Raw genomic sequence first — 52,945 nt, forward strand, 5'->3', positions numbered from 1 at the left:
CGGGGGCCAGTTCGGCCAGCTTGGCCGCGGCCTGCTCGACGGACTGGGTGTAGTCTTCGCCCAGCATGGCCGAGGTCATCACCATGAGGCCCGAGCCGAGGATCGAGGGCATCGAGGTGACGGCGATCTTGCCGGCATAGGCGGCATCCCAGAGCACGTTCAGCGAGGTCGGTTTCTCGGGCACCATCTCGGTGTTGTAGATGAGCACGAGGTTGTCGAAGGTGACGGCGGGGCCGTAGCCCTCCTGCACGGTGGCCTGCGGCACGAGATCGGCGAGGTTGGGGATCTCCTCGAGGCTGAGCGGCGAGAGCAGGCCCTCCTTGTTGCCGATCAGCGCGGTGGAGACATCGAAGATCGCCACATCGGTCTGCGGGTCGCCAGCCTGCGAACGCAGGGCGCCGAGGATGGCGGAAGAGGCGGTGTTGGAGAAGTAGTTCACCTTCACGCCGGGATATTTCGCCTCGAAGGGGGCGATGACGGCCTGGGTGTATTTGTCCTGGAAGATGCCGGAATAGGCGGCCAGCGTGATCTCGCCCGAGATCTCGGACTGGGCATGGGCGGCGGTGGCGAGGAAGAGGGCCGAGGCGGCGAGGCTGAGGGGGGTCTTCATCGGGAACTCCTGTTGGATCGGGGCGGGCGGAGCGCAGCCGACCGCCGCCGCTTGCGCGGGCATCCGTGGGAGGAACGGATCGGAGGAGGGCTGCGGCCCGGCCCGGAGGCGGGGAGGAAGTCGGCTGACGGGCTTCGTACGGCCCGTTCTGCCCCTGCGATGCAACGGGTTGTGGGGCGGCAAGTCCAATCGAATTTTCTTTATCTCTGCATCGAGAAAATTTGGTTTGGAGAGTTGAGAGGGTGGATGAGGGAGTTATTGCAAGTCCTTGTTTTGGAATATCATTGTCGGGATGCGGAAATGCGGAAAACCGGCCGCTGCGAGGCGGCCGGATCTGGCGGGCGGGACAGGTGTCGGAGGCGTCAGTAGCCGCGTTTGGCGTCGGCTATGTCGGCCACTGTTCCGGTCTCGTGGAAGGTGCGGATGTTCTTCGCCACGATCTTGCTGCCGGTGGGCGCGTCGATCAGCGAGGCGACATGCGGGGTGACGGTGATCGCCGGGTGATCCCAGAACGGATGGTCCTTCGGCAGCGGTTCGGTGTGGAACACGTCGAGCGTTGCGCCCTCGATCTGGCCGGAGGCGAGGGCGTCGATCAGGTCGCTGTCGACGAGGTGCTGGCCGCGGGCGGCATTGATCACGGCGGCGCCGCGCTTCAGCCGGTTGAAGGTGTCGGCGTTGAGGATGCCGCGGGTGCTTTCGGTGAGGGGAAGGAGGCAGACGAGGATCTCGGTCCCTTCGAGGAAGGCGCCGAACTCGGAGGCGCCGGCATAGGTGCGGATGCCCGGGATCTCCTTGGGGGAGCGGGACCAGCCGACGACCTGGAAGCCGATGGACGCCAGCAGCTCGGCCGCCGCGCCGCCGAGATTGCCGAGACCCATGATGCCGACGCGCCGCTCGGTGGCGGGGGGGACGACGATCTGCTCCCATTTGTGCGCGGTCTGGTTGGCCTGGATCTTCGGCAGCTGGCGGTGGTGGCGCAGGACGTGGAGCGCAATGTATTCCTTCATGCGCTGCGTGAGATCGGTGCCGACGGTGCGGATGATCGGCACGTCCTCGGGCAGCTTCTCATCGGCGAGCACATGGTCGATGCCCGCGCCGAGCGAGACGATGGCCTTGAGGTTGCGGTAGGGCGTCATGGCGCCGGTCGCGGGGCGCCAGACGACGGAATACTGGATCGCCTCGGGGTCGGGCTCCTTGCCGAGCGGATAGATGTTCCAGTCGGGCATGAGGTCGCGCAGCATCTGGCACCACCAGTCGGTCTTGTCGGCGGCGGGGAGGGAGACGATGATGCTCATGGCGGAAATCCTCAAAACTCTGCGGTCGGGCCCGCGCTGGGGGCCGCTGTGGCGCTGGGTGGCTTTGGGTCCATTCACCGCAGGAGGGCGCGCGGGGTCAAAGCAATAATTCTGGTGCGTGCCATAGAAGATTTTTATGTGCCGCCCGGCCCCGGCTGCGCTAGAGTGCCGCCATGAACTTCAAGCAGTTGGAAGCCTTCTACTGGCTCACCCGTCTCAAGAGCTACCAGCGCGTCGCGGATCACATCGGCCTGACGCAACCTGCGGTATCGGCGCGGATTTCGGGGCTGGAGGCCAGCTTCGGCGTGCCGCTGATGGACCGGACGCAGGCGGAATTCACCCTGACCGAACAGGGGCACGAGGTTGCCGAATATGCCGAGACCTTCCTCAACCTGAGCGAGGCGCTGACCAGCCGTCTGAGGACGAAGCAAAAGAAGCGTTATACCATCGGCGCCGTGGGCATGGTGACGAAGACATGGGGCGTCACGCTGCGGCGGAAGATCTCGCAGATGCCCGAGGGGCCGCTGGTGGATTTCCATTCCGGCTCCAACGTCGATCTGCGCCAGCAGGTGCGGTCGGGGGCGCTCGACATGGCCTTCGTCACCGGCGAGGCGGGGTTGCCGCAGATCCAGAACAGTTTCTCGGTGCTCTACCGCATCGGCTGGGTGGCGCGGCCCGATGTGGTGGGCGAGGTCACCCGCCCGCTGACGCCGGATGAGCTGCGCGAGCTGCCGCTGATCCTCTATCCGCACAGCTCGCCACTGTTCGGGCCGGTGGCCGATCTGGTGGAGGAGACCAAGCGGCGGCCCAATGCGCGCCATACCGGCAATTCGCTGGGCACGATCTGCGATCTGGTGCGGCTGGGCTATGGCGCCTCGGCGGTGCCGCTGGCGGCGCTGGAGCAGGAGATTTCCACGGGGATGCTGGTTGAACTGCCGACGACGGTGCAGCTGGCGCCGCTCGACGTGCGCTGCGTGCATCTGAACAAGGCGCGCAAGGCGCAGACCGAGGAGATCTTCGCGCTGGCGCGGCAGGCGGCGGAGGAATGGGCCACGGCGCATCCGCGCTACGTGGCCTTCCGCCCCGCCTGAGCCGCGGCGGCGACCGAGGGCCGCCGCCGCCGGGCGGGTCGTCAGCCCTTGAAGCCGGTGGCGACGTGGTCGCGGATGAAGCCCGCGCCGATCCGCACCAGACGCTCGCTCAGCGCCTTGCCGGTTTCGGCGGAGCAATGTTTCGGGTCGCCGCCCCAGACGCCATGCGGCGCGGTCTCGATCGCCTCGATCGGGGCTTGCAGCCGGGCGCCGTCGTATTTGAGCGCGGCGAAGCCCGCCACATCGACGCCGAGCGCCTTCTGCCCGACGGGCGGGGCCTGTTTCAGATCCATGCGCAGGATCTCGGGGTAGTAGTGCAGGCCGATGGAGGTCAGCGGGTCGCCGCCGTGGCCGGAGGATTTCGCCGCCGCTTCCGGGCCGAGGATGTCCTTCAGGAGTTCGTAGCTGATCTGCCAGAGATACATCGAGGCGACGAACATGCCGTTCTTCTGGCGCCACTTCAGCGCGACCTCGTTGATCGGCCCCACATTGCCGCCGTGGCCGTTGATGACGAGCACCTTGGTCAGGCCATGGCGGGCGAGGCTGGCGAACATGTCGTCGAGCAGGGCCACGAGGGTCGACTGGCTGATGGCGATGCCGCCATGCGAGGAGCCGAAGTAGTCGGCGCCGCCGAAGGGGATCACCGGGGCGATGAAGGTCGGCACGCCCTCGGCGCGGGCGGCGCGGGCGATGTCGAGCGCCACAGCCTCGGCGGCAAGATAGTCGCCCATCGGCGCATGGGTGCCCTGATCCTCGAGCGAGCCCATCGGCAGCAGGATCACCGCCTCGTCGGTCAGGTATTGCCGCGCCTCTTCGCTGGTCAGTTCGGCGATCTTCAGTTTCTCGGTCATCATCTTCTTCAGGTTCCTTGCAGGATGTCGTCGCGGATGCAGGCCTTGAGACGGCCTTCTCCTGCCGGGCGGAGCTCCGGCGCCGTTTCGGCGCAGGCGGGCAGGGCATAGGGGCAGCGGCTGCGGAAGACGCAGCCGGAGGGCGGGGTGAGGGGCGAGGGAATCTCGCCCGTCAGGCGGATGCGGTCGGGCGCATGGCCGAGGCTCGGCTCCGCCGAGATCAGTGCGGCGGTATAGGGATGGCGGGGGGCGAAATGCACCTGATCGGCGCCGCCCACCTCCATCACCCGGCCGAGATAGAGCACCATCACCCGGTCGGAGATGTAGCGCACCACAGAGAGGTCATGGCTGATGAAGAGGAGCGAGATGCCGGTTTTCGCCCGCAGATCGGCCAGCAGGTTCAGCACCTGCGCCTGGATCGAGACGTCGAGCGCCGAGACCGCCTCGTCGCAGACGATGAACTTCGGCTCCACCGCGAGGGCGCGGGCGATGCCGATGCGCTGGCGCTGGCCGCCGGAGAATTCATGCGGGCGGCGGTCGAGGAAGATCGGGTTGAGGCCGACCATCTCCATCAGCGCGGTGAGGCGGGGCTGGCGGGCCGCGCCCCTGTGCAGGTCGTGGGTGTCGAGCGCCTCGGAGAGCACGGCGCGCACGGTCTTGCGCGGGTCGAGACTGGCGTAGGGATCCTGGAAGATGATCTGCATGTCCTTGCGCAGGCGGCGCAGATCGGCGCTGGGCAGGGTGTTCAGATCCTGCCCGTCGAAGCGCATCGCCTGCGATGAGGAGGGGATCAGCCGCAGGATGGCCTTGCCGATGGTGCTCTTGCCCGAGCCGCTTTCGCCCACCAGTCCCAGCACCTCGCCGGGCTGCACGGTCAGGCTCACGTCGCGCAGCACCTGCATCATGCGCTTGCCGAAGAGGCCCTTGCGACCGGCGGGGTAGCTCTTGTTCAGGCCACGGACTTCGAGGAGCGGGGTCATGCGGCCTCCTGTGCTTCGGGGGCGCGGATGCAGCGGGCGGCGCGGCTGCCGTCGGCGCTGGCAAAGAGCGGCGGGCGGGCCTCGGCACAGGCGGGAAGGGCCATCGGGCAGCGGTCGCGGAAGCTGCAGCCGGAGGGGCGGGCATCGGGCAGGGGCGGGGTGCCGCTGATCGCCTGCAGCCGGTCGCCGCGGGCGGAATGCAGATCGGCATGGGCCGAGGGCATGCTTTCCATCAGGGCGCGGGTGTAGGGGTGGTGCGGGTCGGTGAGCACCTGTTGGGCCGGGCCTTCCTCGACCACCTGACCGGAATACATCACCACGACGCGGTCGGCGATTTCGGAGACGATGCCGAGGTTGTGGCTGATGAAGAGGAGGCTCAACCCGTCGGCGTAGTCCTGGCGCAGCTTCTGCAGCAGTTCGATAATCTCGGCCTGGATGGTCACGTCGAGCGCCGTGGTGGGCTCGTCGGCGATGAGGAGGCGCGGCTCGCAGGTCAGCGCCATGGCGATCATCACCCGCTGACGCATGCCGCCCGACATCTCGTGCGGGTAGCCGTCGAAGCGGCGCGCGGCCTCGTTGATGCCGACCAGCTCCAGCAGGGCGATGGCGCGGCTGCGGGCCTCGGCGCGCGGCATCTTGCGGTGCGACAGGATCGCCTCGACCATCTGGGCGCCGACCTTGTGGATCGGGTTCAGCGAGGTCATCGGCTCCTGGAAGATCATGGCGACATCGTTGCCGCGCACGTCCTCCAGCGCCTTGGGGCCGAGCGCGCCGAGATCGACCATGCCGCCCTGCTTGCGGCGCAGGTGCAGCGCGCCGTCGGCCTGCCGGATCGCGCCGGGTAGCAGGCCCATGATGGCGAGCGAGGTCAGGGACTTGCCCGAGCCGCTCTCGCCCACGAGGGCGGTGCACTGATTGGCGCGCAGGGTGAGCGAGACATCCTCGATCACGTCCACGGCGCCTTTCGGGTGGCGCAGCTCCAGCCGCAGGTCGCGGACCGAGGCGATGACATCGGCCTCCTCCTGCACCGGGGCGCGGCCCGGCGCGGGGACGGAGGTCACATCCTTGCCGCCCGCATTGCCCTTAGGGTCGAGCGTGTCGCGCAGGCGGTCGCAGAAGAAGTTGATGGCGTAGATCGTCAGGGTGAGGGCGACGCAGGGGATGAGGATGCCCAGCGGGTCCTGGTTCATGAAGGCGCGGGCGCCGCGGATCATCTGGCCCCAGGAGGGCGCGGGCGGCACGACGCCGAGGCCGAGGAAGGACAGCCCGCTCTCGATGGTGATCGCGGCGGCGGCGGTGAGGGAATACTGCACCGAGACCGGGCCCGCGATGTTCGGCAGGATGGTCTTGAGCACGATGCGGTGCGAGGGGGTGCCGAGGGCGCGGGAGGCCTCGACGAAATCCAGCGCCGAGACGCGCAGGGCTTCGGAGAAGGCGATGCGGGCGAAGGCGGGGAAGTAGAGGATCGACAGCACCGCCACCAGCGTGTCGGCGCCGGGGCCGAAGAGGGTGACGACGAGCAGCGCCAGCAGGATCGGCGGGAAGCAGAGCACCACATCGGCAAGGCGGGTGGTGACGAACTCGAACGGTCCGCGGAAATAGGCGCCGATCAGGCCGAAGAGCGTGCCGATGACGCAGGCGATGGAGGTGGCGACGAAGGCCACGGTCAGCGAGACCTGCCCGCCATAGAGCACGCGGGCCAAGCGGTCGCGGCCGAACTCGTCCTGTCCCAGCCAGTGTTCCCAGCTCGGGGCGGCGAGGCGGTCGCGGACCGATATCTGCACCGGGTCGTAGGGGGTGAGGAGCGGGGCGGCGAAAGGGGTGACGATCAGCAGCGCCAGAAGCACGGCGGGCAGGATCATCCGCTTCGGCAGCTTCGGAAGGCGGCGGCTGCGGCGGGCGGCGAGGGGAAGGGCGGTCATTGCAGGGCGATCCTCGGGTCGAGGAGGGAGTAGAGGATATCGATCACCAGATTGATGCCGATGAAGATGGCGGCGACCGTCAGGATGATGGCGCGCACGGTGGGGTAGTCGCGCTGCTCCACCGCCGTCACCAGCAGGCCGCTGAGCCCGGGCCAGTTGTAGACGAACTCGACGAGCACGGTGGAGCCGAGCAGGATGCCGAGCTGCAGGCCGACCACGGTGATGACCGGGCCGAGCGCGTTCCGCAGGATGTGGCGGCGCACCACGAGGCCGCGGCTGAGGCCCTTGGCGGTGGCGGTGCGGACCCAGTCATGGCCGCGCATCTCGAGCACCGAGGCGCGGGTCATGCGGAAGATGATGGTCGAGAGATGCAGCGCCACGGTGACGGCGGGCAGGATGAGCATCTGCAGATGCTGTGCCGGGTCTTCTGCGAAGGCGACGTAGCCGCCCGCGGGCAGCACGCCCAGCACCTGCGCGAAGACATAGATGAAGAGCGTGCCCAGCACGAAGCCGGGGATCGAGGTCAGGAGCGCGTTGAGCCCCGAGGTGATCCCGTCGAATCGCCCGCCGGCGCGCAAGCCCGCCAGCGTGCCCGCCGGGATCGACAGCAGAAGGGCAAGCACCGCGCCCGCCGCGATGATCTCCAGCGTGCGGGGCAGGCGGAGGGCGATGGCCTCGGCGATGGAGGAGCCGTCGACGATGGACGTCCCGAAGTCGAAGCGCAGGCTGTCGCCGAGGAAGGTCAGGTATTGCTGGAGCAGGGGCCGGTCGAGCCCCATCTCCAGCCGCAGGTTCCGGATCGCCTCCTCCGAGGCACTGCCGCCGCCGGTGGAGAGCAGCAGTTCCGCAGGATCGCCGGGCACGATGGCCAGCATGGAAAAGATGATCGTGCCGACGACGAGCAGCATGGCGAGCGCTGTCGCCACGCGACGGAGGAGGAAAGCCAGCATGCGCGCCTCAGCCCAGTTTCGTATCGTCGAGTGCGTAGGCCGAGGAGCCGTTGAGGAAGCCGGGCAGCGACTCGAAGCCCGTCACATTGCTGCGCATGGCATAGGCCTGGATGCGCCAGTTGAGCGGCACCTGCGGCACTTCCTCGAAATAGGCCTTCGCCAGATCCTTGTAGATCGCCTCGCGCTCGGCCTGATCGGTGGTGGTGCGGCCCTTTTCCAGCAGCCCGTCGATCCGTTCGGACTTGAAACCGAAGGACTGCAGGTAGGAGGGGTTGCCGGAGTAGAGCAGCGGCCAGAGCGAATCCGGGTCGTTGTAGGTGCCGGAAGTGCCGTGCACGGCGATGTCGTAGCGACCCTCCTTGCCCGAGGTCACCCGGCTGCCCCAGTCGGGCAGATCGAGCGTGGCGTTGATGCCGATCATCGCGAGATAGGCTTGCACCACCGAGGCCGTGTCCTGATGCATGCCGTAGGTCGCGGTGGCCAGGAGGCGGCAGTCGAAGCCGTTCGGATAGCCCGCTTCGGCCAGCAGCGCCTTGGCCTTCTCAGGGTCGTAGCTCCATTCCACCGCCGGATCGGCCAGATCGAAGGGCGAGCCCTGCGGGTTGGGCAGGCCGAAGAGCGGCGTGCCGCGCCCGGCGAAGGCGGCATCGACCACATCCTGCCGCTCGATCGCATAGCCCACCGCCTGCCGCACCTTGGGGTCTGCGAAGGGGCCTTCCGTCACGTTGAAGAGGAGGAACATGTAGGGGCCGAGGGTGCTCTTCATCTCCAGCGTGTCGGAGGCATCGACCGCGTCGAACTGCTGCCAGGGCAGGTATTCGATCAGGTCGACGTCGCCCGCCTCGAGCGCGGCGTAGCGCAGGTTCTCGTCGGCATAGGCGATGAAGCGGATGCCGCCGACATTCGGCTCGCCCTCCATGTAGAAGTCGGGGAAGCGTTCGACCTCGATGTAGACGCCCTTCTCGGAGCCCTTCATGGTGAAGGGGCCGGCGCCGATCGGCGCGTCCTCGGTGCTTTCGGCCGAGATGATCGGGCAGCAGTAGCTGGCCAGCAGGTCGAGCAGGACGGCGGAAGGGGCGGAGAGCGAGATCTTCACCGTCTTGTCGTCCACCGCCTCGACGGCCGTGAGGATGCTGAGGTCGCTTTTCAGATAGGCGGTCGAGCCTTCCTTGGTGATCTCGTTCAGCGAGTAGACCACATCGGCGGCGGTCACCGGCTTGCCGTTGTGGAAGACGGCATTGGCGCGCAGCTTGAAGACGGCGGTCTGCGGGTCGGTCCAATCCACGCTTTCGGCCAGTTCCGGCTGCAGCCTGGCCGAGGCGTCATAGCCCATCAGCCCGCGCCAGAGCATCAGCTTCACGGTATTGGCGGCGCCGCCGGTGTTGTCGAAGGGCTTGATGGTCGGCGGGAAGGTCGAGAGGCCGAAGCGCAGCACCTGATCGCCAGCCTGCGCCGAGCCGCCGCGCGGCAGCGCCATCGCGGCAAGACCGGCCCCGAGGCTCAGAAGAACGGTGCGGCGCGTCGGGGTCATCGTCGGAAAATGCTCTGTCATGGGGTCCTCGGAGGTGTCGCTGGGTTTCATTCCGGGTGGCGTGGAGGGTTGCTTGGCGGGCTGGCCGCATCCTTGCCTGATCGAACGCGGCGCGGGCGGCGGCTGTCCAATCGAAAAAATTTCTATGTGAGATAGATTTCTTTGGCGAGGGCGGGGCGTGTCGCCGCCAGGTGGAGGAGGTGCAGGAGGGTCTGTCGCCGGAATATGCCGCGAAGACAAGGCGCTGGCCTGCGGAGTCTGCTGGCCGCCGAAGAGGATGCGGGGAGGCGCGAGGCCTTCCCGCCGCCGCCTTCCGCGGGTGAAGCCGCCGTTTATCACGCCCATGGCACCGTTTTTCGCCTGCCGCGAATTTAGCCGGGGCTGCCCCATCAAAAAAATCTAACCGGCAGGTCAGGATTTTCGATTGGACGCGAGGGCCGCTCCGGGGTGTTCTTTCCCGCCGCCACAGCCGGAGAATGCCATGACCCTGACCATCCGCCTCGCCCTGCGCGACTGGGATTACCTGACGCCGCTGCTTCTGGGCGATGTCGCCGATCGGCGGATCGAGCTCAGGATCGACCGTGTCGGCACGCTGGTCGAGGATCTGGCGGGCGATCCGGCGCATGACGGGGCCGAGATCTCGCTCAGCCGGCATGTGCAGGCGGTGGCGGGCGGCGCGCCGGGCGTCGTCGGGGTTCCCTGCTTTCTCATGCGCGGCTTCCGGCACCGCTGCATCCTCACCACCCGTTCCGGCCCGAGGCGGCTCGGGGATCTGGCCGGGGCGCGGATCGGCGTCACCGGCTGGCAGGACAGCGGCAACACCTGGACCCGGGCGGTGCTGGCCGAGGCGGGGGTGGGGGTGGAGGATGCGGCTTGGTTCGCCGGGCGGCTGACCGAGGCGCATCCGGTGGTCGACCGGCTCGGCCGTTTCGCCCGCCCGGGCCGGATCGAGGCGATGCCGGGGGAGGAGCCGATGATGCAGGCGCTGGAGGCTGGGCGGCTCGACGCGGTCTTCACCCCCTTCATGCCGGAGGGCTTCTTCCGCAGGGACTCGCCCTTCCGTCCCGTGTTGGAGGATTTCCGTAGCGCCGAGATCGGGTATTTCCGGCGGAACGGCTATGTGCCGGGGATGCATATCCTGGCGCTGAAACGCGAGGTGGCGACGGCGCATCCCTGGCTTGCCGCGGCGCTGACCCGGCTCTTCGACCGGTCGCTGGCGATGTGGCTGGCCAAACGCCGCAAATATGCCGAGACGACGCCCTGGATCCTGCAGGACATCGCCACGATGGACCTTGAGCTGGGCGAGGACTGGGCGGCGAGCGGCATCAAGGCCAATGCGCCGATGGTGGCGGATTTCCTCGGTCATGCCGAGACCCAGGGCCTGCTCCCCCGCAGGCCGACGCTGGCGGAGATCTTCCCGACGCACGCGCCCTGACCCTGACTCCGCCCCTGCCTCTCCTTGCCCAAATACTCCCGCCGGAGGCGCCGACAGTGGCCCCCGGAACTGCGGCTGGCGACCTCTTCCGCGGCAGCGCCGGGCGCGGGGGCTCGATGCCCCCAAGCCCGGCTCCCCCGGCCGGGCAGAACCGCAATCGGGGAAGGATCAGCGGTCGCGCTGACCCAGCGCCTTCTCGATCTTGCGGTCGGTGCTGTACTGGTTCAGCGCATAGACCGACCAGACCGCGGCGGGCAGCCAGCCGATCAGCGTCAGTTGCAGGATCAGGCAGATGATCCCGGCGAAGGGCCTGCCGATGGTGAAGAACTGCAACCAGGGCAGAAGGATGGCAAGCAGAAGGCGCATGGCGGTGATCCTGTCGTTTGGTCCTCTTCATGTAGGCGCGGCCCCACCGGCCTTCCAGAGCCGCCGGCCGCGGCTGGCGGCGGCCTCGGCAGATCCCTGCCGAAGGGCGGCTGAGCCCGCTCGGCGCGCCGCGAGGATCACCCGCCTTGAAGGGGCGCCTCTTCCAAGGTGAAAGGTGGTTTCAAAGATCCGACCCGGCTGCGGCTTTCATGGAACGGGCGTGCAGGGCGATTCCCGTCCTGCGACAAGGATCTCAAAGCGGGAAAATCCCGGGCTGGTCGGCGCGGGACGTCACCTCGGCGGGTCCTCGCCGTTCCGGTTCCCGAAAAAATCAACCGTTCGGCGGAAACCCGCCGCGACCAGGCTCGTCTGCTTGAGGTTGCGCCGTGCTTCGTGAAATGGGCGGGTCAAAGGCGCGCGCAGGGGGCGGGCGCCACGGCCCCGGGGCGGGGAGCGGCGGAACAGCCGCGCCGACCCGGAGAGACCGAAGAAATAAGGGGACAGACCGCATGATCACCACCCGCCTTTGCGCCTTGCTGCTTTCCGCGACCCTGGCCCTGCCCGGCGCGGCGCTGGCCTCTGGCAGTTCCGACAGTGGTGCAAGCGCGGTGGTGCAGGTGGCGCAGGTGAGCCGCGAGGCGGTGCGCCAGGCGGTGCTGGCCGAGGCCGAGCGGATCCGCGAGGCCAGGCCCGGCCGGATCTGGTGCGTGCCCTTCGCCCGGGCGGTCTCGGGCATCAACATCCGCGGCGACGCGGCGACCTGGTGGAAGGGCGCCGGCAAGACCTATCCCAAGGGGCAGGTGCCGGTCTCGGGCGCGGTGCTCACCTTCCGCTCCACCGGCGGCATGCCGCGCGGCCATGTCGCGGTGGTCTCCGAGGTGCTTAGCCCGCGGCAGATCCGGGTGGACCAGGCGAACTGGGTGACCAACCGGATCACCGTCGACACCGTGGTGATCGACATCTCCGAGGCGAACGACTGGTCGGCGGTGCGGGTCGGCAACCAGTCGAACAGCTTCGGCAAGGTCTACCCGACCTACGGCTTCATCTACAAACCGCATGAGAGCAGCTGAGCCGCGCAGGCGGCGGGCAACGAATCCCGGAGGAGCCCCTGCAACGCCGGTTGCGGGGGCTTTTTTCGATGGTTTCGGAGAGTTGACGGGGCTGGACTGAACGGTGGAAACCGGAGATCCGGGTGTTGGGCCCAGCCCGCCGGTGTCCTGCATCATCATCGGGAAATGATGGTGCTGTGAGAGAGGATTGAACTCTCGACCTCACCCTTACCAAGGGTGTGCTCTACCACTGAGCTACCACAGCCGCCTGCGTCTTCGGGCGTTGCCCTTGGATCGTGGCGGCTGATTAGACTCAAATTTCAGGCCGTGCAAGGGCTAACTGGACGGTTTTTTGCGGCTGGGCTACAGAGGGTGCATGAGCAGGGACAGACGCGACGAGGGGCCGGCCGGAAACGGTGGCGGCGGAGGTTCGCCGTCGCGCAGGGCGCAGGAGGCGGCCTTGCGCGAAGAGCGGTTGAAGGCGGCGCTGAAGGCCAATATGGCCCGGCGCAAGGCTCAGGCCCGGGTGCGGCGCGAGGGCGCCACGGCGGATGGGCCGGATGCGGATGGGCCAATCACGGATGGGGAAGACCCCACCGACCACAATCAGACCGAGGAATGAGGGCAGCATGGATTCGATACTGGTGCGCGGCAATGGCGAGCTCCGCGGGCAGATCCCGATCGCGGGGGCCAAGAACGCCTGCCTGACGCTGATGCCGGCGACGCTGCTCAGCGACGAGCCGCTGACGTTGACCAATGCGCCGCGGCTGTCGGACATCCGCACCATGACGCAGCTCCTGCAATCGCTCGGCGCCGAGGTGGCGAGCCTGCAGGGCGGGCAGGTGCTGGCGCTGTCGTCGCATGCCATCTCGAACCACACCGCCGATTACGACATCGTGCGCAAGATGCGCGCCTCGATCCTCGTGCTGGGGCCGATGCTGGCGCGCGACGGCCATGCGGTGGTCTCGCTGCCCGGCGGCTGCGCCATCGGGGCGCGGCCTGTCGATCTGCATCTGAAGGCGCTGGAGGCGATGGGCGCCGAACTGGACCTGCGCGACGGCTATATCCATGCCAAGGCGCCGAGCGGGGGGCTGCGCGGCGCGCGGATCGTCTTTCCCATCGTCTCGGTCGGGGCGACCGAGAACGCGCTGATGGCGGCGACGCTGGCCAAGGGCACCACGGTGCTGGAGAACGCCGCGCGCGAGCCGGAGATCGTTGATCTGGCGCGCTGCCTGCGGCGGATGGGGGCGCAGATCGAGGGCGAGGGCACGTCGATCCTCACCATTGAGGGCGTGGACCGGCTGGGCGGGGCGACGCATCCGGTGGTCACCGACCGGATCGAGCTCGGCACCTACATGCTGGCCCCGGCGATCTGCGGCGGCGAGGTGGAGCTTTTGGGCGGGCGGATCGAGCTGGTCGGCGCCTTCTGCGAGAAGCTCGATGCGGCGGGGATCTCGGTCAGCGAGACCGAGCGCGGACTGAAGGTCTCGCGCAGGAACGGGCGGGTGACGGCGGTCGACGTGACGACCGAGCCTTTCCCGGGCTTTCCGACCGATCTGCAGGCGCAGATGATGGCCCTCCTCTGCACCGCCGAGGGCACCTCGGTGCTGGAAGAGAAGATTTTCGAGAACCGATTCATGCATGCGCCGGAACTGATCCGCATGGGTGCGCGTATCGATGTGCATGGCGGCACGGCCACCGTCACCGGGGTCGACCGTCTGCGCGGCGCGCCGGTGATGGCGACCGACCTGCGCGCCAGCGTCAGCCTGATCCTCGCCGGTCTGGCGGCGGAAGGCGAGACGGTGGTGAGCCGGGTCTATCACCTCGACCGCGGCTATGAACGGGTCGAGGAAAAGCTGCGGGCTTGTGGCGCACAGATCGAAAGGATTTCCGGCTGATGGCAGACGCGCGCTTCGAGGACGCCGACGAGGCGCCGCTCTATCTGGGGGCGGAGACGCCGGAGGATCTGGCAGTGATCTCGGCGCTGGTGCAGGACGCGGTGTTCCCGATCACCGAGATGGCCTTCCAGCGCCGCCAGCGCCGCTTCGCCATCCTCCTGAACCGCTTCCGCTGGGAAGACCGCGCCGCGGCCGAGGCCGCCGGGCGCGGCTACGAGCGGGTGCAGGCGGTGCTGGCGGTGGACGGCGTGCTTTCGGTGCGCTCGCAGGGCATCACCCGGGCCGAGAAGGATCTGGTGCTGTCGATCCTGTCGCTGGACTTCGAGCCGGGCGAGGATGGCGCGGGGCGGGTCATGCTGGTGCTGGCGGGCGACGGCGTGGTGGCGCTGGAGGTCGAGGCGCTGGAAGTGACGCTGAAGGATGTGACGCGGCCCTACATGGCGCCGTCGGGGCGCGTGCCGGGACACGGCTGAGGCTTCTTCGGTTGCGTCCGGGGCCAGCGCCGGGGGGCTGTCTGCCCCCCGGCCCCCCCGAGGATATTTTCGGACAGAAAATGAGGGGAGGGACTTCGCCTCCTCGGTCGGCCCGTTGCGGCAGCGCGGCGCTTGAGGCGGGGGGGCGGGCGCGGTAAGGGGGGCTGTCCTTTGGAGTGTCCGCCATGCCGCTTTTCCTGAACACCCGCGATGCCGGTTTCGAGGCCGCCTTCTCTGCCCTCCTCGGCATGAAGCGCGAGGATTCGCCCGATGTGGATGCGGTGGTGGCGGGGATCATCGCCGATGTGCGGGCGCGCGGCGATGCGGCGGTGATCGAGCTGACGGCGAAGTTCGACCGGCTGGAGCTGGCGGCCGACGGGCTGGCCTTTTCCGAGGCCGAGATCGAGGCGGAATGCGCCAAGGTCTCGGACGAGGACCGGGCGGCGCTGGAGCTGGCGGCGGAGCGTATCCGCGCCTATCACGCGCGGCAGATGCCGGAGGATGCGCGCTGGGAGGATGCGGCGGGCGCCACGCTCGGCTGGCGCTGGGGGCCGATCTCGAGCGCGGGGCTCTATGTGCCGGGGGGGCTTGCCTCCTACCCGTCCTCGGTGCTGATGAACGCGATCCCGGCCAAGGTGGCGGGGGTGGAGCGGCTGGTCGTCGTCTGCCCGACGCCGGGCGGGGTGGTGAACCCGCTGGTGCTCTTGGCAGCACGCATCGCCGGGGTGGACCTTGTCTACCGCATCGGCGGGGCGCAGGCGGTGGCGGCGCTGGCCTATGGCACCGAGACCATCGCGGCGGTCGACAAGATCACCGGGCCGGGCAATGCCTTCGTCGCGGCGGCCAAGCGCCGGGTCTTCGGCAAGGTCGGGATCGACATGATCGCCGGGCCGTCGGAGATTCTGGTGATCGCGGATGGCGAGACCGATCCGGACTGGATCGCGCTGGACCTGTTGAGCCAGGCCGAGCATGACGAGAGCGCGCAGGCCATCCTCGTGACGCCGGATGCCGCCTTCGGGCAGGCGGTGGCGGCGGCGGTGGACAGGCGGCTCGAGACGCTGGAGCGGCGCGGCATCGCCGGGGCGAGCTGGCGCGACTTCGGCGCGGTGATCGTGGTGCGCGATCTGGAGGAGGCTGCCCAGCTCTCGAACCGGGTGGCGCCGGAGCATCTGGAGCTTTGCGTCGCCGATCCCGAGGCGCTGGCGGAACGGATCACCCATGCGGGGGCGATCTTCCTCGGGGCATGGACGCCGGAGGCGATCGGCGATTATGTGGGGGGGCCGAACCACGTGCTGCCCACGGCACGCTCGGCGCGGTTCTCCAGCGGGCTGTCGGTGATGGATTTCCTGAAGCGCACCACGATCGCCAAGATGACCCCCGCCGCGCTGCGGGCGATCGGCCCTGCGGCGGAGCGGCTGGCGATCTCCGAGAGCCTCGAGGCGCATGGCCTGTCGGTCCGCGCAAGGCTCGACCGTCTGAACGAGGGCTGAGATGGCCTCGTATGGAAGATCCCTGGAGTTTTTCTTCGTGGACGGAAGGCCGGAGGGCATCCTCACGGCTGAAGTTTTCAACTGGACAGGTCACATTCTCAAGGTGCCCCGCACGCGGATCACCGAAGGGCTGGCGCGCAGGGAGGCGAGCTTCACGGGCGTCTATCTTCTTCTCGGCGATCTCGACGGTAAGGCATGCGCCTATGTGGGAGAAGGGGAAGATGTCGCCGCGCGCATCAAGGCTCATGATGTCGCGAAAGATTGGTGGACGGATGTGGTGATCGTCACCACCTCAGCCAACAATCTTCACAAGGCCCACATAAAGTTCCTCGAGTCGCGTATCGTCGAACTGGCGCGGAACGCTGGCAACGTGGCGCTGGAGAATGGGAATACACCACCTCGCTCCAGCCTGTCGGAGGCGGCGCGTTCCAATATGGAGGAGTTCCTCGATACGCTCGGGATCGTGCTGCCGGCGCTTGGCATTGACCTGATCACGAGCAAGAAGAGGGCGACGATCCCGGCGCCGGAGAGCGTGGTGCCTGTGCCTGCGGCGGAGTTCCGGCTTGAATTTCTGAAGGAGAATATCGTTGCTCTCGCGGGGCTGCAGGACGGCGAATTCGTCGTGCGTCAAGGCTCCCTTGCGCGACGTGCTTGGGTCGGATCGGGAGACCATAATGCTGGATACCGGAAGCTGCACAGCCAGCTCATCGAGTCTGCCGTGCTGATGGTGAATGACCATAATGCGGTCTTCACCACCGACTATGCCTTCGCGAGTCCATCTGCTGCTGCGGCGGTCGTCCTCGGGCGGTCTGCGAACGGTCGCACGGAATGGCACTTGCCCAATGGAACTACGTATCGGGACTGGGAGGCGGCTCAGCTGAGCGACGCATGACGAATCGCATCTGCCATATCGAGATCGACCATCAGGGGCTGGCGCTGCCCACGCCGGAGATCGAGCAGGAGCGGCAGGTCGCTATCTTCGACCTGCTGGAGGACAACAGCTTTGCCCTGCCGGCCCGCGACGGGCGTCTGGCGCCGGAGGGGCCGTTCCGCCTGGCGCTGGCGATCCGCGAGGGGCGGCTGGTCTTCGACATCCAGACCGAGGCGACCGAGAAGGTGGGCGAGTTCCACCTGAGCCTCGGGCCGTTCCGGCAGGTGGTGAAGGATTACTTCCAGATCTGCGAGAGCTATTTCGACGCGGTCAAGCGCCTGCCGCCGAGCCAGATCGAGGCGATCGACATGGCGCGGCGCGGCATCCACAACGAGGGCGCGCGGGTGCTGCAGGAGCGGCTGGAGGGCAAGGCCGCGGTGGATATCGACACGGCCCGGCGGCTCTTCACCCTGATCTGCGTGCTGCATTGGGGGTGAGCGTGGCGGGCAAACCTCCGGCCTCGGTGCTGTTCTGCTGCGATCACAACGCGGTGCGCTCGCCGATGGCGGAGGGGCTGATGAAGAAGCTCTATGGCCAGCAGGCCTATGTGCAATCGGCCGGGGTGAAGAACGACATGGAGGTGGACGGCTTCACCGTGGCCGTCTGCAAGGAGCTGGGGATCGAGTTGGAGCGGCACCGCTCGCGCAGCTTCGAGGAGATGATGGACTGGGGCGACGATCTGTCGGGCTTCGATCTGATCGTGGCGCTGTCTCCGGCCAGTCAGCGGATGGCGCTTGAACTCACCCGATATTATCATCTTGATGTGGAATACTGGCCGATCATGGACCCGACGGGTTTGGGAGAGGGGCGCGAGGCGAAGCTGCAGGTCTATCGTCAGGTGCGCGACCAGATCAGGGACAGGATGGTGGCGCGCTTCGGCCCGCCGGAAGCAAGGGAGAAGACCGATGGGGCATGAGGTGATCGGGCGCTATTACGCGGCCTTCAACGCGGGCGATGCGGCCGGGATGCTGGACTGCGTCACCGACGACATCGAGCACCGGGTGAACGAGGGCGAGATTCGCCATGGCAAGGAGAAGTTCGCCGAGTTCTGCTCGCATATGGGCGTCAGCTACCGCGAGGAACTGCGCGACATGGTGATCTTCGCCAATGACGAGGGCACGCGCGGGGCGGCGGAATTCGTGGTGCATGGCGAATATCTGCAGACCGATCCGGGGCTGCCGGAGGCCAAGGGCCAACGCTATGTGCTGCCCGCCGGGGCGTTCTTCGACCTGCGCGACGGCAGGATCGCCCGGGTGACGACCTTCTACAACCTGAACGACTGGGTGCGGCAGGTCTCGGCATGACGCTGGAGGCCCGCGCGCTGCAGGGCGCGGCGCTGGAGGCGCGGCTGGACGAGGTGGCGGCGCTGCGCATGGCGGTGTTCCGCGAGTGGCCCTATCTCTACGAAGGCACGATGGACTACGAGCGCAGCTACCTGAGCTGGTATCGCGATGCTCCGGGGGCGCTGCTGGTCGGCGCCTTCGAGGGCGAGCAGCTGGTGGGGGCCGCCACCGGCACGCCGATGGAAGGGCATTCGGACGATTTCGCCAGCGCCTTCGCCGGGACCGGGATGGCGCTGACCGACATCTTCTATTGCGCCGAGTCGGTGCTGCTGCCCGCCTGGCGCGGGCGGGGGATGGGGCATCGCTTCTTCGATCTGCGCGAGGAGCATGCCCGGTCGCTGGGGCGGCGCTGGTCGGCCTTCTGCTCGGTGCTGCGGCCCGAGGATCATCCGCTGCGCCCGGCGCGGGCCCGCAGCAACGAGGAGTTCTGGCGCAACCGTGGCTATGCGCCGATGCCGGGGGTGGTGGCCGAGTTCACCTGGACCGACGTGGGCGAGGCGGAGCCGTCGAAGAAGCCGCTGCAATTCTGGATCCGCGAGCTCTGACTCGCCACCGAAAGGACGCCTTCGTGAAGATCGCCGCCGCCGCCTATCCGCTGGACTGGTTCGACAGTCTCGACGCCGTCGAGGACAAGCTGACGGCCTGGGTCGCGGAGGCGGCGGGGCAGGGGGCGGAGCTGCTGGTCTTCCCGGAATATGGCGCGATGGAGCTGGCCTCGCTGGGCGGGCGGGAGGTCGCCGCCGATCTGGAGGCGGCGCTGCACGAGGTGGCGCGGCACCGCCCGGCGATGGATGCGCTGCATCTGCGACTCGCTGCGGCGCATGGGGTGCATATCCTCGGCGGCTCGGGGCCGGTGTTCACGGGCGAGCGCCCGGTGAACCGGGCGACGCTCTACGGGCCGGAAGGGATCATCGGCCACCAGGACAAGCTGATCATGACCCGGTTCGAGCGCGAGACCTGGTTCGTCGTGCCGGGGGAAGAGGCGCGGGTGTTCGATACAGCGCTCGGGAAGATCGGCATCGTCATTTGCTATGACAGCGAGTTTCCCCTGCTGGCGCGGGCCATGGTGGAGGCAGGGGCCGAGATCCTGCTCGCGCCCTCCTGCACCGACAGCTACGCGGGCTTTACCCGCGTCCGGGTCGGGTCGATGGCGCGGGCCTTGGAGAATCAATGCGTTGTGGTGCATGCGCCGACGGTCGGGCTTTGCGACTTCTGCCCGGCGGTGGACGAGAACGTGGGCCGCGCCGCGATCTACGGGCCCCCCGACCGGGGCTGGCCCGAGACCGGGATTCTGGCGGAAACCGAGTTGAACCAGCCGGGCTGGGCCATGGCCGAGATCAGCCTTGCCGACATCGCCGAAGTGCGCGAAAATGGCGGTGTTCTGAACCACCGGCACTGGGACGAACAGGCGCTGCGGCTGGCGCCGGGCGTCACTTCGGCCTGACCGGCAATTTACCTCTTGAAAATCTCGTGATCCCGGCGCATTTAACGCCTCGTGCCTGCGCTCGCCGCGGGCAATACCTCATTGGAGAGACCATGGCCAAGGAAGATACGCTCGAATTCCCCGGTGTCGTGAAGGAACTCCTGCCCAACGCGACATTCAAGGTCGAGCTCGACAATGGCCATGAATTGATCGCGGTGATGGCAGGCAAGATGCGCAAGAACCGCATCCGTGTTCTGGCAGGCGACAAGGTGCAGGTGGAAATGACCCCCTACGACCTGTCCAAGGGTCGCATCAACTACCGCTTCAAGTAAGTGCGGCTGATTCTTGGCTCGGCCAGCCCGCGCAGGCGCGAGTTGCTGGCGCAGCTTGGCGTCATTCCCGATGCCATCCTTCCCCCCGACATCGACGAGGAGCCGCGGCGCGGCGAACTGCCTCGGCCCTATTGCGCGCGGATCGCCTCGGAGAAGGCGGCGGCGGTGCAGGCGGGGCCCGAGGATATCGTGCTGTGCGCCGACACAACGGTGGCGCTGGGCCGCCGGATCATGGGCAAGCCCGCCGACGCGGGCGAGGCTGCGGCCTTCCTGCTGGCGCTCGGCGGGCGGCGGCATCAGGTGATCACCGCCGTGGCCGTGCGGCGCGGCGAGCGGCTCTGGACCCGCGAGGTCGTCTCGGCGGTCAAGATGAAGCGGCTGTCGGACGCGGAACTGAACGCCTATCTCGACAGCAACGAATGGCAGGGCAAGGCCGGGGGCTACGGCATCCAGGGCCTCGCCTCGGCCTTCATCCCCTGGATTTCCGGCTCGTTCACCGGCATCGTCGGCCTGCCCCTGGCAGAGACCGCGGCGATGCTGGCGACCGCGGGCTGCCCCCTGTATCGGAGAGACCAATGAAGGGTCGTGTCGTCGTGCTCGACAGCCTGCGCGGCCGCGCCGCGGCGGCGCTGGTGGTGGATGGGCAACTGGAAGACCTGCTGATCGACGGCGAGGGGGAGGCCCCGGCGCCCGAGGCGATCTACCGCGCCGTGGTGGACCGGCAGATGAAGGGGCAGGGCGGTGTCTTCGTGAAGCTGCCCGGCGCCACCGGCTTTTTGCGGCAGGTCTCCGGCCTTGCTCCGGGCCAGTCGGTGCTGGTGCAGGTGACCGGCGCCGCCGAGCCGGGCAAGGCCGTGCCGGTAACGACGCGGCTCCTGTTCAAGAGCCGGCTCTGCATCCTGACCCCCGGCGCGCCGGGGCTGAACATCTCGCGCCGCATCCGCGAGGAGGATCTGCGCGAGGAACTGACGGCGCTCGCCGCCGAGGCGATGCAGGGGGCTGCCCCCGATCTCGGCGCGATCCTGCGCTCGGCCTGCGAGAGCGCCGAGGCCGAGGAGATCGCCACCGACCTGCGCGCGATGCGCGATCTGGCGGAGGCGGTGCTGGTGGATACCAAGGGCGGGCCGGAGCTTCTGGTCGACGCGCCCGGCGCGCATGAGCTGGCCTGGCGCGACTGGTCCGACCCGGCGCCCGACGAGGTGGCCGAGGCCGAGGGCAGCTTTGCCGCGCATGGCGTGGAAGAGATGATCGACGCGGTGCTGGATTTCGAGGTGCCGCTGCCCGGCGGCGGCCATATGGTGATCGAGCCGACCCGCGCGCTGGTCGCCGTCGATGTGAACACCGGCGCCGATACCTCGCCCGCCGCCGGGATGAAGGCCAATGTCGCCGCCGCCCGCGACCTGCCGCGCCAGCTGCGGCTGCGCGGCCTGGGCGGGCAGGTGGTGGTGGATTTCGCGCCGATGCCCAAGCGCGACCGGGCGACGCTGGAACAGGTGCTGCGCGCCGCCTTCCGCGGCGAGTCGGCGGAGACCAGCCTCGCCGGCTGGACCCCGCTCGGGCTCTACGAATTGGTGAGAAAGCGCGACCGCGCCCCCCTGTCCGAGCTCCTGAGATGACCTGCCCGATCTGCGCCCGCGAGACCGATCCGAAATACCGCCCCTTCTGCTCGCGCCGCTGCGCCGACGTCGATCTGGGGCGTTGGCTCACCGGCTCCTACCGGGTTCCGGTCGAGGATGAGGAGCTGCCGGACGGCGGCGCCGAGGGTGCGGGCGAGGGCGACGACCCGCCCCGGCACTGAAGCGGCGCGCGGAGCAAAAAAATCGCCAAATCCCTCTGGACACCCCCCGCGCCCTGTTCTAATACCACGCCACTCCGAACGGCAGCGTCGTTCGTCGGGGCCCAGATAGCTCAGTTGGTAGAGCAGCGGATTGAAGATCCGCGTGTCGGCGGTTCGACTCCGTCTCTGGGCACCATCTTATTTCCCTGAATTGCTATGTTTCCTCTGGTGCCCTTCTTGGGCCTGAGCCTGCGCTTCTGCGTCGGGGACACCGTGGGACACAGAGGCGCTTCGCACGGCCCTTGTCCCGCGCGCTGAAAGGTGGCCGGAGCGGATGGCATCACCATGCTCCCCCTCTCGAGTTGCTCAGGAGGAGCGGCGCTGCGTGGGCCGTTGGCGGTTGCCGGATCGTGGGGATCGCAAGGCGGCGCCTTCGGGCCCCCCCGTCCGGTGGAACTTCCGAAAGCCATGACTCGAGATCCGGGCGGGAGAGGCACCGCTGCTCGTGCAATGCCCGCGCTTGACGACGAGGGGGGCTGCGCCGGTGGGAAAGCACGGTGGGTGCTCGCCGTCACGCCTTCTCCAGACGTTGGCCAACCAAGCGCGGAGCTGGAATCACGCGGAGGCCGTGCCTTGCATAAGTCAGGGCATGCCGCAGATCGGGGAGGTTGTGCCAGCTTGTCGGCAAGTGCCGGCGCAAGATGCGGTGCTCAGGAGGGCGCCGGAGGCTCCGTCCGGGCGCTGCGCCGGCCCCTGTGCGGGGCCGGCGGGGGAGAAGAGGGTCAGTCGAGGCTCACGGCCTCGGGGGCCACGGCGCTGAGGGCGGTGGCGTCAAGATAGGGCGCGATGGTGGCGGCGGTCGGCGCGTCGGCCTTCACCACGCCCTTGGCGGCGATCCAGCTGGCCTCGCTGACCAGGAGGTCCAGGAGATCGGCCGAGAGGGTGGTGCCGAGATCGACGTCGGCCCACATCTTTTGCAACTCGGCCGGGGCCACGGCGCCGCCCATCGAGGCGGAGACGGCCTCGGCCGCGGCGGCCGGGTCGGCGGAAACATCGGCGTCGGCCTTGACCAGCGCCCCGAGGAAGGCCGTCAGATCCGCGCCCCGCTCGCCCGTCATCGCGGTGGTCGCCGCGAGCACGTAATGCGGCGCATAGCCGCCGGGACGCAATTCCTGATACTTGTCGCCGAGCGCCTCGGCGGCCCCTGCGTAGAAGGTGGGGAAGGGCACGATGGCGTCGACATCGCCGCGCAGCAGCGCCGGCACCAGATCGCCCGGCGCGGCATTGATGACCTCGGCCTCGACGCCGGCGGTCCGGAGCACTTCCGACAGGAAGTAATCGACATTGGTGCCCAGCGTGGTGCCGATGCGCTTGCCTGCCAGATCGGCGGGGGTGGCGAGGGCGCCCTGCTCGGTGTTGCCGATGATCCGGCTGCCGGTGTAGCGCGACAGGTCGGCGACGATGGCGAAGTCCTGCTTGGTGAGGGCGCCGGTGGCGGCCGGGAATTCGGCCATGAAGGCCACGTCGACCTGCCCGCCCAGGAGCGCCTCGAAGGCCTCGCGGCCCGAGGCGAAGGTGACGATCTGCACGTCGAGGCCGGCCTCGGTGAAATACCCTTTCGCCAGCGCCACGTCGACCTGGGGCGTCTGCGGGTTCGGGGTCCAGGCGAAGCTGATCGGGTCTGCGAGAGCCGCGGAGGGCAGCAGGGCAAGGGCGAAGAGCGTGTGTTTCATGATGTCCTCAGGGCTTGGAGTGGGAGGGGTGAAGCAGGGAGATGATCTCCTCGCGGATCGGCAGCAGCACCTCGGCCTGCGCGCGGAGCGAGCGCGGGCGGGGCAGGTCCAGCCTGTAGTCGCGGATGATCCTGCCGGGCGCCTGGCTCATCACGCAGATGCGGTCGGCCAGCAGCAGCGCCTCGTCCACGTCATGGGTGACGAAGAGCACGGTGGCGCGATGCTTCTGCCAGATGTCGATCAGCAGGTCGTGCATCACCACCCGGGTCTGGGCGTCGAGCGCGCCGAAGGGCTCGTCCATCATCATCACCTTGGGGCCGAAGGCGAAGGTGCGGGCGATGGCGACGCGCTGCTTCATGCCGCCGGACAGCTCCTGCGGATATTTCCTGGCATGCTGCGCGAGGCCGACTTCGGCCAGCGCCGCCATTGCCCGCTCGTGCAGTTCCGCCTTGGGCAGGCCGAGGCGCTTCAGACCGAAGGTGACATTGCCGAGCGCGGTGAACCACGGGAACAGCGCATATTGCTGGAAGATGACGCCGACATCGGCGCTGGGGCCGGTGATCTCGCGCCCGTCGAGGGTGATGGCGCCGGAGGCGGGCCGGACGAAGCCGGCGATCGCGTTCATCAGCGTGGACTTGCCGCAGCCGGAGGGGCCGATGAGGGCGGTGAAGCTGCCCGGCGCGAGATGCAGCGTGGTGGGGGCGAGGGCGGTGACCGGCCCCTGCTTGCCCTTGAAGCGGATCGAGATGTCGTCGACGCGGACGTGGCCCTGGGACATGACGCTATCCTTGCTGCCAGTGGACGAGCTTCTTGCCGAGCCAGTGGACGACCAGATCGACCACGGCGCCGAGCGCGCCCAGGATGATGAGAAGGGTGAACATCCGGTCGGTGCGGATGTATTGCCGCGCCTCCTGCAGGCGGTAGCCGAGGCCGGAGGAGGCCCCCGACAGTTCCGCCGCGACGAGGCTCAGGAAGGCAAGGGCGACCCCGAGCCGGATGCCGGCAAAGATGTGCGGCGCCGCGGCGGGGATGACGACCTGCACGAACTCCCGCATCCGCGAGGCCCCGAGCGAGCGCGAGGCGCGCAGGTAGATGTCGGGGATGTATTCCATGCCGTGATGCGTGTTGAACCAGACCGTCAGGAACACGGTGTAGGAGATGACGAAATACTTCGATCCCTCGCCGATCCCGAACCAGACGATCGCCACCGGCACCAGCGCGATGGCCGGGATCGGCCGCAGCAGCGTCAGGAACGGGTTGAGCAGGGTGCGGACCAGCGCGACCCGTCCTGTCAGCAGCCCCAGCGCGATGCCAAGCGTGGTGCCTATGGCAAAGCCGGTGGCGGCGCGGCGCAGCGACACGGCGAGATCGGTGGCGAGCGTGCCGTTCGTCGCCATCTCCATCGTCGCCTGCCAGACCGAGAGCGGCGACGGGAAGATCTGATCGGGCACGAGGCCTGCCGCCGTCACCCCGACCCAGATCGCGAGGATGAAGCCGAAGGACAAGAGCGGCTTGGCCAGATGGGCGGCGCCGGTCAGGCCCGCGGCGAGGCCGGAGGCTCCCGTCGCGGCGCGGTCGGTCTCGCGGGCGTCCGACATTCTTTGCCTCCTCAGAGCCAGGGCAGGGCGGTCTTGGCGTAGCGATGCGCGCGGAAACAGCTGTTGTGCATGCCGGTGATGAAGCTGTTCAGCGGGGCGGGGTATTCGCCGAACTCCGGGATCACGAACTCCCAGACGACCTTGCCCTCGGGCGTCACCTCGAAGAGCCGGCCGAAGGCGCTCTCGCATATCAGGGTGTTGCCATTCCACAGCCGCTGGCAGCCGCCCATGTAGGGCGAGAAGAAGGCCATCGGCAGCGTGTCGGTGTAGGACCAGACCACCTTGCCGGACGGGTCGAACTCCAGCGCGCGCGAGAAGGGCGAAGTGGAGCCGGTGCGCAGGTTGCCATTGTCGAAGACGAGGATCGCGCCGCTCTCGGTCTCGACCGGGGTGTGCTGCTGCGCCACGACATCGGGGCCGACATGCCAGACCACCGCGCCGGTGTCGCGCTTGACGGCGATGACGCCGGAGGTGGTGCGCAGGCTCATCAGCACCAGCCCGTCGCGGGTGACCGAGAGGCCGTTGACCATCGGCCAGTGGCGGCGGTCAAAATTCGGGTGGATCGGGAAATCGGCGGGGTCGAGATGGTCCCAGATCCGCCATTCCCACACCGTCTCGCCGGCGCGGTTCACCTCGCGGATGATGTCGGACTGGATGATGCCGTCGGCGCCATCCTTGCGCGGATCGCCCCCCGTCACCCGTGCGGCCTTGTCGGCGGGCAAGGGCGCGGCGACGGTGTAGAGCAGGTTGCCGTTCTCCAGCCATTGCGCATCGTGGTGATGGAAGATGTCCTCGTGGCGCCAGACGATCTCCCCTTCCGGCGTCGCCTCGTAGAAATCGCCGCCATGCCAGAGATCCCAGGCGGGATAGAGCGCGGCCGAGGTGGCGTGGCTGCCGTTGTAGCCGAGATTGCCGTTGGCGAGGATGACCGCGTCGCGCCCGGGCCGCACCGGCATCTGCCAGGAATGCGCGCGTTCGCCCTCGATATCCACCAGCAGCACCTGGCCGTTGCCGGTCTGCGGAGCATAGAGCGTGTAGCCGCCCGCCGTCGCCGCGCGGTCGAGCGCGGTCAGTCCGGTCTGGCGGCGGCGGATCGTGGTCTGGTCAACGCTGGTCATCTTGAGCCTCAGTAAAACGATTTAATGTCTAATGCCCGCGAATCAGAGTTGAGTAAAACGATTTAATGAGCGAGATTTGTCCGCAGGTGTCCGGTGGGCGAAGTTTCGGCGGGGTGCTTGGCAAATGGGCAGGACATGAACGATTTCCGGACCCGCAGGGCGACGGTCAAGGACGTGGCGCGGCTGGCCGGGGTGTCGCCCGGCACGGTCTCCAACGCGCTGTCGGGCGCGCGGGCGGTGGATCGCGAGACAAGGCAGCGCGTCGAGGCGGCGGTTGCGGAACTGGGCTATGTGCCCAATCTCGCCGCCCGGCACTTCCGCACCGGGCTCTCGAACACGCTCGCGGTGATGACTTCCATGCCGCCCGCCGTCTCCGCGGGCTCTTCCAAGCTCGGCTTCCTGATGGAGGTCGCGGCTTCGGCGGCGATTTCGGCGCTGGAGCACAACGCGACCCTCGTTCTGGTGCCGCCGATCGCCGATCCCGAGACGGCGCTGCGCAATGTCGTGATGGACGGGGCGATCCTGATCGAGCCGGCGCAGTCCGACCCGTTCCTCGACCTCTTGACCCGGCGCGGGGTGCCGGTGGTGGTCATCGGCCAGCCGCCGCGCGACGACCTGCCCTGGATCGACATGCACTACCGCCAGACCGCCGACCTGCTGATCGGGCACCTCTTGCAACAGCCGACGCGCTGCATGCCGCTGCTGATCGGCGCCTCGGCCCGCGCCTCCCATGCCGAGGCCGAGGCGGTCTATCTGGAGCGGATGGCGGCGACCGGACTGCCGTGCCACGTCATCCGGATCCCCGAGGCGGCGGGCGAGGAGGGCGCCCGGCAGGCGATGCACGCATTGATCCGCGAGTTGCCCGATCTGGATGCGGTCTTCGCCTCGGTCGATGCCTTCGCGACCGGCGTCATGTGCGCCCTGCGCGAGGCGGGGCGGGCCGTTCCGCAGCAGGTGCGGGTGGCCACGCGCTATGACGGCTTGCGGGCGCGCGAGGAGCGTCCCGCCCTCACTGCGACCAACCTGCATCTCGACGCCGTGGCCGGGCTCGCCATCGACCGGCTGATGGATCTCTTGGCGGGCCGGCCGGCCCCGCTGCGGGTGGAGGGGCCGCTGCCGGTTCTGGTGCCGCGCGGCTCGAGCGCCTGACGGCGGCGATTGGTGACGTGGAATGCCTGGCGGATCAGTGAGCGCCGGCGCGGCCTTCGTTCATCCCCGCCAAGGCAGCGTCTCCGGCGCGCGGTGACGGGCGGCGCGGTCGACGAGGGCGGCCAGCGTCAGGATGACGAGCAGCGACAGGGTGGAGACCGCGGCGGCGGCGGTGGAATTGCCCTGTTGCTGCAGCGCGAAGATCATCACGCCGACCGTCTCGGTTCCCGCGGACCAGAGCAGGGAGGAGAGCGTCAGCTCGTTGAAGGCGGTCATCACGATCAGCACGGCGCCTGCCATGATCGCCGGGGCCGCGAGCGGGGCGAAGAGGCGCAGCACGCGCCGGGGGCTGCCCGCGCCCGCGATCCGCCCGGCCTCGTCCAGCGCGGGCTCGAGGCTTTGGGCCAGGGCCTCGACCGGGCGCAGCACCAGCGGCAGGAAGCGGGCGAGATAGGCCACCAAGAGGATCGCCGCCGTACCATAGAGCGAGACGCCGATGAGCGGCAGCGGCGGCAGGAAAACCAGGATCACCGCCAGCGCCAGCACCGTGCCCGGCACGACGAAGGGAGCATCGGAAAGGGCGTTCAGCCGCCGCAGCACCGGGTTGCGCCGCACCGCCACCAGCCAGGCGAAGGGCACGGCGACAAGCGCCGAGATCAGCGCCGTGGCCAGCGACAGCAACAGCGAATTGACGAAGGCGCGGCGGATCACCGGGTCGGCGGCGACCTCGGCGAAGTTGCCGAGGGTGAGGGTGGAGAGCGTCAGCCGCATGCCGAGGGCGGGGACGAGGGCGGTCGCCAGAAGGGCGGCGATCGGCAGGATCATCAGCACGCCGAGCAGCAACCAGAGCCCCAGCGCCAGCGCAGGCTCCGCCCGTCCGGCGGAAAAGGCGGTGAAGCGGCGGCCTCGCGCCACGGGAAAGCCGAGCCGCGCGATGACCGTGGCGCGCAGCAAAAGCGCGGCCCCCGCGAGCAGGATCAGCGCCAGCGCCAGCACTGCGACCTGCCCCAGCACGGTGGGGCCGAAACCGTTCAGCCGCTGGTAGATCAGCGTGGTGAGCATCGGGAAGCGACCGGGGATGCCCAGAAGCGCCGGGATGCCGAAATTGCCCACCGCCGCCGAGAAGGCGAGCATCGCCCCGGCCAGCATCTGCGGCAGGCAGAGCGGCAGGATGATCCAGGTCGTGATCCGCAGCGTCCCGGCGCCGCCGACCCGCGCCGCCTCGACCAGATCGGCGGGGATGCCGGCGAGCCCGGCGCGCACGGCGAGGAAGACCAGCGGCATGTGCTCGATCCCCATCAGCCAGACGATGCCGCCGCCGGAATAGAGCGGGTTGGTGCTGCCCGGCGCCGGGGCGAGCCCGAGCGGCGCGAGGATCGGCGAGGAGGCGCCCGTCAGCTCGATCCAGGCCAGCGCCATGATCTGCGACGGGATCAGCAGCGGCGAGATCGCGAGGAAGGTCATCGCCACCCGTCCGGGCAGGCGCAAAAGCCCCAGCGCCAGCGCGAGGAAGGTGCCCAGCACCAGCGACACGAGGACCGAGCCGCCCGAGGCGAGCAGCGTGTTCCCCAGCGCCCGCCGCGCCGCGCGGCTTTCCAGCCCGTCGCGGATCAGGCCCATGACGCGCCCGCTGTCATCCGGGCCGAAGGCCTCGGCCAGAAGCCGGGCCAGCGGCCAGAGCCCGGTGACGAGCACATAGAGGAGGATGAGGGCGACGAGCATCGGCTCGCCGCCCTTCAGCCGGATGCTTCGGCCTGCCGCGAGGGTCAGGGGCCCTCTGTCAGCCACCGAAGAGATCGGCGAAGGCTTCCTTGGTGGCCTGATCCTCGGCCAGCATCTTCGCCGGATCGGCGCCGAGGATGGTCAGCGAGGCGGGTTCGGGATAGCCCGCGGGCGGGGCCACGCCCTCGATGACCGGGAAATAACCCTGCGTCACCGACTGCTCCTGCGCCGCGCGGCTCAGCTGCCAGTCGACGAAGACCTTGGCGGCCTCGACCGCATCGCTGTCCTTCAGGATGGCGACGGGCTGGGTGATCGACGAGACGCCCTCGGTGGGGAAGACGAAATCGACCGGCGAGCCTTCGGCCTTGGCGTTCAGCGCCATGTATTCGATGATCATGCCATAGGCCTTCTCGCCGCGCGCCACGGCCTCGATCACCGTGCCGTTGCCTTGCCCGGCGACGGCGCCGTTCTCGGCCAGCGTCTCGTAATAGTCCCAGCCGAAGCCGGGCTGCTGCACCATCGTGCCGACATGGATCACCGCGGCGCCGGAGTAGAGCGGGCTTGGCATGATGGTCGAGGCGGCGATCTCGGGCTTGGCGAGATCGGTCCAGGAGGTGGGCGCCTCGGTCACGAGGTTGGTGTTGTAGACGATGCCGGTGGTGATCAGCTTGGTGCCGAAGAACATCCGGTCAGGGTCGATCAGAGCCTCGGGGATACCCTCGACCGGGGCGTCGGCATAGGCCAGCAGCCGGTCGTCGTTCTTCAGCTGGGTCATGGCCACAGCGTCGGCGATCAGCATGACATCGGCGGGCGTGCCGCCGGCGGCAAATTCGGCCTGCAGCTTCGACATCAGCTCGGTCGTGCCGGTGCGGAACACCTCGACGGTGATCTCGGGATGATCGGCGTTGAACGCCTCGACCACGGCGGCCATCTGGTCGTTCGGCTGCGAGGTGTAGACGGTGATCGACTGGGCCAGCGCGCCGCCCGCGAGGGCCGTGCCGCCAAGAAGGCCGAGGGTGAGGCTGCGAAGCAGGGTCATGGGAAGTCCTTTGGCTAGGGTGTCGCCCGGGGCCTACCGGGGCGGTGCAACAGGTCGGTGACGGGAGGATGACGGTTCCGTGTGGCTCAGCGCCTCGGCCTGCCAGCGCCCCGTGCCGTCGGGCGACCAGAGGAAGAGCTGCGCGTTCTCCGGCCGCTGGAAGGCGCCGGCGCCGATCAGGGCATGGAGTTCACGGGCGATGCCGGAATGGGCGACAACAAGGATCGGGGTCGGGCCCTCGATGGCCGGCAGCGCAGCCTCGACCCGGGCGCGGAAGGCGGCGGGGCCTTCGCCCTGCGGCGGGGTCTCGGCGCGTTGCAGCCGGTGGCGCGGCAGGCCTTCCCATGCGCCCCAGTTGCGTTCCGCCAGCCCGGCGACCGTTTGGATCGGCAAGCCGAGCGCCTCGGCCAAGGGTTTGGCGGTGCTGAGGGCGCGGGCGAGGGGCGAGCACCAGAGGCTTGCCGGACGCAGGGCAGGCGGCAGCGAGAGGAGGCGCAGCGCCGCTTCCTGCGCCTGCCGATGCCCCAGCGCGGTCAGCGGCAGGTCGGTGGCGCCGCAGATCGTCTCTGCCGCGTTGCTGGCCGTCTGGCCGTGCCGCAGGAAGAGGAAGGGGGCGCGCAGCAGCGGGATCACCAGACCAGCTCCGCCCTGTCGCTGAAGCGGATCCCGGGCAGGGCGGCGGCAAGCGCCTGACGGCCCTCGGCGCCGACGAAGGCGGGCAGGACGACCGCAGGCCGGATCGCGGCGAGCAGCGCCCGGCTGCCCGAAAGCCGGGGATGGACGTTCCAGCGCCGGAACAGCGCCCGGTCCTCCCGCACCAATGTCTCGGAGGGCGCGCCAAGCGCGAGATGGCCGGTGAAGATCACCCGCGCCGCCCCGGTCTCGACAAAGCGCGGCGCCAGATCCTGCGCCAGCCCCGCATCGGCATTGGCGCCCGCCGCGATCATCACCCCCCGCGCCGGGCTGTCCGCCGAGAGCTCCCGCGCTTCGGCCAGCAGCCGCTCCAGCGCGGCAAGCCCGCCCGGCGCCAGCCAGTCCGGGAAGCCGCGCATCTGCCGGGCGACGCGCAGATGCGCGGGGCAGAGCGAGACCTCGTGCCCCGCCTCGAGGAAGGCCGCGGCCATCTCCAGCCCGCGCCCGCCCGCCGGGGCGGGGAGCAGAAGCGGCCCCGCCTCGGCCAGCAGCGCGGCGCTCTGCTGCGCCAGCGCTTCGTCCTCGGCGCCATAGCTCGCGTCGATCAGCGCCGCCTGCGCCGGGAGCGGCGGCTCGCAGGGCCAGAGGCGGCTCTCGTCGGAATAGTCGCCGGTATAGACCAGCCCGCCCGCGCCGCCGATCCGCATCCAGACTGCGCCGGGCGCATGGCCCGCCGCCCCGGTCTCGACCGTGATCCCGGCGATGCGGGTGCTCCCGCTGCGGGGAAGGGGCGTCGCGGCCAGCCCCGGCAGCGGCTCGCCCGCCAGCGCGCTCACCGGGGCCGTGGCGTGGACGTCGGGGAGCCCCAGCCGATCGCGCAGCGGCAGCCCGCCGGTGTGGTCGGCATGGCCATGCGACAGGATCAGCGCGTCGATCCGCCCCGCGCCGGAGAGATCGGGCAGCCGCCCGGCATCGGGCCCCTTGCCCAGATCGAGCATCAGCCGACGGCCCTCGATCTCCAGCACGAAACAGGCCGGGCCCTTGCCGTCGAAGCCGGAGAGGGCGAGGAGGCGCGGCATCAGCCCTGCGTCCGTTCGAGCGGGCGGGCAGGCTCGCAGTCCGGCGCCGCTTCGGCTGCCCCACCCGCGCGCGGCATCACCCAGCCGCTGCGCAGGGTCAGACGCACCCGCGCGCCGGGTGCTGCGGGCGTGGGGCTGCGCACCTCCAGCGGCTCGGTCAGATCCGGCGCGTCGGGCAGCACCGAAAGGATGTAATCGCCGCGCTCGAAGCGAAGGTCGATCACCTGCGCCCCCAGCCCGGCCGAGGTGGTGGAAAGCGCCAGATCGCGCTGGCGCAGGCAGAGCCACGCGGGGCCGGGCGGCGCACTGCCGGGCAGCGTCACCAGGTGATCGCCGAGGCGCAGCGTCGCCCGGCCGTGCGTCAGCGCCGTCACCGTGACCGGCAGCGTCCGCCCCTCGCCGACGAAGCGGGCCACCATCGGCGTGGCGGGGCGGTCGAACAGCTCCTGCGGCGGAGCGACCTGCGCCATCCGGCCCCGGTCCATCACCCCGACCAGCCCGGCGATGGCCATGGCCTCGTTCTGGTCATGGGTGACGAAGACGAAGGTCGTGCCGAGCGACTGGTGGATGCGGCGGAACTCGGCCAGCATCGACTGGCGCAGATGCGCGTCGAGATTGGCCAGGGGCTCGTCGAGCAGGATGAGCGAGGGGCGGCTGGCAAGGCTGCGGGCCAGAGCGACCCGTTGCCGCTGCCCGCCCGACAGCTCATGCGGCTGCCGCGCCGCCGCGCCGTCCAGCCCCACGGTCTGCAGCGCCTCGGTGATGCGGGCGGCGCGGTCTGCGGGAGACAGCCGGTTCAGCCCGAAGGCCACGTTCTGCGCCACCGTCATGTGCGGCCAGAGCGCGTAGGACTGAACACCATGCCGAGCCCACGCGCGCCCGGCTCGACGAAGCGCCCCGGCCCGGCCACCTCGCGCGCGCCGATGCTTATGCTGCCGCTGTCGGGCCGCTCCAGCCCGGCGATCAGACGCAGCAGGCTGGTCTTGCCGCAGCCCGAAGGCCCGAGCAGCGCGAAGAAGGCGCCCGGAGGCACCTGCAGGTCGACGCCATCGACGGCGCGGGTCTGCCCGAAGCTCAGGCGGAGGGAGTGGAGGGTGATGCCGGCCAAATCTTCTCTCGCTTTGCCGCGTGACTAGGACCGGGACGTAACGCGGGCGTGACGGTGTTCAATGTTTCCTCTCGTGCGGCGGCCCGAGAGTGCGGGTCGGGCCTTCGCCCCTGCGCTGTTTTCCCGCACCGGTCGGCCCGTCGCGGGCCTTGCCGCAGGGCGGTGCGTGGCTAGCTTCAGGGGATCGGGTCGCAGGCCAAGGATCGTCCGGCCTTCTATCCCGTCCCTCAGCCTCGCAAGGAGCCTCCGTGCCGCATCGCAAGTCCGACTCGAAGCCGCTGGCGGTTCCCAGTTCGCGGCTGTCCCGTATCGCGCGGCTCGGCGGTCTCGCCTCGGGCATCGCCGGCAGCATGGCGGCAGAGGGCGCGCGGCAACTTGCGCAGGGCAGGCGGCCCAGCATGGGCGAGCTGCTGCTGACGCCCGGCAACGCGATGAAGGTCGCCGAGCAGCTGGCGCAGATGCGCGGGGCGGCGATGAAGGTCGGCCAGCTCCTGTCGATGGACGCCGGTGACCTGCTGCCGCCCGAGCTGGCGCAGATCCTCGCGCGGCTGCGGGCCGAGGCGCATCACATGCCCGGGGCGCAGCTGAAGAAGGTGCTCGCCGACAGCTGGGGCCCGGACTGGCTGCGGCGGTTCGCCAAGTTCGACGTGCGCCCCATCGCCGCCGCCTCGATTGGCCAGGTGCACCGGGCGCTGACGCGGGACGGGCGCGATCTGGCGATCAAGGTGCAATATCCCGGGGTCCGCCGCAGCATCGACTCCGACGTGAACAATGTCGCGGCGCTGATGCGGCTCTCGGGTCTCGTGCCGAAGGGGCTCGACCTCGCGCCGATGCTGGCCGAGGCGAAGCGGCAGCTGCACGAGGAGGCCGATTATCAGCGCGAGGGCCGCTGCCTCGCCCGGTTCGGCGCGTTGCTGGCGGAGGAGCCGGGCTTCGCCGTGCCGGCGCTGCATGCCGACCTGACGACGCGGGATGTGCTGGCCATGTCCTATCTGGAGGGGGTGCCGGTGGATGGGCTGACGAAGGCGCCGCAGGCCGAGCGCGACCGGGTGATGACGCTGCTGATCGACCTGATGTTCCGCGAGCTCTTCGCCTTCCGGCTGATGCAGACCGACCCGAATTTCGCAAATTACCGCTATCAACCCGAAACCGGCCGGCTGATCCTGCTGGATTTCGGCGCAACGCGGGAGTTTCCGGCGACGCTGGCGCAGGGCTACCGGCGGCTGCTGCGCGCCGGGCTCGCCGGCGACCGGGAGGGGGTGCGGGGTGCCGCGGCAGAGATCGGCTTCATCGGCGAGGCGCTGCCGGAGCGGGTGGAGCAGGCCATGCTGGAGATGTTCGAGCTGTCGCTGGAGCCCTTGCGCAGCCCGGGGCTATTCGACTTCGGCAATTCCGACCTCGCGCTGCGGATCCGCGACGGCAGTCTGGCGATGGCGGCGGACCGCGACCATGTCCGCATGCCGCCGATGGATGCGCTGTTCCTGCAGCGCAAGTTCGCCGGGATCTACCTCTTGGCCAGCCGGCTCGGGGCGCGGGTCGATCTGCGCGCGCTGCTCGAGCCGCATCTCGAGGACGGGGGGCAGGCATGACAGTCAGCGCGGGTTTCTGGGACCGGGTGGCGGAGCGCTATGCCGCGCGGCCGATCCGGGATGTGGCCGCCTATGAGGAGATGCTGGCCGATGTCGCCTCGCGGCTTGCGGCGACCGACCGGGTGCTGGAGCTCGGCTGCGGCACCGGCGGGGCGGCGGTCCGGCTGGGGGGCGGCGTGGCGCTGTGGCGCGCCACCGACTTCTCGGCCGAGATGCTGCGCATCGCCCGCGGCCGGCAGGCGCCGCCGACGGTGGAGTTCCGGCTGGCCGAGGCCGACAGCGCCTTCGACGGCGGGCCTTGGGACGCGGTCTGCGCCTTCCACGTCCTGCATCTGGTGGAGGACACCGAGGCCACGCTCCGCCGGATCCACGCGCATCTGAAGCCGGGCGGGCTGCTGATCAGCAAGACCTATTGCTTCGGCGACATGGGGCTTGGGCTGCGGCTGATGTTTCCGCTGCTTCGCTCCTTCGGGATGTTCCCGCCGGCGGCGTCGCTGACGCTGGAGCGGCTGAGGCGGGCCATCCTCGACGCGGGCTTCGGGATCGAGCATCAGCGCAGCTTCGGGCGCAACCTGCACAGCCGCTACATCGTCGCCCGCAGGCTCTAGCCTCCGGCGCTCACCCAGCGATGGGCCTGCGGCAGCTGGCGCAGCCGGAAGGTCCGCGCCTCTACCGGGATCAGCCAGTCGCCGAGGGTGATCATCGCCCCGGCCCAGGCCGGCGGCTGGATCACCGCGTAGCGCCGCACCTTGCCGAGCGACAGGAGCGAGGCCTGCAGCCCCCGCATGTCGAGGGCGGCGGCGGGGGTGAGGCCGGTGAAGCGGGGCAGCAGAATCAGCATGTCGATGCTGTCGTGGCGGCGGAAGGCCTGCAGCACCGTCTCGGCCATCGCGCGGATCTCGCGCTGGCCGACATGGCCGCCCAGCTCGAAGGCCAGCACCGAACTGTCGCCGGTGTCCAGCCGGTCGAGCCAGCCGTCGGGGTGGCGGCTGCGCGCCAGCCAGAGCAGGAAGCCCGCCCCCGCCGCCGCGCCGGCCAGCTTCAACAGGGCGCCGTCACGCATCGGGCATGCGCTCGCCGGAGCGGCCGAGCTCGGCGGCGAAGCTCTTCAGCGCGGGGCTGGCGTCTTGGTCGCCGGTGATGGCGTCGCGCAGCCGCAGCACGGCGTCGGCATCATGGCCGTCGGCCAGCACGATGCCAGCGGATGTCGCGTCGCCGTCGAGCCGCTGGTGCAGCGTGGCGAGCAGCTTGCGTGTTCCTTGGGTGTCGGTGTCGAAACGCTCCAGCAGTTGCGACCCCGCGCCGCTCACCTGGTGCAGCACGTAGCCGGTCGGCGTCGCGTCGAGTTCGAGATGCGCCATGCGATCCTCCCTTGGCAGGCGGCCGGGCGGCCGCTCCGGTTCAAGCGCCGCGCCGGGCATTGGTTCCGCCGGGCGGCGGCGCCGGCGGTCAGCCGCGCACCCGGGCCCGGCCCTCGGTCTTGGCCCGGTAGAGCAGCCGATCGGCGCGGCGGATGGTCTCGTGCAGGTCCTCACCCGGGGCAAAACCGGCGACCCCGGCGGAGAAGGTGTAGGTGATGCCGGTCTGCAGCGCGTGGGTCGGCCCTTCGGCGATCACCGCCTGCAAGGCCTCCAGCCGGGTGAGCGCGGCATCGACGGGGCAGTTCGGTAGGAACAGCAGGAATTCCTCGCCGCCGATCCGGCCGAACAGGTCGATGGTGCGGATATGCTCGACCACGCGGTGACAGAAGGAGACCAGCACCGCGTCGCCGATGGCATGGCCGTAGAAGTCATTCAGCTGCTTGAAATGGTCGAGGTCGAGCACCGCGATGCTGTGCGCGCCGAAGTCGGGCAGGGCGCGCTGGGCCTGCAGCCAGCCCTCCAGCCGCTCCATCAGGTAGCGCCGGTTCGGCATGCCGGTCAGCGGGTCGGTCCAGGAGGCCCGCCGCGCCGCGTCGCGCTCGTCGCGCAGGGTCCGGCTCTCGGACCGCAGCGAGGTGACATCGGAGGCATGGAACAGCATGCGCCCGTCGGGGCAGACGGTCTCGGTGATCCAGATCCAGCGGCCGTCGTGCAATTCGGCCTCGAAACCGCGATGGGGAACGGTGCCGCGGCGGGCGAGGGCGGTCATCAGCCAGGCCTCGATCTTCTCGGTCTGGATGACCGGGCCGCGCCGCGCCTCGTGGTTCGCACGCATGATGTCGCGCCAGCTGCGGCGCTCTGCCGGGTCGCAGTGATAGGCCGCCCGGTAGGCCGGGTTGGCGAAGCACAGCCGGTCGTCGCTGTCGTAGACGGCGAAGAGGTCGGCAGAGAGATCGATCAGATCCCGTGGCAGCCCGGTCGTCGCCCAGATATCGCTGCCGCTGTCGGCCATGTCGTTTCCGCCTGTCCAACTTTCCGTCAAGGGTGAGCTTCGTCCCGCGTTCCCCGCGCTCAGGTCACCGCGAATTCCGCCAAGTCAGGGCAGGCCAGCGCCTCGAAACGGGGGCGCGCGAGGAGATAGCCCTGCACGAGGTCGATGCCGACGCTGCGGACCACCTCCAGCTCGGCCAGGGTCTCGACCCCCTCGGCGATGATCGTCACCCCCAGATCTCCCAGCAACGCCGCCACATGTCGCAGCGTGGTCTGCTTCACCGGATCGGCGTCGATGCCGCGGATCAGCCCCATATCGATCTTGACGATGTCAGGCTGCATCTGGGTCAGCAACAGCAACCCGGAATAGCCCGAGCCGAAATCATCCATCGCCATCCGGAAGCCATCGGCGCGGTAGACCCGCAAGATATTTCGAACATGGGTGATGTCTAGCTTTTCGGTCTCGGTGAACTCGAGGATGATGCGGCGCGGCGGGATGCCGGCCTTCTCGGCCGCGACCAGGATGTGCCGGATGCAGCGCTCCGGCTCGCAGATCGCGTTGGGCATGAAGTTGATCGACAGCATCACCTCGCCGTCAAGCAGGTTCAGCCGGTCGGCATGCTCGATGGCGCAGCGGCAGGCCGCCCGATCGAAGGCGTGGCGGTTCGCCTCGGTCACCAGCGACAGCACGCTGTCGGCGCCCTCGCCGCCGACGCCGCGCACCAGCGCCTCCTGGGCGAAGAGCCGGCCGCTGCGCAGGTCGACAATCGGCTGGAAGGCCATGGAAAAGGGCCAGGTGAAGCCGCTGCTGGTGGGAGGGCTCGCAGATCCGATGGTCATTGCATGCTCTCCGGCGCCCCGGGGACCCGGCGCCACCCGATCCGGTGACGCGAGGGCGCGCCGGACATCCGGCGCACCCGGACGCAGGGCTCAACCCCCCAGCACAACCCTGGGTTCCCTGCGACGGCGCAGGAAGTTCAGCCAGCGCTCCGGCGGAGGGCGGGAAAAGCGGGTTCCGCCCCGGCGATCAGGCCGCCGGGGCGCGGGGCCGGTCAGGGCGTCTTCACCTGCCGGGCCGGGTTCGTGTCGTCATAGGCGTCGGGGCTGTGCGGCGAGCCCTCGTGTTCGGCCTGGTCGTTCTTGCGCTCGGGTTCCTCCGAGCGCTTTTCCTTGGCCGGCTTCGGGGTGTTGGGCATGGTCTGTCCTTTCGGCGGTTGCGGTGCGGCGGGCCGTCAGGACCCGCCGCCCTTCTTCGGCTCGGCGCCCATCCGGTGGATCTGCGCCAGCACCGATTGCGGCACGACGCCGGAAAGCAGCGCCATCACCTTGCTGGTGAAGCCCGGCACCACGCCGCGCTCGCCGGCCATCATCGCGTCGTAGCCGGCGCGGGCGACCGTGGTCACGTCGTCCTTCGGCTTTTCAGTGATCGGCGCGTCCTGCAGGTGGTTGCCCTCGCGGGTGAAGATCCGCGTCTCGGTCGGGCCGGGCATCAGGCAGGTCAGCGTCACGCCGCTGTCGCGCCACTCGTCCTGCAGCGCGTAGCTGAGGCTGTCGAGATACGCCTTGGACGCATCATAGACCGCGTCGAACGGCCCCGGGACGAAGCCGCCGATCGAGCCGGTGACGAGGATCCTGCCGCTGCCGCGCTTGTGCATCTGTCGGCCGACCCGGTGCAGCAGGGTGGTGGTCTGGCCGATGTTCAAGGCGATCAGCCGGTCGATGTCGCGCCACTCCTGATCGTGGAAGGCCTGACCCAGGGCGCGCCCGGCATTGGCGAAGAACAGGTCGATGTCGCGGCCCTCGATGGCCTGCCAGAGACTGTCCACCCCTTCGGGCGTGGCGAGATCGGCTTGCACCACCTCCACGGTGCCGCCCAGCCGGCCGAGCTTCTCGGCCGCCCTCTCGATCTCCACCTCGTCGGCGCAGATCACCAGCGCGTAGCCGTCCTCCACCGCGAAACGCGCCAGCTCGTAACCGATGCCGCTGGAGGCGCCCGTGACCACTGCGAGCTTCTTCATGCCGCATCCTCCGGTTTGGCCATCCGCCGGTGCAGCGCGGCCAGCACGCTGTCGGGCACCACGCCGGACAGGGCCGCCTGCACCTTGTTCATGAAGCCGGTGGTGACGCCGGAAGACCCCGCCAGCATCGCCTTGTAGCCCGATCGCGCCACCATGGCCGGATCGTCCTTGTCGGCCTTGCCCACCGGGGTCTCCTCCATGTCGGCCCGGGCGAAGAACTCGGTCTCGGTCGGGCCGGGCATCAGGCAGGTGACGGTGATCTGCGTGTCGTTCACCTCGTTGCGGATCGCCCAGCTCAGCGTGTCTAGATAGGCCTTGGTGGCGTTGTAGACCGCCTGGTAGCTGCCCGGCATCAGCCCGGCGATCGAGCCGGTGATCAGGATGCGACCCTCGCCGCGCAGCCGCATCTTGCGCAGCGTGCGGTGCAGCAGCTGCGTCGTGCCGGTGACGTTCAGCGCGATCACCTTGCGGATGTCGTCAAGATCCTGTTCGAGGAAGGCATGACCCAACCCGCGCCCGGCATTGGCCATGAGGTAATCCACCTCACGGCCCGACATGACCTCCCACAGCCGGTCGAGCCCCTCGGCGGTGGCCAGATCCGCCACCACCGCAGTGACGGTGATGCCCGGCCGCTCTAGCGAACGCGCCACCTCCTCGACCTCGGCCTCACTGGCGCAAAGGATCAGGTCGCAGCCATCCTCGGCGGCGCAGCGGGCCAGCTCCAGCCCGATGCCGGTCGAGGCGCCGGTGATGACGGCCAGCGTCATGCCGTGACCTCTGTCCCCGGCTTCAGGATCACCTTGGTCCATTCGTTCTGATTGTAGCGGAAGTTCTTGTAGCCGCGCGCCGCATCCTCCAGCGGCAGGCGGTGCGAGATCAGGAAAGTGGTGTCGATCTCGCCCTCGCCGATCCGGCGCAGCAGTTCCTCGTGGTACTTCTGCACATGGGTCTGGCCGGTGCGGATCTGCAGGCCCTTCTCCATCATCGCGCCCAGCGGGAACTTGTCGAGGAAGCCGCCATAGACCCCGGGGATCGAGACGCGCCCGCCCTTGCGCACCGCGAGGATCGCCTCGCGCAGCGCATGGGCGGAATCGGCGCCCATGCCGATGGTCTGCTTGATGTTGTCCATCACCGTGTCGGGGGCGAAGCCGTGGCTCTCCATGCCCACCGCGTCGATCACCGCGTCGGGGCCAAGACCGCCCGACATCTCCATCAGCGCCTCCAGCACATGGGTACGCTTGAAGTCGATGACCTCGGCCCCGAGCCTGCGGGCCAAGGCCAGCCGGTTCGGATATTCGTCGATAGCGATCACCTTGCCCGCGCCCATCAGGAGCGCCGACTGGATGGCGAACAGCCCGACCGGCCCGCAGCCCCAGACGGCCACGGTGTCGCCCGGCTCGATGTCGCAATTCGCGGCGCCCATCCAGCCGGTCGGCAGGATATCCGACAGGAACAGCACCTGATCGTCATCGAGCCCGTCGGGGATGATGATCGGCCCGACGTCGGAGTAGGGCACCCGGACATATTCCGCCTGCCCACCCGGATAGCCGCCGGTCAGATGCGAATAGCCGAACAGCCCGCCGACGGCATGGCCGTAGAGCGTCTCGGTCATGTCCTGCTTTTCGGCGGGGTTGGAGTTGTCGCAGGCCGAGAACTGCTGCTTCTGGCAGAAGAAGCACTGGCCGCAGGAGATGGTGAAGGGCACCACGACCCGCTGGCCCTTCTTCAGTGTCGATTTCGGCCCGACCTCGACGACCCGGCCCATGAACTCGTGGCCGAGGATGTCGCCGGACAGCAGGCCGGGGATCACGCCGTCATAAAGATGCAGGTCCGAGCCGCAGATCGCGGTCGAGGTCACCTCGATGATCGCGTCGCGCGGGTTGATGATCTCGGGATCGGGATGGGTGTCCACGCGGACATCGTGCTTGCCGTGCCAGGTAAGTGCGCGCATGTCGGCTCCTCAGGATTTCTGGTTGCGGGAGGTGGCGATCTCGCCGGTCTCCATGAGCATCTTGAACCGCTTCAGCTCGCGGCGGCCCTGGATCGAGGGGTCGGACTGGAACAGCTTGGCCACCAGCCGGCCCGCCTCGCCCAAGGGGGGCACATAGGCGATCTGCGCCTCGACCTCGGTGCCGCGCCCGGCCGGCGCGTCGCGGAAGGTCACCCGCCCCGCCGCCTCGATCTGCGAATCCGGGGTGGAGCGCCAGACCAGCAGTTCGCCGTCGCGGTGCTCGATGATGCGGGTCTCCAGCGTCAGCGGCATGCCGGCGGGGCCCTTCAGCTGCCACTGGGTCACGTCGCCGGTTGTGGTGGCGCTGCCGACGCTGCTCATGAAGCGCGGCAGGTTGGCTGCGTCGCGCCAGAAGGCATAGAGCTCGGCGCGCGGCTTGGCGATCGTCACGGTGCGGCCGGTGACGGCCCGCGCCGGTCCGCCGCGCCGCGTGCTGCGCGCCGGGGCGTCGTCCTCGGGGCGGTGGGCGACGTGGTTGCGGCCAGTCGCCTGGAAGACGGAATAGCCCACCACCCCTGCCAATACGCCGATCCCCAGCGTCAGCCAGAGCGCCTGCCGGTCATCGTGCCCGGACATATGTTCGCGGTTGGTCATCAGAGTGCTTCCCTTCGCGCTTGTGTCGGGCTGGCAACCGGCGGCCGCGCAAATGGTTCCGGACAGGCGGCGTCAGCGGCGGCGCGCCGCTCTTGCTTGGGGCTGTACGTGGGGCTGGCGAAGGGTCAGCGCGCCCAGAGGCCGGCGCGCTTCAGCCCGTTGCGGATCGCCTGCTCGCGTCGGGGCAGGGCGGCGCGGTCGAACAGGGCGCGGGCCTCGGCCCCCTTGCCCTGGTAGAGCAGCTTGCGGAACGGCGGATAGGTCTTCAGCACCTGTTTCACCGCCGGCTCCGCCGCGACCTGCTCCAGCACCTGCACCACCCGGTCGCTCTCGCGCGCATAGAGCAGCGGCAGCAGCCGCCAGTGGCAGGTGACCTCGCCATCGAGCCCGTCAAGCTCCGGCCCCGGCCGACTGCCGCCGAGCGCATGGATCACCAGGGGCAGCGCCACCTGGTCGAGCCAGGGATCGAGCGACTGGCAAACCAGCTCGGGCGGCGGGTCGTCGCGGATGGTCTTGGCATAGTCGAGGAACAGCTGGCCGAAGCGGCGCGGGCTCTCGTGGAAGAACCAACCGGCGTTGAAATAGAGATAGCGCCGCCAGTGGCCCTCGGGCTGCGACAGGTCGAGGCTGCCGGCGAAATCCAGCCCGAAGCGGTCGTAGAGCGAGCGCCAGATCGCCTCGTGGTCCGGGCCGTAGGGCTCGGGGCTCGGCCAGGTATCCTCCCGCCGCATCGAGGCGGCGGGGCGGGCGAAGTCGAGCCCCAGCGCGTCAAGTGGACCGGTGATCAGCGTGTCGGTGTCGAGGAACAGGAAGGGCGCCTCGGGCAGGGCGGCCAGCGCCTCGATCTTGTTGCCCTGCGGGTAGGACTGGCCGAAGACGCGGTTCTCGAAAGGCAGGATCGTCGCGCCCAGCCGCTCCAGCAGCGCCCGGGTTGCGGCGTCGTCGAGCCGCGGGTCCTCCTGCCAGAGCGGGCCGGAGGGCTCGGCGAGGTAGAGCCGGCCGGCGAAGCCCGGGTTCGTGGCGCGGAGCGAGGCGGCCAGCAGCACCGCCTCGTATTGCAGCCGCCCCTTCTGGACCACGGCGAGGATGTTGAAGGCGGGCGGGTCTGCGGGCATGGGCTGTCCTGAAGGCCTGTTGCCGCGAGCATAGCGAGGCGTCGGGCTTGGGCTGAACAGCAATCCCGCCCCCGCGCCGCTTTGCCGCTGCCGGAGCGGGCGCCGGATCGAGGGCGACCGGTGGAGGCGGCGGGCCGCTCACCCGGCCCCGATCCTCACTGCGGGGTGAAGCGCAGGCTGAGGCAGGACATGCCGCCGTCCAGCTTGGCGCATTCGCTGTTGCCGATCTGGCGCAGGTCGTAGCCCGCCTTGTCCAGCGCCTCGGCGGTGCGGGGGAAGCCGGCGGGGGTCAGCACCAGATCGTTGAAGCGGATGCTGTTGGCCGCGGCCTCCTCGCCCTCGGCGACATGGATCACCCGGTAGCCGGCGAAACAGCCCGAGGCGTCGAGCCGCCGGGTGGCGAGGATGGTCTCGGCGTCGAGCAGCGAGCAATCGGTCTTGAAATGCAGAACGCCCGGCGGCGTCGCCACCTCGCGCACCGTCCGGCCCCAGGGCGCGGTCAGCCGGACCAGCTCGGCGATGCCCTCCGCATTGGTCCGCGCCGATGAGCCGACGAGGATCTCGCGCTCGGTCACCAGGATGTCGCCGCCCTCGATGAAGCCGGTCTCGACCTGCACCACCTCGCTGTAGAGCCGGCGCAGCTGCGGCGCCATCTCCGCAGCCTCGCCCAGCCGGCTGGGCGCGCCGGGCCGCATGACGATCGCCCCCTCCGGCAGGCAGAGCGCCGTATCCTCGACGAAGACGCTGTCGGGAAAGGCCTCCAGCGGGTCGAGCTCCACCACCGTCGCGCCGGTTTCGCGCAGGGCGGCGATGTAATCCTGGTGGTGGCGCAGCATCAGCGCCAGGTCCGGGGCCCCGGTATCGACGGCGCGCAGGCCGGCGGTGATGCTGGCGCCGGGACGGCGGGTGATCGCATGGCTGAAGCGGAAGGACTGGTCGGACATCTGGGTTCTCCTCTTGCCCCAGCGGTAACGCGCCAGCCGCGCCGCGGCAAGCCGGCCGCGCCCGGATCGCGGTCGAAGCCAGCGCCCGGACCCTCCGGGCGGGCTTGGGCGCCGGAACCGGGGGCTTGCCAATCCCCCGGCTTTCGCGTCGTCTGGCCGCCAGAGAGACCGATCCCCCGAGACCGACAAGGACCGCCATGCCCCGGACCATCTTCATCCTGAACGGCCCGAACCTGAACCTGCTGGGCCAGCGCCAGCCCGAGATCTACGGCCGCGAGACGCTCGCCGATGTCGAGGCCGCGACCACCGCGCTCTGCGCCACGCTGGGGCTGACGCCGCGCTTCTTCCAGTCGAACCACGAGGGCGTGCTGATCGACACCATCCAGGAGGCCCGCCAGGCGGCGGAGGGCATCGTCATCAATCCCGGCGCGCTGAGCCACACCTCGGTCGCGCTGCTGGACGCGCTGAACGCCTTCGACGGTCCGGTGATCGAGGTGCATATCTCCAACATCCACAAGCGCGAGAGCTTCCGCCACCACTCCTATGTCTCGCTGCGCGCCGAGGGGGTGATCGCGGGGCTCGGCACCGAGGGCTATCTCGCCGCGGTCCGGCGGCTGGCGACTCTGCTCGGCTGACATCAGAAGAAATCCGCCGAGCCCGGGTCGCTGCCCTCGCCACCGCCTTCGCCGGCGAGGCCGCGCGCCAGGTCGCGCTGCCGCACCCGGCCGAGCGCCGCCGCAGGATCGATCCGCAGCGCCGGCTCGACCGCCTCGGCCAGCCCGTCGAGGTAATCGGCCATGCCGGTCAGCGCCTGCACCAGCCCGTCCAGCGCCTGCAACCGCTCGCGCAGCGGACCTGCGTCGAAGCCCTCGCTCACCGCCGCCCCCACCGCCTCCTCGATGCCCTGGGTCCGACCGCCGAGCAGCCGGACCTGCCCGGCGGCGCGCTGCAGCAGGGCCTGCAGCGCCGCCTCCTGTGAGGGCGCGGTCACAGCGCCCCCACCACGGCCTGAATCACACGGCGCATCCCGTCCGTGGTGAAGGGCTTTTTAAGGAAGTTGTTCATGCCGAGCGCCTGTCCTTTCTCGATGATGTCCTTGCTCGCGGTGCCGCTGACCAGGATGAATCCCATGCGCGCCGTGGTGCGGTTGTCGCGGATGCCTTTCAGCAGCCCCAGCCCGTCCAGCCCGGGCATGTTGTAATCCGAGATCACCAGATGCACCGGGCTGGCGACCAGCGCCCGCAGGGCCGCGGCGCCGTCCTTGGCGAAATCGATCTTCTTGATCCCCAGCTCTTCCAGAGCCTGAATGATCAGGCCACGGCTGGTCGACATGTCGTCGACCACCATTACCCTGAGGCTGTCCTTCAGCGACATCCGTCGTCTCCTTCCTCGGGGCCCGAGAGGCCCGCGCCGCGCAAGCGGAATGTTGTCATGCCAATGGTTTCAAAATCGTTCTTGACCGAGGGCGAAAGCCGTTCGGAATGGCCGATGAACAAGCGGCCGCCGGGCCCCAGCGTCGCCGCGAAGCCGCGCCAGATGCCATCCTGGGTCTCGGCGTCGAAGTAGATCGCCACGTTGCGGCAGAAGATCACGTCGAAGGGCCCGCTCACCGGCCAGGGACGGACCAGGTTCATCGGCTTGAAGGTGACCAACTCGCGCACCGCCGGGGTGACCCGGCAGCAGCCTGCCGCATCCGCCGGCTCGAAGAAGCCGCGGATCACCGGCGTGAGTCGGCCGAGCGCCCGGGCCGGGTAGCAGCCGAGGCACGCGCGCTCGAGGATCTGCCGATCGACATCGGTCGCCAGGATCTTCAGGTCCAGCGTCGCCGCCGTCGGGCAGAGCTGCAGCACCGTCATGGCGATGCTGTAGGGCTCCTCGCCGCTGGAACAGCCCGCCGACCAGAGCCGGACCCGCCGCCCCCGGCGCGCGGCGGCGAGCAGCGGCGGCAGCACCGTCTGGCCCAGCGTCTCGAAATGGTGGCTCTCGCGGAAGAAATGCGTGGTGTTCGTGGTCATGGTCGAGACGAAAAGCGCACGCTCCTCCACCGAGCAGGGGGCCGAGAGCAACTCCACATAATCCGCGAAGCTGGTCAGGCACAGCTGGCGCAGCCGTTTCACCAGCCGCGCGTAGACCAGCGGCTCCTTGGTGTCGGTCATCACGATCCCGGCCTCCGCGCGGGCGAGGGCGGCGAGGCGGTGGAAATCCTCGGCCGTCAGGATGAAGTCGCGCCCCGTTTCGGCGCGGCACCGGGAGAGGCTTTGCGGCCTCATGCACCCTCCTTGCGCGCCGGCGGGAAGACGGCCAGGAGGTCGATCAGCCGCAGCATCCGGTCCTCCACCGCGATGACGCCGCGCACGAAGGCCTGGGCGGAATCCGAGGCGACATGCGGCGTCGGCTGGATCGCGCTTTCCGGCACGGTCATGATGTCGGAGACGGCATCCACCAGGATGCCGATCACCTGGGTCTCGATCACCGTGATGATGATCACGTGCCGGGCGTCCGGCTCCGGCGTGCCGAGGTTGAGCCGCTCGGCCAGATTGAGGATCGGCACCACCGAGCCGCGCAGGTTGATGACCCCCAGCACGTAATGCGGCGCATGCGGCAGGATGGTCGCTGGCGTCCAGCTGCGGATCTCGCGCACCGTCTTGATATCGAGGCAGAATTCCTGCGGGCCGATGCGGAAGGCCACCAGCTCGCGCGATTCCGACTGCAGCAGTCTGGAGCCGGGCATTATGGATCCCCGAGCCCCGAGACGTTGCCCACCGCCTCGTCCGGGTCGATGATCAGCGCGATCCGCCCGTCGCCGAGGATCGTCGCCGCAGCGATCCCCGGGATCCGGCCATAGCCGTTCTCCATCCCCTTGATGACGACCTGGCGCTGGTCGAAGATCGCGTCCACCACCAGGGCGCATTGCCTCTGCTGCTCGTTCTCCACCAGCATCAGTACGCGCTGCGAGAAGTCGCGCACCGGCGGGCGGTGGCCGAAGGCCGCGCCGAGATCGATGATAGGCACGAAGGCGCCGCGGATCGTCACCACCTGGGCGCCGGATCCGAGGAAGTGCACGTCCTGCGGCTGCGGCCGCAAGGTCTCAACGATGGCGGTGATCGGCACGACCATGGTCTGGCCGGCGACATCGACCACCATCCCGTCGAGCACTGCCAGCGTCAGCGGCAGGCTGATCGAGAACACGGTGCCCTGGCCCGGGGTGGAGCTGATCGAGACCCGGCCACCGAGCGCTTGGATCGCGCTCTTCACCACATCCATGCCGACGCCGCGGCCGGAGAGGTCGGAAACCACTGTCGAGGTGGAAAAACCGGGCAGGAACAGCAGCATGTCGATCTCGGCATCCGACAGCTCGGCATCCTGGGCGATCAGCCCCTTGCCGGCGGCGATCTGCTTCACCTTCGGCCGGTTGATGCCGCCGCCGTCATCCGCCACCTCAATCAGCACCCGGCCGGATCGATGCGCTGCGGAAAGGGTAATGCATCCTGTCTCCGGCTTGCCAGCCGCCCGCCGGGCCTCGGCAGGCTCGATCCCGTGGTCAACGGCGTTGCGGATCATGTGGGTCAAGGGATCGGCCAGCCGTTCGATCACTGTCTTGTCGACCTCCGTCGCCTCGCCCTCAGTGACGAGGCGCACCTGCTTGCCGGCGATGTCGGAGGCCTCGCGCGCGATTCGCGACATGCGCTGGAACAGCGGCTTGATCGCCTGGGCGCGGATCGCCATCACGCTCTCCTGGATCTCGCGCGCCAGGCTCTTGAAGTCGTCTAGGCCGGAGCGCACCGCTGACCGGGTCGGAATCCCGGCGTCCTGCACGCATTGCGACAGCATCGCTTGGTTGATCACCAACTCGCCGACCACGTTGATCAACCGGTCCACGCGGTCAAGCTCCACCCGCACCGTCGCCCTCGGTGCCGCGGCCTTCTTCTCGGCGCTATCCTCGCCTTCCGGTGGGCGTGGCTTCGGCGGCGGCGCCTGAGGGCGCGGCTCCGCATCCACGGTAACCGCAGGCTCCGGATCGGGCAGCAGCGGCAGGCCGGGCGGGGCCTCGTCCAACGCGCGGATCTCCAGCGTGCAGAGACCGTCGACGAATTCGAAGACCTCATCGATCTGGTGCTCTGGTTCGTCGGTGGTCAGTGTCAGCGTCCAGTCCAGCCAGGACTCCTGCCAGTCGAGCGCGGCGAAAGCGGGCAGGCGCGACCGGTCCAGCCGGGCCTTCACCTGACCCAGGTCGCCGAGCACACGGAACAGCACAGAGGGGTCGTGGCCGTTGGCGTAAAGCGCGCGGGTCGGGGAGAACAGGATTTCGTAGCATCCGCTGCCGGTCGCGGCGGGCTCGCTCTCGAAGCTGAGCGTAAGCGGCACGAAGCCGAAATCCTCTGCCTCGCCCTCCGAACTCTCCTCCTCATCCGCGCCGGTGAGGGCGGCAAGCAACGAGATCAACTCGGCCCCCCCTTCCGGATCGGGGTCGACCCCATCACGCGCGGCGGCGAGCAGGTCGGACAGGTGGTCGGCGGCGCGGTGGAACAGCAGGAGCAGCGCGGCGTCGGGCTGGATTCGCCCGGCGCGCAGCGCGTCGAGCGTGGTCTCGAAGTGATGGGCGAAGCGCACCAGGGTTTCAAGTTTGAACGCGCCGGCGCCGCCCTTGATCGAGTGGACGGCGCGGAACACTGCGTTCACCGTTTCGGGTTCGGCCAGTCCATCCTCGATCGTCTCGTCGATTTCGTTCAACCCGTCGTTCAGCGCCTCCACCAGTTCCTCGCATTCCTGGAAAAAGGTCGCCCGGATGTCGCTGCTGTGATCCATGGTCAGGCCGCCGTGACGCGCCGCAGCGCCGAAACCAGTTTCACCTCGTCGAAGGGCTTGACGATCCAAGCCGTCGCCCCCGCCTCGCGCGCACGCGCCTTCAGGTCCGCAGCACTTTCCGTGGTCAGCACGATGATCGGCAGGGCCGAATGGGTGCCCTTGTCGCGCACCGCCTTGATGAAGCCGAACCCGTCCATCCGCGGCATGTTGATGTCGGTGATGACCACATCCGGGGCGAGGCCTTCCAGTTTCTCGAGCCCGTCGAGCCCGTCAATCGCCAGGTGAACCTCGAATCCCGCTTGCAGCAGCGCCTCCTTCAGAAGTTCGCGGATGGTGCGGGAATCGTCGATGGCCAATACGGTGAGCGTCATGGCTGATCCTCGTTCAGGTCGGAAAGCTCTGCCCCGAGCCGGAGCAGGTCGTCGGCGAAGGCGGGGGAGCAGGGCGTGACGGCAAAACCTTGGCCCTCGCTGCGCCATTGCTCCGCGGCGGCCAGCAGCACCTGCAGGCCAAGCGCGCCAAGAAAGGTGGTCTTGCCGGCATCGACCCGCAGCGCCTTGCCGCGCAGCCCGCGCAGTGCCTCCTGCACGATGCGCGTGCCTTCGTGGTCGAGCCGGAGCGGCAGGCTCAGGATGTTGGCTCCCGTCATGTCGGTCCTCCGATTATGTGTTGCGGCTGGTCAGAAGAAGGTGACGTCATCGCTGGCTCCTTTGAGGATGGGTTTGGCACGTTGCTCGATCAGCGCCGGGGTGTCGGCCCGCAGAAACAGCTGCTGGGCGCGTCCTGAAGTCGGCCAGTAGCGGATCCGCCGCGCCAGCGTTCCGCCAAGACTCTTGCTGACGCAGGTGATGGCCTCGTTCTCGAGAAAGCGCTGGGCGAACTCCGCATTGGCCCGCCCGATGCCACCCAAGCGGTTGTTCATCATGGCGCCGCCGAACAGCTTGGCTTGCAGCCGGTCCTTCGAGGCCCCGAGCTTCAGGAGTGCGTTGATCAGCAGCTCCATCGAGTGCAGGCCGTAGTGGAGTTGCCGCGACGTGCTGCCGCCGGTATCCGGCAGGAGAAAATGGTTGATTCCGCCAATGCCTGCCTCGGGGTCGCAGAGACAGGTGCAGACGCAGGATCCGAGGATCGTTGTAAACATGTCTCCGGGCAGAGCAGAAGCCTCATAGCCGCCCTGCATGACATGGACAACGCGTGAGCCACCGGCTTCTGTCCGCCTCGGCTGCATCATCGCGGTCCCGCTGGCTGAGGGAACGGCAAGCTTCACCTCAGAAATCCTCCCAGCCCGAGTTGGCGCCGGTTGGCGTTTGCGAAGGAGCTGCTCCGGTTCCGGTTGCGGCCACGCGCGGCGCAGCCGTGTTGGTGCGGCCCTGCGGATTGCGGGCGCGGAACGAAACGACCGTTTCAGTCGAGCCGCCGTCGCCGTCGAGCCGGAAATGCGCCGCGCTCTCGACCAGAGCAATGGCGTCGTTCGTCAGGGCTTCGGCGGCGGCTGTAGCCTCCTGCAGCCGGGCGGCGTTCTGCTGGGTGGACTGGTCAAGGTCATTGACCGCGCTGTTGATTTCGGCGAGGCCCAGCGATTGTTGTTTCGAGGACACCGCGATCTCGGAGACAAGCAGCGAGATGTCGGATACTGAGTTCACGATCTGTTTCAATGCCTCGCCGGTCCTGCCCACGAGGTCGACGCCGCGCTTCACCTGACTGCCGCTCTTCAGGATCAAGTCGTTGATTTCGCGCGCGGCCTCGGAAGAACGTTGCGCGAGGGCCCGGACCTCGGAGGCGACGACTGCGAAGCCGCGTCCGGCATCGCCCGCCCGTGCCGCCTCTACACCTGCATTCAGCGCCAGAAGGTTGGTCTGAAAGGCGATATCGTCGATGACCTTCACGATCGAGGTGATCTTGTCGGAAGAGGCTGCGATCATGTCCATGGCTGTGACCGTCTCGACCACGATATTGCCGCTCTGCTCCGCGTTTGACTTGGCCTCGGTCACCACTCGGTCGGCCTCGGCGGCGCCATCGGCTGCGGCCCGGACAGAAACCGTAAGGCCGTCGAGCGCCGCTGCGGTCTGCTCGAGAGTGGCCGCGGTGTTCTCCGTGCGCTGGGCTAGGCTGTGCGCGGTCGAACTGATGTCCCGGGCCTCGTTGCGAATGCTTTCGGCGTTGCCGATCACGTTGCGCATGACATCCGCGAGATTGTTGAGGGCGCGGTTGTAGTCCTGCCGCAGCTCGTCGTAACGCCCGTCGAATGCCTGTTCGATGCGCGAGGTCAGATCTCCGGCGCTGAGCTGTCGCAGGGCAATCCGCAGGGCGTCGACAACGACGGCCTGTCGGTGCTGCATTTCGGTCCATTCTTCCTGGATCCGGTCGAGGCGATTGCGCTCTTGTGTGACATCCTTCGCGAGCAGCATGAAGCGGGTCGCCTGACCTGAACTGTCGCGCAGGCAGGTGAGGCTGCACTCAAGGCTGATCATGCCGGATCCTGTTGGCACGGTGAGAGTTCCCGAGACCCTGTCCCGCAGCGCCTGCTGCATCATTCTCTCGGCCTCGCCGTCGGGCGTCAGGGAGGGCAGGCTGCGGGAAGCGACATCGCCGGGAGGCCATCCCATGAGATTGAGAAACAGGGCATTGGCCGACAGCAGCTTGCCCGTCACCTCGAAGTCGGCACGGGCCATCGCGCCGTTCACAGCCTCGACTGTTGCCTGCGTTTCCAGATCCTGAGTGACATCCGTCGCCGTCACCAGATGCCCGGCGTAGGGGCCAGATTTCACCTGCCGTGTCTCCCAGCGGATGCTCCTGTGGTGAACCCATGCCACGATCTGCTCTCCGCTGCGCAGCGACTGCAGGATCGCGTCGCGCAGTGTGGCGGGCAGCGCTTCCAGCCCGCGACCCACCAGGCCTTGCGCATCCAGTTCCGGAGCAAACGCATGTAGGGCGACCATCATGGCGGGGTTGACAGACGCGATGCGCGAGGCTTGGTCGAGGAGCAGGGCGGCCGTGGGCGTGGCCGTGAAGCCGGTCGCCTTCGCCGCATTCTCTTCGGCCGAGTTTTCGATGCGCTTCAGTCGTTCGCGCAGGTCGTTTAGACGTTGGAAAACTTGGCCGAAACTGTCGCCCCGGGCGGCGAGTATCTTAGCTGCGACCGTCTCGGGACCGGCGGCGAGCAGGGACAACGGACGCAGAAACAGCATGCGGGCCAATAGGAGGCCGACGGCTGTCAGCAAAACGCCTAGACACAGGGCCGTGAGGAAGAGCGTGATCTGACCGGGCAGCGCCATGGCCAGGGCTGGCGCGCTGTTCCAGCCGAGGGCGAAGACGCCGGCCAGACGTTGGTCGTCGTCACGAAACACCGGCAAGGCGATGTGGAGACCGTCTGAGCTGAGGGCGGGACTTCCGGAGCTGATCGCCTGCTGAACGAGCGCCGAATGCGACGGCTGCTCATCGGCAGGCTCGCCTCGTGAAGCAAGCAGCCTGCCTTCGGCGTCCAGGGCCTGCGCCCAAATCAGCGCATCCCCCGAACTGCGGACCGCCTCGCCGAGCAGGGCGTCCAGCCGACGGGTATCGCGAAACGCGAGGGCCGCCATACCCTGGTCGGCGACGAGTTCCGAGACGCTCCGCGCCTGCACCCGCAGCTGATCCTCGACGGAATGCCGGCTTAGCCAGACCGCTGCTGCGGCAATGCAGGCCGTGCCGCCGCCGATGCAGAGCGCCAGTAGAAGGGCCATGCGCAGCGGGACGGAGTGCAGCAGGGTGTCTTTGACGGTCTGGGACATCTCGAAATCCTGAATGGGGCGGCTGTGACTTCCGGCCTTGCTCCAGTCTAGCGGGCGGGCCTTTACACAAGGTGAAGCTGCCCCCGGGGCCGCTCAGAAGAAAAAGTCGGCGAGGCTGTCGGCTGACGGAGGCCCGCTTGCCGCCGTCTCATCGGGCAGGACGCTATGCGGCAGGAAGGCTCTGACCAGAGAGTCATGCACCAGGCGCTCGGCGGGCATGGTGTAGCATTGCCGCAACTCGGCCATCACCGGGGCAGTGGTCTCGGCGGGCAACGACTGGGCCAGCTGGTCGGCCCAGTGATCGAAGCTCGACATCAGCTTCTCCAGGTCCAGGAAGCTGCCGGAATGGCCGTTGAGGGCTTGGATGCCCATGGCCAGATCGCGCTCGGCCGATTTGCGCTCGCGCTCCACGGCGCCGCCGGTGTCGGCGATGCTCGCCTCGATCCGGGCGAGGGCCGTGAAGACCTCGGAACCGGCCTGCGTCAGGTCCTGAAGATCGGTGCGGAACCCCTCGGACAGATCGGCGCTGGTCCTGCCCGCCGCATCGCCCATCGCCGTCAGGCCCTCGGTGATCTGTCGCAGCCGATCGGCAGAGGTTACCGCAAGTTCCCGCAGCTGCAGAGAAATCTCTCGAAGCGCCAAGGCTTCGTCGCCAAGTTGCGAGCAGGCGATCACCGCGTTGAGCCCGATCATTCCCATCCGTTCCTCGACCCCCGTCATCTGTTCGAGGATGAGGAGCAGCCCCGAGAGCCCCTGCGACAGGCCCTGCGCCACCTCGAGCAGACGCACCTGCGAGGCCCCGCAGGCGGAGAGGATCTCCT

60 protein-coding genes and 2 tRNA genes (1 of these 62 cut by a window edge) are annotated in these 52,945 nt (G+C 68.9%); 22 read left to right on the top strand and 40 right to left on the bottom strand.

Annotated elements, in window-relative coordinates; all coding sequences use genetic code 11:
* Together C5F48_RS05515 and C5F48_RS05520 are read right to left on the bottom strand one after the other, a co-directional pair.
* Positions 1-610, bottom strand: a 610-nt coding sequence (locus tag C5F48_RS05515) for an extracellular solute-binding protein (RefSeq protein WP_146170556.1), incomplete at its 3' end; no start/stop codon positions are given.
* Between the two features lie 362 nt (positions 611-972).
* Positions 973-1,905, bottom strand: coding sequence for a 2-hydroxyacid dehydrogenase (locus C5F48_RS05520; RefSeq protein WP_107662914.1), 933 nt, complete (start codon positions 1,903-1,905; stop codon positions 973-975).
* Between the two features lie 173 nt (positions 1,906-2,078).
* Here C5F48_RS05520 and C5F48_RS05525 point away from each other — a divergent pair, with 173 nt between their 5' ends.
* Complete coding sequence (locus C5F48_RS05525; RefSeq protein ID WP_107662915.1) at positions 2,079-2,996, top strand: LysR family transcriptional regulator; 918 nt, start codon at positions 2,079-2,081, stop codon at positions 2,994-2,996.
* 41 nt (positions 2,997-3,037) lie between these two features.
* Here C5F48_RS05525 and C5F48_RS05530 read toward each other — a convergent pair whose 3' ends face one another.
* The 5 genes from C5F48_RS05530 to C5F48_RS05550 are packed head-to-tail and all read right to left on the bottom strand — an operon-like array spanning position 3,038 to position 9,251.
* On the bottom strand, positions 3,038-3,850 hold the full coding sequence (locus C5F48_RS05530) for a creatininase family protein (RefSeq protein ID WP_107662916.1): 813 nt from the start codon (positions 3,848-3,850) through the stop codon (positions 3,038-3,040).
* Positions 3,851-3,855: 5 nt separating this feature from the next.
* Positions 3,856-4,827, bottom strand: a complete 972-nt coding sequence (locus tag C5F48_RS05535) for an ABC transporter ATP-binding protein (protein ID WP_107662917.1) — start codon at positions 4,825-4,827, stop codon at positions 3,856-3,858.
* The gene (locus C5F48_RS05540; protein WP_107662918.1) at positions 4,824-6,749 is read right to left on the bottom strand and encodes a dipeptide/oligopeptide/nickel ABC transporter permease/ATP-binding protein; all 1,926 of its coding nucleotides are present in this window, start codon (positions 6,747-6,749) and stop codon (positions 4,824-4,826) included. The genes C5F48_RS05535 and C5F48_RS05540 overlap by 4 nt, the downstream gene beginning before the upstream one ends.
* Entirely contained in the window at positions 6,746-7,699 is a 954-nt protein-coding gene (locus C5F48_RS05545) for an ABC transporter permease (RefSeq protein WP_107662919.1), read from the bottom strand. Before C5F48_RS05545 ends, C5F48_RS05540 begins: the two co-directional genes overlap by 4 nt.
* Positions 7,700-7,706: 7 nt before the next feature.
* On the bottom strand, positions 7,707-9,251 hold the full coding sequence (locus C5F48_RS05550) for an ABC transporter substrate-binding protein (protein WP_107662965.1): 1,545 nt from the start codon (positions 9,249-9,251) through the stop codon (positions 7,707-7,709).
* Positions 9,252-9,711: 460 nt separating this feature from the next.
* Between C5F48_RS05550 and C5F48_RS05555 the strand changes: the two genes are divergently transcribed.
* Positions 9,712-10,665: a substrate-binding domain-containing protein gene (locus C5F48_RS05555; RefSeq protein ID WP_107662920.1), complete on the top strand. Its 954-nt coding sequence runs from the start codon at positions 9,712-9,714 to the stop codon at positions 10,663-10,665.
* 168 nt (positions 10,666-10,833) lie between these two features.
* Here the strand turns inward: C5F48_RS05555 and C5F48_RS05560 are convergent, their stop codons facing one another.
* Positions 10,834-11,031 carry a YqaE/Pmp3 family membrane protein gene (locus C5F48_RS05560; RefSeq protein ID WP_107662921.1) on the bottom strand — a complete coding sequence of 66 codons (198 nt, stop codon included), beginning with the start codon at positions 11,029-11,031 and terminating at the stop codon, positions 10,834-10,836.
* Between the two features lie 509 nt (positions 11,032-11,540).
* Between C5F48_RS05560 and C5F48_RS05565 the strand changes: the two genes are divergently transcribed.
* Positions 11,541-12,101: a CHAP domain-containing protein gene (locus C5F48_RS05565; RefSeq protein WP_170139670.1), complete on the top strand. Its 561-nt coding sequence runs from the start codon at positions 11,541-11,543 to the stop codon at positions 12,099-12,101.
* A 169-nt stretch (positions 12,102-12,270) separates the two neighbouring features.
* On the opposite strand, the gene C5F48_RS05570 is transcribed toward C5F48_RS05565, so the two are convergent.
* Positions 12,271-12,345: transfer RNA gene (locus C5F48_RS05570), tRNA-Thr, on the bottom strand.
* 111 nt (positions 12,346-12,456) lie between these two features.
* Between C5F48_RS05570 and C5F48_RS24760 the strand changes: the two genes are divergently transcribed.
* The 15 genes from C5F48_RS24760 to C5F48_RS05640 all read left to right on the top strand — a co-directional run bounded on the left by C5F48_RS24760 (position 12,457) and on the right by C5F48_RS05640 (position 21,943).
* Entirely contained in the window at positions 12,457-12,702 is a 246-nt protein-coding gene (locus C5F48_RS24760) for a hypothetical protein (protein ID WP_146170558.1), read from the top strand.
* A gap of 7 nt (positions 12,703-12,709) precedes the next feature.
* Positions 12,710-13,978 (top strand): UDP-N-acetylglucosamine 1-carboxyvinyltransferase, encoded by a 1,269-nt coding sequence (gene murA / locus C5F48_RS05575; RefSeq protein WP_107662923.1) that lies wholly within the window; start codon positions 12,710-12,712, stop codon positions 13,976-13,978.
* Positions 13,978-14,451: a DUF2948 family protein gene (locus tag C5F48_RS05580; protein WP_107662924.1), complete on the top strand. Its 474-nt coding sequence runs from the start codon at positions 13,978-13,980 to the stop codon at positions 14,449-14,451. Before murA ends, C5F48_RS05580 begins: the two co-directional genes overlap by 1 nt.
* Positions 14,452-14,636: 185 nt before the next feature.
* Positions 14,637-15,941 carry a histidinol dehydrogenase gene (gene hisD, locus C5F48_RS05585; RefSeq protein WP_107662925.1) on the top strand — a complete coding sequence of 435 codons (1,305 nt, stop codon included), beginning with the start codon at positions 14,637-14,639 and terminating at the stop codon, positions 15,939-15,941.
* A 1-nt stretch (position 15,942) separates the two neighbouring features.
* Positions 15,943-16,833: a GIY-YIG nuclease family protein gene (locus tag C5F48_RS05590; RefSeq protein ID WP_107662926.1), complete on the top strand. Its 891-nt coding sequence runs from the start codon at positions 15,943-15,945 to the stop codon at positions 16,831-16,833.
* Entirely contained in the window at positions 16,830-17,309 is a 480-nt protein-coding gene (locus tag C5F48_RS05595) for a UPF0262 family protein (RefSeq protein WP_107662927.1), read from the top strand. Before C5F48_RS05590 ends, C5F48_RS05595 begins: the two co-directional genes overlap by 4 nt.
* On the top strand, positions 17,306-17,788 hold the full coding sequence (locus C5F48_RS05600) for an arsenate-mycothiol transferase ArsC (protein WP_107662928.1): 483 nt from the start codon (positions 17,306-17,308) through the stop codon (positions 17,786-17,788). The genes C5F48_RS05595 and C5F48_RS05600 overlap by 4 nt, the downstream gene beginning before the upstream one ends.
* Entirely contained in the window at positions 17,778-18,176 is a 399-nt protein-coding gene (locus C5F48_RS05605) for a ketosteroid isomerase-related protein (protein ID WP_107662929.1), read from the top strand. The genes C5F48_RS05600 and C5F48_RS05605 overlap by 11 nt, the downstream gene beginning before the upstream one ends.
* On the top strand, positions 18,173-18,760 hold the full coding sequence (locus C5F48_RS05610) for a GNAT family N-acetyltransferase (RefSeq protein ID WP_107662930.1): 588 nt from the start codon (positions 18,173-18,175) through the stop codon (positions 18,758-18,760). The genes C5F48_RS05605 and C5F48_RS05610 overlap by 4 nt, the downstream gene beginning before the upstream one ends.
* Positions 18,761-18,783: 23 nt before the next feature.
* Positions 18,784-19,659: a carbon-nitrogen hydrolase family protein gene (locus C5F48_RS05615; RefSeq protein ID WP_107662931.1), complete on the top strand. Its 876-nt coding sequence runs from the start codon at positions 18,784-18,786 to the stop codon at positions 19,657-19,659.
* A gap of 92 nt (positions 19,660-19,751) precedes the next feature.
* On the top strand, positions 19,752-19,970 hold the full coding sequence (gene infA, locus C5F48_RS05620) for a translation initiation factor IF-1 (RefSeq protein ID WP_107662932.1): 219 nt from the start codon (positions 19,752-19,754) through the stop codon (positions 19,968-19,970).
* Positions 19,971-20,549: a Maf family protein gene (locus C5F48_RS05625; RefSeq protein ID WP_107662933.1), complete on the top strand. Its 579-nt coding sequence runs from the start codon at positions 19,971-19,973 to the stop codon at positions 20,547-20,549.
* Positions 20,546-21,586: a ribonuclease E/G gene (locus C5F48_RS05630; protein WP_107662934.1), complete on the top strand. Its 1,041-nt coding sequence runs from the start codon at positions 20,546-20,548 to the stop codon at positions 21,584-21,586. The genes C5F48_RS05625 and C5F48_RS05630 overlap by 4 nt, the downstream gene beginning before the upstream one ends.
* Complete coding sequence (locus C5F48_RS05635) at positions 21,583-21,768, top strand: DNA gyrase inhibitor YacG (RefSeq protein ID WP_107662935.1); 186 nt, start codon at positions 21,583-21,585, stop codon at positions 21,766-21,768. Before C5F48_RS05630 ends, C5F48_RS05635 begins: the two co-directional genes overlap by 4 nt.
* A 99-nt stretch (positions 21,769-21,867) precedes the next feature.
* A tRNA-Phe gene (locus tag C5F48_RS05640) sits at positions 21,868-21,943 on the top strand.
* A gap of 586 nt (positions 21,944-22,529) precedes the next feature.
* On the opposite strand, the gene C5F48_RS05645 is transcribed toward C5F48_RS05640, so the two are convergent.
* Genes C5F48_RS05645 through C5F48_RS05660 form a run of 4 tightly spaced genes read right to left on the bottom strand, consistent with a single transcriptional unit; the run spans position 22,530 to position 26,196 of the window.
* Entirely contained in the window at positions 22,530-23,480 is a 951-nt protein-coding gene (locus C5F48_RS05645) for an ABC transporter substrate-binding protein (RefSeq protein WP_107662936.1), read from the bottom strand.
* Positions 23,481-23,487: 7 nt separating this feature from the next.
* Positions 23,488-24,258: an ABC transporter ATP-binding protein gene (locus C5F48_RS05650; RefSeq protein WP_107662937.1), complete on the bottom strand. Its 771-nt coding sequence runs from the start codon at positions 24,256-24,258 to the stop codon at positions 23,488-23,490.
* 4 nt (positions 24,259-24,262) lie between these two features.
* Positions 24,263-25,078 carry an ABC transporter permease gene (locus tag C5F48_RS05655; RefSeq protein ID WP_107662938.1) on the bottom strand — a complete coding sequence of 272 codons (816 nt, stop codon included), beginning with the start codon at positions 25,076-25,078 and terminating at the stop codon, positions 24,263-24,265.
* Between the two features lie 11 nt (positions 25,079-25,089).
* Positions 25,090-26,196, bottom strand: coding sequence for an aryl-sulfate sulfotransferase (locus C5F48_RS05660; protein ID WP_107662939.1), 1,107 nt, complete (start codon positions 26,194-26,196; stop codon positions 25,090-25,092).
* Between the two features lie 135 nt (positions 26,197-26,331).
* Here C5F48_RS05660 and C5F48_RS05665 point away from each other — a divergent pair, with 135 nt between their 5' ends.
* Positions 26,332-27,345, top strand: coding sequence for a substrate-binding domain-containing protein (locus C5F48_RS05665; protein ID WP_107662940.1), 1,014 nt, complete (start codon positions 26,332-26,334; stop codon positions 27,343-27,345).
* A gap of 60 nt (positions 27,346-27,405) precedes the next feature.
* Here the strand turns inward: C5F48_RS05665 and C5F48_RS05670 are convergent, their stop codons facing one another.
* From C5F48_RS05670 to C5F48_RS25655, 6 genes are read right to left on the bottom strand one after another with little or no spacing between them, the layout of a single operon-like run.
* Positions 27,406-29,067 carry an ABC transporter permease gene (locus tag C5F48_RS05670; protein ID WP_146170559.1) on the bottom strand — a complete coding sequence of 554 codons (1,662 nt, stop codon included), beginning with the start codon at positions 29,065-29,067 and terminating at the stop codon, positions 27,406-27,408.
* A gap of 58 nt (positions 29,068-29,125) precedes the next feature.
* Positions 29,126-30,106 (bottom strand): ABC transporter substrate-binding protein, encoded by a 981-nt coding sequence (locus tag C5F48_RS05675; RefSeq protein WP_107662942.1) that lies wholly within the window; start codon positions 30,104-30,106, stop codon positions 29,126-29,128.
* Between the two features lie 33 nt (positions 30,107-30,139).
* Positions 30,140-30,739 (bottom strand): histidine phosphatase family protein, encoded by a 600-nt coding sequence (locus tag C5F48_RS25070; protein ID WP_170139671.1) that lies wholly within the window; start codon positions 30,737-30,739, stop codon positions 30,140-30,142.
* Positions 30,736-31,818, bottom strand: a complete 1,083-nt coding sequence (locus C5F48_RS05685) for an MBL fold metallo-hydrolase (RefSeq protein ID WP_107662943.1) — start codon at positions 31,816-31,818, stop codon at positions 30,736-30,738. Before C5F48_RS05685 ends, C5F48_RS25070 begins: the two co-directional genes overlap by 4 nt.
* The gene (locus C5F48_RS05690; protein ID WP_211314638.1) at positions 31,818-32,648 is read right to left on the bottom strand and encodes an ABC transporter ATP-binding protein; all 831 of its coding nucleotides are present in this window, start codon (positions 32,646-32,648) and stop codon (positions 31,818-31,820) included. Before C5F48_RS05690 ends, C5F48_RS05685 begins: the two co-directional genes overlap by 1 nt.
* Positions 32,645-32,926: an ATP-binding cassette domain-containing protein gene (locus tag C5F48_RS25655; RefSeq protein WP_211314639.1), complete on the bottom strand. Its 282-nt coding sequence runs from the start codon at positions 32,924-32,926 to the stop codon at positions 32,645-32,647. Before C5F48_RS25655 ends, C5F48_RS05690 begins: the two co-directional genes overlap by 4 nt.
* A gap of 248 nt (positions 32,927-33,174) precedes the next feature.
* Here C5F48_RS25655 and C5F48_RS05695 point away from each other — a divergent pair, with 248 nt between their 5' ends.
* The gene (locus C5F48_RS05695; protein ID WP_107662944.1) at positions 33,175-34,515 is read left to right on the top strand and encodes an ABC1 kinase family protein; all 1,341 of its coding nucleotides are present in this window, start codon (positions 33,175-33,177) and stop codon (positions 34,513-34,515) included.
* Complete coding sequence (locus tag C5F48_RS05700) at positions 34,512-35,123, top strand: class I SAM-dependent methyltransferase (protein WP_107662945.1); 612 nt, start codon at positions 34,512-34,514, stop codon at positions 35,121-35,123. The genes C5F48_RS05695 and C5F48_RS05700 overlap by 4 nt, the downstream gene beginning before the upstream one ends.
* Here the strand turns inward: C5F48_RS05700 and C5F48_RS05705 are convergent.
* The 11 genes from C5F48_RS05705 to C5F48_RS05750 form a co-directional block, all read right to left on the bottom strand.
* Positions 35,120-35,578, bottom strand: coding sequence for a SpoIIAA family protein (locus tag C5F48_RS05705; RefSeq protein ID WP_107662946.1), 459 nt, complete (start codon positions 35,576-35,578; stop codon positions 35,120-35,122). The two genes, C5F48_RS05700 and C5F48_RS05705, sit on opposite strands and share 4 nt — an antisense overlap.
* Positions 35,571-35,876: a hypothetical protein gene (locus C5F48_RS05710; RefSeq protein WP_107662947.1), complete on the bottom strand. Its 306-nt coding sequence runs from the start codon at positions 35,874-35,876 to the stop codon at positions 35,571-35,573. The genes C5F48_RS05705 and C5F48_RS05710 overlap by 8 nt, the downstream gene beginning before the upstream one ends.
* Before the next feature lie 88 nt (positions 35,877-35,964).
* A complete protein-coding gene (locus C5F48_RS05715; RefSeq protein ID WP_107662948.1) occupies positions 35,965-36,888 on the bottom strand; it encodes a GGDEF domain-containing protein in 924 nt (307 codons plus the stop codon).
* 59 nt (positions 36,889-36,947) lie between these two features.
* On the bottom strand, positions 36,948-37,706 hold the full coding sequence (locus C5F48_RS05720) for an EAL domain-containing protein (RefSeq protein ID WP_107662949.1): 759 nt from the start codon (positions 37,704-37,706) through the stop codon (positions 36,948-36,950).
* Between the two features lie 212 nt (positions 37,707-37,918).
* Positions 37,919-38,062, bottom strand: a complete 144-nt coding sequence (locus tag C5F48_RS25075; protein ID WP_169310903.1) for a hypothetical protein — start codon at positions 38,060-38,062, stop codon at positions 37,919-37,921.
* Positions 38,063-38,098: 36 nt separating this feature from the next.
* A complete protein-coding gene (locus C5F48_RS05725; RefSeq protein ID WP_107662950.1) occupies positions 38,099-38,884 on the bottom strand; it encodes an SDR family NAD(P)-dependent oxidoreductase in 786 nt (261 codons plus the stop codon).
* On the bottom strand, positions 38,881-39,651 hold the full coding sequence (locus C5F48_RS05730; protein WP_107662951.1) for an SDR family NAD(P)-dependent oxidoreductase: 771 nt from the start codon (positions 39,649-39,651) through the stop codon (positions 38,881-38,883). The genes C5F48_RS05725 and C5F48_RS05730 overlap by 4 nt, the downstream gene beginning before the upstream one ends.
* A complete protein-coding gene (locus C5F48_RS05735) occupies positions 39,648-40,835 on the bottom strand; it encodes a zinc-dependent alcohol dehydrogenase (protein ID WP_107662952.1) in 1,188 nt (395 codons plus the stop codon). Before C5F48_RS05735 ends, C5F48_RS05730 begins: the two co-directional genes overlap by 4 nt.
* A gap of 9 nt (positions 40,836-40,844) precedes the next feature.
* Positions 40,845-41,489 (bottom strand): SRPBCC family protein, encoded by a 645-nt coding sequence (locus C5F48_RS05740; RefSeq protein ID WP_107662953.1) that lies wholly within the window; start codon positions 41,487-41,489, stop codon positions 40,845-40,847.
* Positions 41,490-41,614: 125 nt separating this feature from the next.
* The gene (locus C5F48_RS05745) at positions 41,615-42,604 is read right to left on the bottom strand and encodes a GT-B fold glycosyltransferase domain-containing protein (protein WP_107662954.1); all 990 of its coding nucleotides are present in this window, start codon (positions 42,602-42,604) and stop codon (positions 41,615-41,617) included.
* Between the two features lie 155 nt (positions 42,605-42,759).
* Positions 42,760-43,548: a dimethylarginine dimethylaminohydrolase family protein gene (locus C5F48_RS05750; RefSeq protein WP_107662955.1), complete on the bottom strand. Its 789-nt coding sequence runs from the start codon at positions 43,546-43,548 to the stop codon at positions 42,760-42,762.
* A gap of 197 nt (positions 43,549-43,745) precedes the next feature.
* Between C5F48_RS05750 and aroQ the strand changes: the two genes are divergently transcribed.
* Positions 43,746-44,183, top strand: a complete 438-nt coding sequence (gene aroQ / locus C5F48_RS05755; RefSeq protein ID WP_107662956.1) for a type II 3-dehydroquinate dehydratase — start codon at positions 43,746-43,748, stop codon at positions 44,181-44,183.
* A gap of 2 nt (positions 44,184-44,185) precedes the next feature.
* Here the strand turns inward: aroQ and C5F48_RS05760 are convergent, their stop codons facing one another.
* The 10 genes from C5F48_RS05760 to C5F48_RS05805 form a co-directional block, all read right to left on the bottom strand.
* Complete coding sequence (locus C5F48_RS05760; protein WP_107662957.1) at positions 44,186-44,539, bottom strand: DUF8776 family protein; 354 nt, start codon at positions 44,537-44,539, stop codon at positions 44,186-44,188.
* On the bottom strand, positions 44,536-44,922 hold the full coding sequence (locus C5F48_RS05765; RefSeq protein WP_107662958.1) for a response regulator: 387 nt from the start codon (positions 44,920-44,922) through the stop codon (positions 44,536-44,538). The genes C5F48_RS05760 and C5F48_RS05765 overlap by 4 nt, the downstream gene beginning before the upstream one ends.
* Positions 44,913-45,818 carry a protein-glutamate O-methyltransferase gene (locus C5F48_RS05770; RefSeq protein WP_107662959.1) on the bottom strand — a complete coding sequence of 302 codons (906 nt, stop codon included), beginning with the start codon at positions 45,816-45,818 and terminating at the stop codon, positions 44,913-44,915. Before C5F48_RS05770 ends, C5F48_RS05765 begins: the two co-directional genes overlap by 10 nt.
* On the bottom strand, positions 45,815-46,279 hold the full coding sequence (locus C5F48_RS05775; protein WP_107662960.1) for a chemotaxis protein CheW: 465 nt from the start codon (positions 46,277-46,279) through the stop codon (positions 45,815-45,817). Before C5F48_RS05775 ends, C5F48_RS05770 begins: the two co-directional genes overlap by 4 nt.
* On the bottom strand, positions 46,279-48,354 hold the full coding sequence (locus C5F48_RS05780) for a chemotaxis protein CheA (protein WP_107662961.1): 2,076 nt from the start codon (positions 48,352-48,354) through the stop codon (positions 46,279-46,281). The genes C5F48_RS05775 and C5F48_RS05780 overlap by 1 nt, the downstream gene beginning before the upstream one ends.
* Before the next feature lie 2 nt (positions 48,355-48,356).
* On the bottom strand, positions 48,357-48,725 hold the full coding sequence (locus C5F48_RS05785) for a response regulator (RefSeq protein ID WP_107662962.1): 369 nt from the start codon (positions 48,723-48,725) through the stop codon (positions 48,357-48,359).
* Positions 48,722-49,003, bottom strand: coding sequence for an STAS domain-containing protein (locus C5F48_RS05790; protein WP_107662963.1), 282 nt, complete (start codon positions 49,001-49,003; stop codon positions 48,722-48,724). Before C5F48_RS05790 ends, C5F48_RS05785 begins: the two co-directional genes overlap by 4 nt.
* A gap of 30 nt (positions 49,004-49,033) precedes the next feature.
* Complete coding sequence (locus C5F48_RS05795; protein ID WP_245941450.1) at positions 49,034-49,621, bottom strand: chemotaxis protein CheD; 588 nt, start codon at positions 49,619-49,621, stop codon at positions 49,034-49,036.
* 1 nt (position 49,622) lies between these two features.
* A complete protein-coding gene (locus C5F48_RS05800) occupies positions 49,623-52,124 on the bottom strand; it encodes a methyl-accepting chemotaxis protein (RefSeq protein WP_107662964.1) in 2,502 nt (833 codons plus the stop codon).
* A 93-nt stretch (positions 52,125-52,217) separates the two neighbouring features.
* Positions 52,218-52,945: the 3' portion of a chemotaxis protein gene (locus C5F48_RS05805; protein ID WP_245941451.1), read on the bottom strand. The gene runs 988 nt beyond the window's last position; only the last 728 of its 1,716 coding nucleotides appear in the window; the start codon falls outside the window, past its right edge; the stop codon is at positions 52,218-52,220.

This window comes from Cereibacter changlensis JA139, assembly GCF_003034985.1.
In the GTDB taxonomy this organism is placed as follows: Bacteria; Pseudomonadota; Alphaproteobacteria; order Rhodobacterales; family Rhodobacteraceae; genus Cereibacter; species Cereibacter changlensis.

What these genes read in the sequence shown, in the direction of transcription:
- C5F48_RS05635 (WP_107662935.1), top strand. Translation starts at nt 21,583, where the DNA reads ATGACCTGCCCGATCTGCGCCCGCGAGACCGATCCGAAATACCGCCCC.
- C5F48_RS05630 (WP_107662934.1), top strand. Translation starts at nt 20,546, where the DNA reads ATGAAGGGTCGTGTCGTCGTGCTCGACAGCCTGCGCGGCCGCGCCGCG.
- C5F48_RS05580 (WP_107662924.1), top strand. Translation starts at nt 13,978, where the DNA reads ATGGCAGACGCGCGCTTCGAGGACGCCGACGAGGCGCCGCTCTATCTG.
- C5F48_RS05655 (WP_107662938.1), bottom strand. Translation starts at nt 25,078, where the DNA reads ATGTCGGACGCCCGCGAGACCGACCGCGCCGCGACGGGAGCCTCCGGC.
- infA (WP_107662932.1), top strand. Translation starts at nt 19,752, where the DNA reads ATGGCCAAGGAAGATACGCTCGAATTCCCCGGTGTCGTGAAGGAACTC.
- C5F48_RS05555 (WP_107662920.1), top strand. Translation starts at nt 9,712, where the DNA reads ATGACCCTGACCATCCGCCTCGCCCTGCGCGACTGGGATTACCTGACG.
- C5F48_RS05545 (WP_107662919.1), bottom strand. Translation starts at nt 7,699, where the DNA reads ATGCTGGCTTTCCTCCTCCGTCGCGTGGCGACAGCGCTCGCCATGCTG.
- aroQ (WP_107662956.1), top strand. Translation starts at nt 43,746, where the DNA reads ATGCCCCGGACCATCTTCATCCTGAACGGCCCGAACCTGAACCTGCTG.
- C5F48_RS05565 (WP_170139670.1), top strand. Translation starts at nt 11,541, where the DNA reads ATGATCACCACCCGCCTTTGCGCCTTGCTGCTTTCCGCGACCCTGGCC.
- C5F48_RS05685 (WP_107662943.1), bottom strand. Translation starts at nt 31,818, where the DNA reads ATGCCGCGCCTCCTCGCCCTCTCCGGCTTCGACGGCAAGGGCCCGGCC.
- C5F48_RS05735 (WP_107662952.1), bottom strand. Translation starts at nt 40,835, where the DNA reads ATGCGCGCACTTACCTGGCACGGCAAGCACGATGTCCGCGTGGACACC.
- murA (WP_107662923.1), top strand. Translation starts at nt 12,710, where the DNA reads ATGGATTCGATACTGGTGCGCGGCAATGGCGAGCTCCGCGGGCAGATC.
- C5F48_RS05700 (WP_107662945.1), top strand. Translation starts at nt 34,512, where the DNA reads ATGACAGTCAGCGCGGGTTTCTGGGACCGGGTGGCGGAGCGCTATGCC.
- C5F48_RS05715 (WP_107662948.1), bottom strand. Translation starts at nt 36,888, where the DNA reads ATGGCCGACAGCGGCAGCGATATCTGGGCGACGACCGGGCTGCCACGG.
- C5F48_RS05780 (WP_107662961.1), bottom strand. Translation starts at nt 48,354, where the DNA reads ATGGATCACAGCAGCGACATCCGGGCGACCTTTTTCCAGGAATGCGAG.
- C5F48_RS05740 (WP_107662953.1), bottom strand. Translation starts at nt 41,489, where the DNA reads ATGACCAACCGCGAACATATGTCCGGGCACGATGACCGGCAGGCGCTC.
- C5F48_RS05750 (WP_107662955.1), bottom strand. Translation starts at nt 43,548, where the DNA reads ATGTCCGACCAGTCCTTCCGCTTCAGCCATGCGATCACCCGCCGTCCC.
- C5F48_RS05725 (WP_107662950.1), bottom strand. Translation starts at nt 38,884, where the DNA reads ATGAAGAAGCTCGCAGTGGTCACGGGCGCCTCCAGCGGCATCGGTTAC.
- C5F48_RS05525 (WP_107662915.1), top strand. Translation starts at nt 2,079, where the DNA reads ATGAACTTCAAGCAGTTGGAAGCCTTCTACTGGCTCACCCGTCTCAAG.
- C5F48_RS05660 (WP_107662939.1), bottom strand. Translation starts at nt 26,196, where the DNA reads ATGACCAGCGTTGACCAGACCACGATCCGCCGCCGCCAGACCGGACTG.
- C5F48_RS05745 (WP_107662954.1), bottom strand. Translation starts at nt 42,604, where the DNA reads ATGCCCGCAGACCCGCCCGCCTTCAACATCCTCGCCGTGGTCCAGAAG.
- C5F48_RS05770 (WP_107662959.1), bottom strand. Translation starts at nt 45,818, where the DNA reads ATGAGGCCGCAAAGCCTCTCCCGGTGCCGCGCCGAAACGGGGCGCGAC.
- C5F48_RS05605 (WP_107662929.1), top strand. Translation starts at nt 17,778, where the DNA reads ATGGGGCATGAGGTGATCGGGCGCTATTACGCGGCCTTCAACGCGGGC.
- C5F48_RS05705 (WP_107662946.1), bottom strand. Translation starts at nt 35,578, where the DNA reads ATGCGTGACGGCGCCCTGTTGAAGCTGGCCGGCGCGGCGGCGGGGGCG.
- C5F48_RS05540 (WP_107662918.1), bottom strand. Translation starts at nt 6,749, where the DNA reads ATGACCGCCCTTCCCCTCGCCGCCCGCCGCAGCCGCCGCCTTCCGAAG.
- C5F48_RS05675 (WP_107662942.1), bottom strand. Translation starts at nt 30,106, where the DNA reads ATGACCCTGCTTCGCAGCCTCACCCTCGGCCTTCTTGGCGGCACGGCC.
- C5F48_RS05730 (WP_107662951.1), bottom strand. Translation starts at nt 39,651, where the DNA reads ATGACGCTGGCCGTCATCACCGGCGCCTCGACCGGCATCGGGCTGGAG.
- C5F48_RS05765 (WP_107662958.1), bottom strand. Translation starts at nt 44,922, where the DNA reads ATGTCGCTGAAGGACAGCCTCAGGGTAATGGTGGTCGACGACATGTCG.
- C5F48_RS24760 (WP_146170558.1), top strand. Translation starts at nt 12,457, where the DNA reads ATGAGCAGGGACAGACGCGACGAGGGGCCGGCCGGAAACGGTGGCGGC.
- C5F48_RS05550 (WP_107662965.1), bottom strand. Translation starts at nt 9,251, where the DNA reads ATGACAGAGCATTTTCCGACGATGACCCCGACGCGCCGCACCGTTCTT.
- C5F48_RS05560 (WP_107662921.1), bottom strand. Translation starts at nt 11,031, where the DNA reads ATGCGCCTTCTGCTTGCCATCCTTCTGCCCTGGTTGCAGTTCTTCACC.
- hisD (WP_107662925.1), top strand. Translation starts at nt 14,637, where the DNA reads ATGCCGCTTTTCCTGAACACCCGCGATGCCGGTTTCGAGGCCGCCTTC.
- C5F48_RS05665 (WP_107662940.1), top strand. Translation starts at nt 26,332, where the DNA reads ATGAACGATTTCCGGACCCGCAGGGCGACGGTCAAGGACGTGGCGCGG.
- C5F48_RS05790 (WP_107662963.1), bottom strand. Translation starts at nt 49,003, where the DNA reads ATGACGGGAGCCAACATCCTGAGCCTGCCGCTCCGGCTCGACCACGAA.
- C5F48_RS05800 (WP_107662964.1), bottom strand. Translation starts at nt 52,124, where the DNA reads ATGTCCCAGACCGTCAAAGACACCCTGCTGCACTCCGTCCCGCTGCGC.
- C5F48_RS05785 (WP_107662962.1), bottom strand. Translation starts at nt 48,725, where the DNA reads ATGACGCTCACCGTATTGGCCATCGACGATTCCCGCACCATCCGCGAA.
- C5F48_RS05595 (WP_107662927.1), top strand. Translation starts at nt 16,830, where the DNA reads ATGACGAATCGCATCTGCCATATCGAGATCGACCATCAGGGGCTGGCG.
- C5F48_RS05720 (WP_107662949.1), bottom strand. Translation starts at nt 37,706, where the DNA reads ATGACCATCGGATCTGCGAGCCCTCCCACCAGCAGCGGCTTCACCTGG.
- C5F48_RS05710 (WP_107662947.1), bottom strand. Translation starts at nt 35,876, where the DNA reads ATGGCGCATCTCGAACTCGACGCGACGCCGACCGGCTACGTGCTGCAC.
- C5F48_RS05645 (WP_107662936.1), bottom strand. Translation starts at nt 23,480, where the DNA reads ATGAAACACACGCTCTTCGCCCTTGCCCTGCTGCCCTCCGCGGCTCTC.
- C5F48_RS05535 (WP_107662917.1), bottom strand. Translation starts at nt 4,827, where the DNA reads ATGACCCCGCTCCTCGAAGTCCGTGGCCTGAACAAGAGCTACCCCGCC.
- C5F48_RS05590 (WP_107662926.1), top strand. Translation starts at nt 15,943, where the DNA reads ATGGCCTCGTATGGAAGATCCCTGGAGTTTTTCTTCGTGGACGGAAGG.
- C5F48_RS25075 (WP_169310903.1), bottom strand. Translation starts at nt 38,062, where the DNA reads ATGCCCAACACCCCGAAGCCGGCCAAGGAAAAGCGCTCGGAGGAACCC.
- C5F48_RS05650 (WP_107662937.1), bottom strand. Translation starts at nt 24,258, where the DNA reads ATGTCCCAGGGCCACGTCCGCGTCGACGACATCTCGATCCGCTTCAAG.
- C5F48_RS05530 (WP_107662916.1), bottom strand. Translation starts at nt 3,850, where the DNA reads ATGATGACCGAGAAACTGAAGATCGCCGAACTGACCAGCGAAGAGGCG.
- C5F48_RS05520 (WP_107662914.1), bottom strand. Translation starts at nt 1,905, where the DNA reads ATGAGCATCATCGTCTCCCTCCCCGCCGCCGACAAGACCGACTGGTGG.
- C5F48_RS05610 (WP_107662930.1), top strand. Translation starts at nt 18,173, where the DNA reads ATGACGCTGGAGGCCCGCGCGCTGCAGGGCGCGGCGCTGGAGGCGCGG.
- C5F48_RS05775 (WP_107662960.1), bottom strand. Translation starts at nt 46,279, where the DNA reads ATGCCCGGCTCCAGACTGCTGCAGTCGGAATCGCGCGAGCTGGTGGCC.
- C5F48_RS05670 (WP_146170559.1), bottom strand. Translation starts at nt 29,067, where the DNA reads ATGCTCGTCGCCCTCATCCTCCTCTATGTGCTCGTCACCGGGCTCTGG.
- C5F48_RS05690 (WP_211314638.1), bottom strand. Translation starts at nt 32,648, where the DNA reads ATGACGGTGGCGCAGAACGTGGCCTTCGGGCTGAACCGGCTGTCTCCC.